This window comes from Stenotrophomonas sp. YJH_SMC_29, from assembly GCF_059371235.1.
Map to the genome: position 1 here is coordinate 562,039 of NZ_JCAFUK010000001.1, position 57,671 is coordinate 619,709.

Genomic DNA, 57,671 nt, shown 5'->3' on the forward strand with positions numbered 1-57,671 from the left:
CGCGCCACTGAGCAGGATCCAGCCGCCGATGATCGGCGCGATCGCCGGTGCGATGCCGAACAGCATCGATACCTGGCTCATCAAGCGCTGCGCATCGTGGCCATGGTAGAGATCGCGGATCACCGCGCGGCCGACGATCATGCCGACGCCCGCAGACAGGCCCTGCAGCGCGCGGAACGCCAGCAGCGTGGTCAGGTCGGTGGACAGCGCGCAGCCCACCGAGGCGCCGGCGAAGACTACCAGGCCGCCGAGGATCACCCGCTTGCGGCCCCACGCATCGGACAGCGGGCCGTGCGCCAGGCTCATCAGGCCGTAGAACAGCAGGTACACGCTGATGGTCTGCTGCACCGCCACCTCGTCCACCGCCAGGCGCTGCGCCAGCTGCGGGAAGGCCGGGAAGATGGTGTCGATCGAGAACGGGCCGAACATGGCCAGGCCGGCAAGCAGCAGGGCCATGCGGCGGGTGGAGGGAGCAGCAGCGGCGGTCATGATGAAGGCGTCCGGCAGGGCCATGCGTGGCACGCACGGCGGGCGCCGGTCCCCCTTCTGCAGGGACGGCGCCAGATGAATTCGGGTATCCAGCCATGATAGGTGGGGATTGCGCCCGATGCCATGCAGCGGTGCACAAAACGCATGGCCGGGCCATCGGCCATTCAGGCGCGGCGGCCGGCCCCGGAGGCGGCCGGCGGGCCCGCAACGGGCTATAATCGGCAGGCAACACGGTGGGAGAAGCGGAACACCGCTGCCGAAGGCGCAACGCCCGTAATCGCTCAGGCCCGATACCACCCGTAACAGAACTCTGGAGAGACCGGTTCGATCCGGCGCCGAAGGGGCACGAAGCCGCGGTTTTCCGCGCTTCCAAACTCTCAGGCAAAAGGACAGAGGGGCGCCCCGCAGACCGCCGACCGGCGGCTTGTGCCCGTGCGTGTGCCCTTTCCTGACGGATCCTTCGCCATGTCCCAGAACACCCCTTCCCTGCGTGAGCTCGAGCACCACAATGCGTTCGTCGAGCGCCACATCGGCCCCAACGATGCCGAGATCGCGCAGATGCTCGACGTCGTCGGCCACGCGTCGCTGGATGCGATGACCGATGCCATCGTGCCGGCCAAGATCAAGTCGCCGGCACCGCTGGCACTGCCCGAATCGATGACCGAAGTGCAGGCACTGGCGAAGATCCGTGCGATCGCCGACAAGAACACCGTGCTGCGCAGCTTCATCGGCCAGGGCTACTACGGTACCCACACGCCGAACGTGATCCTGCGCAACATCCTGGAAAACCCGGCCTGGTACACCGCCTACACCCCGTACCAGGCGGAAATCTCGCAGGGCCGCATGGAAGCGCTGATCAACTTCCAGACCCTGTGCGCCGACCTCACCGGCATGGAAATCGCCAACGCTTCGCTGCTGGACGAAGCGACCGCAGCGGCCGAAGCGATGACCCTGGCCAAGCGTTCCGCCAAGTCGAAGTCGGACACCTTCTTCGTGCACGATGCCGTGCACCCGCAGACCCTGGAACTGCTGCGCACCCGCGCCGAGCCCATGGGCATCGTGCTGCGCGTCGGCACCCCGGCCGAGGCACTGGAAGCAGAAGCCTTCGGCCTGCTGCTGCAGTACCCGGACACCTTCGGCCAGATCGGCGATTACAAGGCCCTGGTCGAGGCCGTGCACGCACGCGGCGGCCTGGTGGCCGTGGCCACCGACCTGCTGGCGCTGACCCTGCTGGCCGCACCCGGCGAATGGGGCGCGGACATCGTGGTCGGCAACAGCCAGCGTTTCGGCGTGCCGTTCGGCTTCGGCGGCCCGCACGCCGCGTTCATGGCCTGCCGTGACGCCTACAAGCGCTCGATGCCGGGCCGCCTGATCGGTGTCTCCATCGATGCCCAGGGCAACCCGGCCTATCGCCTGACCCTGCAGACCCGCGAGCAGCACATCCGCCGCGAGAAGGCCACCTCCAACATCTGTACCGCACAGGTCCTGCTGGCGGTGATGGCCTCGATGTATGCCGTCTACCACGGCCCGGAAGGCCTGACCCGCATCGCCCGCCGCACCCACCGCCTGGCCTCGATCCTGGCCGCGGCGCTGCGCAAGGCCGGCGTGCAGGTCGGTGGCGACTTCTTCGATACCCTGCACATCACCGGCGTGCATGCCGATGAGATCCACGCCAAGGCACGCGCCGCCGGTTACAACCTGCGCGCGATCGACAGCGACTCGGTCGGCATCAGCCTGGACGAGACCGCCACCCGCGCCGACGTGGTCGCGCTGGCCGCCGTGTTCGGCGCGCAGGCCGACATCGATGCGCTGGATGCCAGCACCGCCGACGCACTGCCGGCCGGCCTGCTGCGCCAGTCCGCGTTCCTGACCCATCCGGTGTTCAACACCCACCACAGCGAGCACGAACTGCTGCGCTACCTGCGTTCGCTGGCCGACAAGGACCTGGCGATGGACCGCACGATGATCCCGCTGGGCTCGTGCACGATGAAGCTCAACGCCACCGCCGAGATGATCCCGGTGACCTGGCCGGAGTTCTCGCAGATCCATCCGCTGGTGCCGGCCGACCAGGCGCTGGGCTACAAGGAACTGATCGACTCGCTGGAAGCGATGCTGGTCGAATGCACCGGCTACGATGCGGTCAGCCTGCAGCCGAACTCGGGTGCACAGGGTGAGTACGCCGGCCTGTTGGCGATCCGCGCCTACCACCGCTCGCGCGGCGAAGGCCATCGCGACATCTGCCTGATCCCGGACTCGGCGCACGGCACCAACCCCGCCTCGGCGCAGATGTGCGGCATGAAGGTCGTGGTGACCAAGACCGATGCCAACGGCAACGTCGATGTCGAAGACATCCGCCTCAACGCTGAGAAGTACAGCGACCGCCTGGCCGCGATCATGATGACCTACCCGTCCACGCACGGCGTGTTCGAGGAAGAGGTGGTCGAGATCTGCGAGATCATCCACAAGCACGGCGGCCAGGTGTACACCGACGGCGCCAACATGAACGCGCTGGTCGGCGTGGCCAAGCCGGGCAAGTGGGGTTCGGACGTATCGCACCTGAACCTGCACAAGACCTTCTGCATCCCGCACGGCGGTGGCGGCCCGGGCGTCGGCCCGTGCGCGGTCAAGGAGCACCTGGCGCCGTTCCTGCCGGGCAAGCTGGGTGACAACGGTCCGGTCGGCATGGTCAGCGCGGCCAGCTTCGGCAGCGCCTCGATCCTGCCGATCAGCTGGATGTACATCGCGATGATGGGCCGCGAAGGCCTGCGCAAGGCCACCCAGGTCGCGCAGCTCAACGCCAACTACATCGCCAAGCGCCTGGCGCCGCACTTCAAGACGCTGTACACCGGCCGCAACGGCCTGGTGGCCCACGAGTGCATCCTCGACGTGCGCCCGCTGGAGAAGACCAGCGGCATCGGCGCCGAGGACGTGGCCAAGCGCCTGATCGACTTCGGCTTCCACGCCCCCACCCTGAGCTTCCCGGTGGCGGGCACGCTGATGGTCGAACCGACCGAGAGCGAGTCGCTGCACGAACTGGATCGTTTCGTCGACGCGATGATCCAGATCCGCGAGGAAATCACCGCGATCGAAGACGGCCGGCTGGACCGCGAGGACAATCCGCTGAAGAACGCGCCGCACACTGCCACCGCGGTGACCGCCAGCGAGTGGACCCACGCCTATCCGCGCGAGCTGGCCGCCTTCCCGCTGGCCAGCCTGAAGCAGAGCAAGTACTGGCCGCCGGTGGCGCGCGTGGACAACGTGTACGGCGACAAGAACGTGATGTGCGCCTGCATCCCGGTCGATGCCTACAAGGATGATGAAGTCGAGGCGTGATTCCCCGCTGCATCGGATGACAAAACGGCCCGCGAAAGCGGGCCGTTCTCATAAGGGCGTGTGGGCCAAGGTCCACACCCACAATAATCACGGGTCCGGCATCTGCCCCAGGCTCAACTGCCACGATACGCCGAAGCGGTCCTGCACCCAGCCGTAGCGGTTGCTGAAATCGTACTCGCCCACCGGCATCAGCCAGTGCCCGCCCTCGCCCAGCACGCGTGCCGCGCGCTCGAACTGTTCGGCACCGGAACACTCGACGAACAGCGAGATCGACGGCGAGAAGGTGAAATCGTGCACGTCCAGGCTGTCGAAGCACAGGTAGTGGGTACCGCCGAGCAGGAAGATGGCCTGGCGGACCTGGCCGGACACGCCAGCGCCGGCACCGTCAGGATGGCGCTGCAGGGCCAGCAGGCGGAAATCGGCAAAGGCTTCGGCGTACAGGGCCAGCGCGGCCTCGGCCTGGCCGGTGAACATCAGGAAGGGACGGCTGCGCAGCATGCGGTACTCCTGGTCGACAGGCCGTTGACGGCCTACACGATCAGGATGGCACGGCGGATGTGCAGCCCCCGTGGTAGTGCCGGCCGCCGGCCGGCACCCCCCATCAAGCCTCGCGCATGCGCCGGGCGATGGCGCTGCCGGCGGCGATCGTGGCCGTCAGCGCCACCATCGACAGGAACTGCAGGCGCGTGTGCGATTCACTCAGCAGCAGGCCGAAGATCAGCGCCAGAATCGCCAGTGCACAGCAGGTCAGCCACGGGAAGCCGGCCATGCGGAACGGCAGCCGGGTGCCACGCCGATCCGCGCGGCGGCGCAGCACCAGCTGCGACACCAGCGACAGCGTCCACACCAGCAGGCAGGTGGAACCGACGATGTTCAGCAGCACCGGCAGCACCCGGTCGGGGAACAGCAGTTCCATCACCGTGGCGGCGAAACCGAACAGCACGCTGGCCAGCACGGCAATCACCGGCACCTGGCGCGGATCGGTCCAGCCCAGCACGGCCGGCGCTTCGCGGCGCTGCGCCAGCGAGTACATCATGCGCGAGGCGCCGTAGAGGTTGGCATTGAGCGCCGACAGCAGCGCGATCACCGCGATCAGGGTGATGGCGGTGCCCGCGCCCGGAATACGGGCAATGTCCAGCACGGCGGCGAAGGGCGACTTCAGCGCCTCGCTGGTCCACGGGACCACCGCGATGATCACGCTCAGCGAGCCGATGTAGAACACCAGGATGCGCCAGGCCACGGTGCGGATGGCCCGGGCGATGCTGCGCTCCGGGTCTTCGGTCTCGGCTGCGGCAACGGCCACGATCTCGGTGCCGCCGAAGGCGAACACCACCACCAGCAGCGCCGCGCCGATCCCGGCCAGGCCCTTCGGTGCAAAACCACCGTGTTCGGTGAAGTTGCTCAGGCCCGGGGAGGTCACCTGCGGCAGCCATCCCATCAGCAGCGCCACGCCAATGGCGATGAACGCCAGGATCGCCGCGACCTTGAGGATGGCAAACCAGAATTCGAACTCGCCGAAGTTCTTCACCCCCAGCAGGTTGATCGCGGTGAAGAACAGCATGAAGGCCAACGCCGCCATCGGCACCGGTACGGCCGGCCAGACCGTCGCCAGCAGCCCGGCCGCGCCCACCGCTTCGGCGGCGATCACGATCACCAGCTGCACCCACCACAGCCAGCCCACCGTGGCGCCCGCGGTGGCGCCCATGGCATCGGCGGCATAGACCGAGAACGCGCCACTGGTCGGCTTGGCCGCCGCCATCTCGCCCAGCGCGTTCATGACGATGATCACCAGCGCGCCGGCCACCAGATAGGACACCAGCACCGCCGGCCCGGCGGCCTGCACTCCCACGCCCGAGCCGAGGAACAGGCCGGCGCCGATGGCGCTGCCCAGGCCCATCATGATCAGCTGGCGGGGCTTGAGCGAATGTCCGAGGCGGGACGGCGAAGCGGTCGGAATCGAGTTGGGCATCGGCGGGGCTGGCGGCGGGCTACAGGGGCGACACCTTACCCTGTCCCGTGCCTGCCCGGATAGGCACAGCGCAGCAGCCGGCTCAGGCCAGCGCCGGCTCGCCGATACCACCGCCGATACGGGCGCGATAGGCACGCGGCGAGAAACCGGTTTCAGCCTTGAACTTGCGGGTGAACGCGCTCTGGTCGCTGAAACCGCAGGCCTGGCCGATGCAGGCAATGCTGTCGTCGCCATGCAGCAGGTGCATGGCCATCTGGATCCGAAGCCGGGTCAGCACTTGCTGCGGGGTCATCTGGAACACCTTGCGGAAGCTGCGCTCCAGCTTGGACAGCGAGAAGCCGGTGATGTCCAGCAGCGTCTGCATGCGCACGTTCTCGGCGTAGTGCGCGTTGAGATGGGCCAGCGCCAGCCGCAGCTGTTCGTACTGGGTGCCCAGGCTGTCCTTCTGGCCCAGGTCGCGGGAAATGCCGATCAGGCCCGCGATGGCGCCATCAACCACCAGCGGACGCTTGCAGGTCAGGCACCAGCCCGGTTCGCGGTTGGCGAACAGGTGCAGCTCCATCAGGTTCTCGATCACCTCGCCGGACAGGACGCGGGCGTCCTGGTCGACGTAGTCGGCGCTGAGGCCGGTCGGGTAGATCTCGGCTGCGGTACGCCCGATCACGTCCTTGCGCGCGCGCAGGCCCAGCCGCCGCAGCATGGTCTGGTTGACGTGGGTGTAACGCCCCTGGCGGTCCTTGATGAAGAACAGCACATCCGGGATGGCGTCGAACAGGGCTTCGATGTCGGCGGGCTCGACTCGCATGCGGCAAGCATACCCGAGCCTGCTTTTGCCCGTACGTTCACCTTTGCCGGACCGTGGTTTAACGGGACCGGTCCCAGTGTGGTGGCTCCCCTTGACGATCCGGAGCCACCGTCCATGGCCGCCAGCAAGCCCACCGGCAAGCGCGCAACTGCCCACCCCGAAGACCTGCATCGCGGCCAAGGCGGCGAGCTGCACCTCCAGGCCGGCGGCAGCCACCCGGCAATGACCACCGACCAGGGCATTCCGGTGGCAGACAACCAGAACTCGCTGCGGCAGGGACCGAGGGGTCCTACGCTGCTGGAGGACTTCATCCTCCGCGAGAAGATCACCCACTTCGATCACGAACGCATTCCCGAGCGCATCGTGCATGCCCGCGGCAGCGCCGCGCACGGCTACTTCGAGTTGACCCGTTCGCTGTCGCGCCATACCCGCGCGCGCATCCTCACCGAGGTGGGAGTGAAGACGCCGGTGTTCACCCGCTTCTCGACCGTGGCCGGTGGCGCAGGCTCGGTGGATACCCCACGCGACGTGCGCGGCTTTGCGGTCAAGTTCTATACCAAGGAGGGCAACTGGGATCTGGTCGGCAACAACATCCCGGTGTTCTTCATCCAGGACGCGATGAAGTTCCCGGACCTGGTGCACGCAGTGAAGATGGAGCCGGACCGCGCCTTCCCGCAGGCCGCTTCGGCCCATGACACCTTCTGGGACTTCATTTCGCTGATGCCCGAATCGATGCACATGATCATGTGGGCGATGAGCGACCGCGCCATCCCGCGTTCGCTGCGGATGATCGAAGGCTTCGGTGTGCACAGCTTCCGCCTGCTGAACGAGGCCGGCGAGTCGACGTTCGTCAAGTTCCACTGGCGGCCCAAGCTGGGCATCCAGTCCACGGTCTGGGACGAAGCGTTGAAACTGCAATCGGCCGACAACGACTTCCATCGCCGCGACCTGTTCGAGGCCATCCAGCGCGGCGACTTTCCCGAATGGGAGCTGGCGGTGCAGCTGTTCACCGAAGAAGAAGCCGACGCCTTCCCGTTCGATCACCTGGATCCGACCAAGATCATTCCCGAATCGCTGGTGCCGTTGCAGGTGATCGGGCGCATGGTGCTGGACCGCTGGCCGGACAACTTCTTCGCCGAGACCGAGCAGGTGGCGTTCTGCCCGGCCAACGTGCCGCCCGGCATCGACTTCAGCAACGACCCGCTGCTGCAGGGCCGCCTGTTTTCTTACCTGGACACCCAGCTGCTGCGCCTGGGCGGCCCGAACTTCCACCAGATCCCGGTGAACGCGCCGAAGTGCCCGTTTGCCAATCATCAGCGCGATGGCCACATGCAGATGCAGGTGCCCAAGGGCCGGGTGGCCTACGACCCCAGCTCGCTGCAGGACGACACCCCGCGCGAGACGCCCACCGGCTTCCGCAGCCACGCCAGCGCCGACGATGGCCGCAAGGGCCGCACCCGCGCAGAGAGTTTCGCCGACCACTACAGCCAGGCCCGCATGTTCTTCCGCAGCCTGGAAAAGCCGGAGCAGGCGCACCTGGCATCGGCGCTGGTCTTCGAGTTGTCCAAGGTGGAAACGCTGAAGGTGCGGGTGCGCACGGTCAGCCACCTGCGCAACATCGATGACACGCTGGCGCAGCGCGTGGCCAATGGCCTGGCCCTGCCTGCACTGCCCGACCCCGCGCCAACCGCTACCCCGGTGCGGGACATGCCGCCGGCCCCGGAAGTGCGCGTGATCGGCCGCAACAAGCCCACCCTGCAGGGTCGCTGCATCGGCATCCTGTTCGACGAAGGCTCCGACGCGCGCGTGATTGCCAGCCTGAGCAAGGCGGCCCGGAAGGCAGGTGCAGACGTGAAACTGGTCGCACCAAAAGTGGGAGGCGCCACGCTCAGTGACGGCAGCGTACAGGCCGCCGATGGGCAACTGGCCGGCACGCCATCGGCCGTGTTCGATGCGGTGGCCGTGGTGCTGAGCGTAGAGGCATCAAAGGCGTTGTCGAAAGAGAGCGCCGCCCTGGAGTTCGTCAGCCAGGCGTGGGCACACCTGAAGGCCATCGCCAGCGACGCGGGCGGCCAGGCGCTGCTGAAGGCGGCGCGGGTCGGCAACGACCCCGGCATCGTCGAAGCAGAAGACGCCAAGGCATTCCTGGCGGCGGCCGCCACCCGCCAGTGGGCGCGTGAGCCCAAGCTGCGCCTGCTGGCCTGACCACAACGACAGGAGAATCGTCATGCCCCGTGGTGACAAATCCGCATACACCGAAAAGCAGAAGCGCCAGGCCGAGCACATCGAGGAAAGCGAACGTGATCGCGGCGCGAGTGAAGGCACCGCCGAGCGCATTGCCTGGGCCACCGTGAACAAGCAGGACGGCGGCGGCAAGCGCGCCGGCAGTGCCCGCAAGGGCGCGAAGAAGGCGACCAGCAAGAAGGCTGCCAAGAAGGCGCCTGCCAGGAAGTCGGCCACAAAGAAGGCCGCAACCAAGACGACGGCGGCGAAGAAGGCACCTGCGAAGAAGGCGGTGGCGAAGAAGGCACCGGCTCGCAAGACCGCGACAAAGAAGGCCGCAAAGAAGACGGCGAAGAAGGCTGCGGCCAAGAAGACGGGTACGGCCGCCTCGCGGAGCGCCGCCGCGAAGAAGGCAGCCGAGACGCGGGCCGCGAAGAAGACCGTGCGCAAGGCGGCGGCGAAGAAGGCTGCGCGTACGCGTGCGCGCGGCTGAAGCGTCGGTCAGGAGGGGAGCGTCCTCATCCATGCAGCAACTTCGGCTGCGGCTGCGTGAGCACGGGCCTGCAGCAGCAGATGGGGCCCTTCCAGCGATACGTGCCGGGCGTCGGGCAACAAGAGCTGCAGCTCGGCCACGCTGGGCGGCCACAACAGGTGGTCCTGTCGTGCATGCAGGCATAGCGTCGGCAGCGTGAGCTTCGGCAACTGCGCGCGGACATCGATCTGCAGTGTCGCCGCAGCGCGCTGCCGCAGCATCGCGGCCGGCGCCGCAGCGATCGCATGTCGCAGCTCGCGAAGGTTCATGCGTGTCCGCCAATGCCCCAGCAGAAGCCGGGCCAGCAACGCCAGCGGCGGCCGTGGCCATGCGGGGGCAAGCAAGCGTGCGCTCGCCGCTGGCAGCGGCACCGGTCGCCGCGCGAAAGTCGTACTCAGTATCAATCCGCGCAATCCCGGCGGTGAAGCCGCCGCCAGTTCGATGGCCAGTGGCCCGGCAAACGATTCAGCCAGCAGCACAAAGGGAGCGATGGGAAGCTGCGGACGCAGGATCGACGCCAACGTAACGTAGTCCTGTGGCCCCTGCATGGGTAGCGGCAGCACCTGCACGGTAACTCCCTGGCCCTGCATCGCCTCCACGAAGCATGTCGACAGCAGGCCGCTGCCATCCAGCCCCGGCAGCATCACGATCGGGAGCATCACGGCGCTCATCACATTGCTCACCTTCCAGGCCCCTTCGCACGATTCCCTGCCCCGCAGCTTCGCTTATCGGCTCGACCCAGGGAAGTGCACGCCGCTGATCGCGGCGCTACCCTGATGGCCCCTGACGGAACAGAGAAGGTGGCATGCGCAAGCCCCGCTGGCTCAGCTTGACCGGCATCGCCCTATGCGCGCTCTATCTCGCGCTGACCGCCTGGCTGGTGTTCGATGCCCGGTCCAACAGCGACCCCAAGAGCGCCTACATCCTCATGCAGCTGCCGGTGATGCTGCAGACCGCAGCACTCAACGCCATCGGCGTAGGAAGCTGGCTTTCCGGAATGACCTGGATGACCGTCTACCTCCTGGTGATTCCCCCCACGCTTGGGGTGCTTTACGTGCTTGGGGCCATGCTCGGCAGCGTCCTGGAGCAATGAGGGCGATCCTCCCTTCTGCCTGAGCGGGCGATGGCAATACGGCCGCTCAAGGCGGCCGTATTCCTGTCACTGCACTGGCAGCCCGCTCAGGCTGCGCGACGGGGCACAGCAGAGACCACCGCGCCTTCCACCTTGAATACCGCCACCGACGTGGTCAGCGCATGCGCCTGTTCTTCCAGCGCGCGGCTCGCGGCAGTGGCTTCTTCCACCAGGGCCGCGTTCTGCTGGGTCACCTGGTCCATCTGCACCACCACCTGGTTGACCTGCTCGATGCCGGCGGCCTGCTCCTTGCTGGCCGCTGCGATGTCGCTCATCAGCTGGGTGGTACGCGAACTGGCCTGGGCCACGCGCGCGATTGCAGCTTCGGATTCAACGGTCACCGCCAGGCCACTCTTCACCTTGGCAGCAGCGTCTTCGATCAGCTCCTTGATTTCCTTGGCGGCGACACCGGCACGCTGCGCGAGCGTACGCACCTCGCTGGCGACCACCGCAAAGCCACGCCCCTGCTCGCCCGCGCGCGCGGCTTCCACTGCAGCGTTCAGTGCGAGGATGTTGGTCTGGAACGCGATGCCGTCGATCACCGTCGAGATTTCCGAAATGCGTGCCGAAGACTGATCGATCTCGCCCATCACCGAGGCCATCTGTGCCATTGCCTGCTCGGTCTCGCGCACAGCGGCACCGGCGGCACGCGCTTCACTGTCGGCCTGCCGCGCCAGTTCGGCGTTCTGGCGTACGGTCGAGGTCAGTTCCTCCATCGACGCGGCGGCCTCCTCCAGGTTGGCCGCCTGCTGTTCGGTGCGGCGCGAGAGGTCGTTGTTACCGGCCGCCAGTTCCTGCGCGGCATTGTTGATGCTGTCGGCGGCGGCCTGGATGCCCTGCACGATGCCGGTCAGCTGCGCGGTGGTGGTATTGGCGTCGTCACGCATGCGGGCGAACACGCCGTCGTACTCGCCATCCATGCGCGCGGTCAGGTCGCCGTGCGAAATCGCGCGCAGCACGTCGGAGACATCGGCGATGCTGGCCTGCGAACTGGCCATCATGCCGTTGAGGTGCTCGACCATTGCCTTGAACTGGAACTGGAACGCAGCCGCATCACCACGCATGCTGAAGTCACCGGCGCGAGCGGCGCGGGCCAGTTCATCAATCTGCGCGTTGATCGCCATCAAGCTCTGCTTCACTGCAGCCAGCGTACGGGTCAGCGTGGCCTTCTCGCCCGGGTAGTCAGGCAGATCACGGCTGAGGTCACCGATGGCGTAGCGCTGCATCACCTCGGCCATCAGCAGTTCCACCTCAACGTGCGATTCGACCAGGCTGTTGGTCGCCTGCACCATGCGGCCGAAATCGCCGGGGAAGGCTCTGGCGTCCATGCGATAGCGGATCGCACCGGCCTCGTGCTGCTCGGCCATCTGCAGCTGCGCGCCGATCGCCGCCTGCACGCTCTGGCGGACGCTGGCCATGGCCTCGCCCAGCTGGGTCAGCTCGTCGCGGCCACCGAGGCGGAACTCCTGGTCCAGCTGGCCCTTGGACAGCCGCTCGGCCAGGTTCACCGCGCGCGCCAGCGGGCCGGTCAGGCTGCGGCCGATCATCACCGAGGCAGCGATGCCCGCCAACAGCGCGACGCCGCCCAGCACCAGCAGCTGCAACAGGCTGCGCTCGCCCAGTCGGATCGCTTCGGCAGCAGCCTTGCGGCTTTCCTTTTCCTCGAAGTCCACGCCGTCCGACAGCGCCTTGTTCCAGCCGTTGGCCGCGTCCTGCACCGGGCCCAGGGTAAGCGCCACGGCACCCGGATAGTCGCCCTTCTCCATCAGCTCGCTGGTCTGCTTGTTGAGCGGGCGTGCGATGGCTCGCTTGGCGGCGATGGTTTCCGCAATGGCTTTGCCTTCGGCATCACCCGGAAGCGCCTGGTAGGCGGACCAGCTGGCCTCGTAGCGCTTGACCAGATCGGCAATGCGCTTCTCGTCGCTGCTGCGGTCGTCACCTTGGCGGATCAGCATCTCGCGGCGCACCACCATCATCTGGTTGTTGGCATCGAGCATCTGCGACAGCAGGCGCACCTTGGCCACGCTGATATCGACCACCTGCTGCATCGCGCGCTTCTGCACGACGCTGGCGGTGGCCCCGGTGGCGACCACGGCGGCAACCAGCAGCAGCAACAGGCCAAAGCCCAGCCCAAGACGCCAGGCAACCCTGACATTCCTCAAGTAGTTCATCGGTACATCCAAAACGGGGGGATGCGCCCTTATCGGCGTGGCCCGAAGCGCCTTGATGGGAGCTGCCACGCTCGTCCGGGTGCGGTTCAGAGAGGTGATGGCGTCAATTCCTGGCGCTAGCGACCCTAAAGTTCCCTTCCATGCTGCCAAGGGTGCCCGCCTACATCGTGGCCCCTTAGAATCGAATCGATCCTTGAAGATGAATGGATACATCTGATGAGCCACGATCTTCCCCACCAGTTGATTATTTTCGGCCCACCGGGAACCAGCAAGAGTTACAAGGCCCGGTATGAGAAGACGCCGATGCTCGGCATTCGCCCGGACGAGGTCATCCCCGTGACGTTCCACGCCGAGTTTGGTTACGGCGATTTCGTCTCCCGCCTGTTGCCACTGTCCGAGGGCAACAAGGTCCATTACCAAGTGCATGCCGGCCCCTTCATCCGCGCGTTGGCACTTGCCCTACACCGTTCAGAGCATGGCACGGCCGATTCGCCGCCTCGCAACGTTGTCCTGCTCATTGACGAAATCAACCGCGGCAACTGCGCGGAAATCTTCGGCGACATCTTCCAGCTGCTGGACCGTGACGATGACGGACAATCCAGCTATTCCGTCTGTGCCTCGAAACTGACGGTGCAGGCGCTGATCAACGAGATCCGCGAACTTGAAGCTCGTGATGACAGAGACTCCTCCACGCTGATCGGTCGTATCGAAGATGAGCGCATGCTGAGGCTTCCGGCGAATCTCTACCTGATCGGGACCATGAACACTGGCGACGAATCGATCTTCTTCATGGACTCTGCATTCAAGCGCCGCTGGAATTTCCAGTTCAGTCCAGCCGAGTTCAATGCAGTTCCCGCTGCGCAGGCCAATACAACGATCGAAGGCCACCCATCGGTTACCTGGAAGATGCTGGTGGATGCTCTCAATGCGATGATCGTCGAGAAATGCACCTCTCCGAATCTCGACGACAAACTGATCGGCCCCTGGTTCATCAAGGCGCGGGCCATCGCTGCAACAACACCACCCGCGACGCTGGAACAGACGCACGCTGCATCGATTGCCGAACTGCGCAAGCTTGCCCCAGGTGCTGCGGAGTACATGCAGGGCGCGGACTACAGCCAGAGGTTCGACGATGCATTCTGCAAGCTCCGGAAATCCTGCAATGCCGAGACCTTGAAGGCAATCGACACACTCTCGGGCTTTGACGAGTCCGCCAAGCGCAAATTGAAGACTATTGCCTTTGCCATCAGCGGCTCATCCCCCTACTACAAGTCAAAGATAAACTTCCAGAAGACCAAGGACGGGATGCTCATTGAGGATTTCGTCGAAGCGCTTGCCGTGACGCAGGAAGTCCATCCCATTGCCCACCATATCGCCGCCAGTGATATCGAGGGAAAGCTATTCCTCTACCTGTGGGACAACGTCTTCGAAAGGGACAAGTCCCCACTTGCAGAATGGCTGCGTATTCCCCCGGAATCACTGAGGACCTTCGGACAGTTTTCCGCCCGACGCGATGACTTCATCCGCAGCTTCACTGTTTCGGAAGATCTGCATGCAGCTGCATGACGTCAGCGTCGTCGCGGCTGGGTCCAGCGCTGTGGGCCTGTTCGTGGAAGATGGGCGCACCGAGCTGCGCGTGCCGCATGGCATGCCGACCTCCACCGCGCCCCGCGACGCATTCCGTCTGCTCTACCTGGCTTTCGCCGCTTTCAGGAATGTCCAATCAGATCTCGGACATGCACCGCAGCAGGACGGCATTGAGGCAGACACGCATGGACGTGGACTTGCAGCGGCCCCCGCTTCGTTCGTCGACGCCATTGCCATCGACTCGCTGTTCAACCATTCCAATCCACTTCGACTGCTTTCACTTCGCTCACAGATGGCGCGGCGGCAGGATGGCAATCTGAAGTACGCTGACCGCCAGCTTCACCATGCATTGTTCAACGACGACGACGCCCCCTTCTTTCCGAAGCTTCCCACCCGGCGAAGCGTATGCGAACGCGGGACCGCCGACATCGTCGGCCTGTATTTTTTTCTCGCTGACGACTTCTATCGCAACCTGCTGCAGATCGATCCCGGCATCATCTGGGGACGCTTCACCATGGATGCCGTACAGCGCGCAACGGACTTCCGCCATCGCCATCTGCGCGAGGGTGACTCGCTGCATGAAGGTGATGCCTGGGCACAGGAGCTGCTGCTGCGGCGACTCCAGCAACTCCTGAGAACGTGCTACCGGCAGGCAACGCTGCGCAGCGCGGAGTTTCTTTCGCTGCATGCAGCACTGGAACGCTACCTTCATCCCGCGCTCGCAGGTAGTGTGCAGCAGGGCCAGGTCTGGGGCATGCGGGATTTCTGGCCTGTCTGGGAATCCATGTGCCTGCATGATGCCCTGCAACAGGCGAGCGACACGCACGGCACATCCGTCGTCACCTGTGACAGTACTTATCTCCCATCCCACCCCATCGCCATCGAGCAACGGGACACCTGGGGACAGCGACAGCATTCAATGTTCGCCCATAACGGACTCTGTCGCCGTCCCGACCTGTTGCTGCAACGCGGCTCCGCGTACACCGTGGTCGATTTCAAGTACTACCCCATCGCACCCGACTGGCATCAGCGAAGCCGTCGCGACGAAGACGAGAAGGCGCCCGCCTTGAAGGAGAAAGCGCAGAAGGATCTGGACAACATTGAGTTGTATGGACTTCTGCTGCACCGTCACCTTGCTGCGGTGGAGCAGGTATCGGCAACGATCACCCTGGAGTTCTGGCTCCCCGGAGGCGAAGTGCAGCGGATTCACATCCGCAGCTCGCCTGCCTGGAACCCACCACTAGAGGTAGTGACTCTTCCTCTGCCGGACATGATCAGGCGCTACGGAGAGCGACATGCCTTCAGCATGCGCGGCAACCACGCGCATGCAGTTGCCAAAGCTGCGTGAAGACACACTGCTCAGGTGTGGGTCAGGCTTTTCACGCGGGCTGCTCGTGCTCCGCTGGCATGGTGGACGGGCATCCCCTTGGAGCCGCCCATGCTTTCAGCCCGCGTCGCTTTGCTGTCCCTCACCTTGCTGGCACCTTATGTCTTTGCGCAGGCTGCGCCTCTTGGCCTTCCCGCCCCGATCGCTGAAAAAGCCGGGCCGGACACGGCAGCACGCTCCGCCCTGCACGCCCAGGTGCTGCTGGATCGCGCGAATTTCTCCCCCGGCCAGATCGACGGCGAAGTGGGCAGCAACCAGCGGCGCGCGGTGTCGGGTTTCCAGGCGGCGCACGGCCTGACCGTCACCGGTGAACTGGACGACGCGACCTGGAAGGCCCTGCAGGCCGATACAGTCACCCCCCTGGCCAGCTACACGCTGACCAGCGAGGATGTCGCCGGGCCGTTCCAGGCGGTGCCGAAGGGCCCCGCCGCACAGGCCAAACTGAAATCGCTGGGCTTCAACAACGTCGAAGAGTCGCTGGGCGAACGCTTCCACGCATCCCCTGAGCTGTTGAAGCTGCTCAATCCGGGCGTGGACCTGAGCAAGGCCGGCAACCGCATCCAGGTGCCCAACATCGCACCATCGGCACTGCCGAAGGCAGCGAAGGTGGTCGTCGACAAATCCGACTCGACCCTGCAATTGCTGGATGCCCAGGGCAAGGTGATCGCGCAGGTGCCTGTCTCATCCGGCAGCCAGCATGATCCGCTGCCGATCGGCGAATGGAAGATCCTGGGCGTTTACCGCGACCCGCCGTTCCACTACAACCCCAAGCTGTTCTGGGATGCGCGCAAGGGCGAAAAGAAGGCGACGCTGCCGCCGGGCCCGAACAATCCGGTCGGCCGGGTCTGGATCGACCTGTCCAAGCCACACTACGGCCTGCATGGCACGCCCGAGCCCGGGCATGTCGGCAAGACCGAGTCACATGGCTGCGTGCGCATGACCAACTGGGATGCACTGCGCGTGGCCGACGCAGTAGACAGCTCGGTACCCGTGCTGATGCAGGAGTGAACCGATGCGCCTTTCTCAGCTGATCGTGCTGGGCGTGCTGCTGGGACTGGGGGCCGGCTGGTGGCTGCACCGCGATGCAGGCGAGCCGGTAGCCGCCTCGCTGCCGGAAGCACAACCGGCAGCTGCTGTGGCGCCGGCGAAGGAATCCGTAGCGCCGCTCGCCACGGCCCCTGTCCCCGCCGCCACCCCACCGTCAGCCGCGCGGTCTGCGGATGCGCCGTCCGGCCTGCTGCTGCCGGTACAGGGCGTCGCGGCCTCGCAGCTGCGCGACACCTTCACCGATGCGCGCAGCGAAGGCCGCGTGCACGATGCCATCGACATCCTGGCCGATGCCGGTACGCCGGTACTCGCGGTGGCTGATGGCACGGTGGAAAAACTGTTCGACAGCAAACGCGGCGGCTTGACGATCTACCAGTTCGAGCCCAGCGGACGCTGGTGCTACTACTACGCGCATCTGCAGCGCTATGCCGACGGCCTGGCGGAAAAGCAGGTGATCAAACGCGGGGAGGTGATCGGCTACGTCGGCAGCACCGGCAACGCCAGTGCCGACGCGCCGCATCTGCATTTCGAGGTGCATGTGCTGGGGCCGGAAAAACAGTGGTGGAAGGGAGAGTCGATCAATCCCTATCCGCTGCTGAAATCGGCGGCACTGATGCCCGGCGCTGCCAGCGCCGCAACGCCAAAGTGATGACAGCCAACGCAGCCCCAGGAATCAGCAGCAACAGCGACGCCCTCTTCCAGAGGAAGAACGGCCACAGCCAGAGGTAATCGAGGTCGGTCAGCTTCAGCAGATCCAGCGGAGGCTGCAGCTCGATGTCTGCCGGTTGCCCCGCCAGCGCCGGGTCCACCTCCAGCACCGTTACCCGCAACCATGAGCGGTCGCGTGGCAATGCGTCGCCGCGGCCGTGAAGTCTCCATGATCGGTGGGCGTATCGATGCGCAGCAGCACCCCTGGGTCCGCCCCTGTAGCGCACGTTGACACCCTGGTCATCGCGTCGCTTTCCCGCTGGCTCCTGCCGCTCAATAACGAAAAAGCCCCGCTTTCGCGGGGCTTTTTGCGGTCACCTATGCCGGAAAGCGCCCGGCGTTACCTCAGGCGAACGGATCCTGCAGCACCATGGTGTGGTCGCGGTCCGGGCCGGTGGAGACGATGCTGATCGGGCAGCCGGCCAGCTCTTCCAGCGAACGCAGGTAGGCGCGTGCGGCCGGCGGCAGGTCGTCCCACTGGGTGATGCCGTGGGTGTTCTCGCTCCAGCCCGGGAACTCCAGGTACACCGGGGTGCATTCTTCCCAGCCCTGCGCGTCCAGCGGCGCGTACTCGGTGCGCTTGCCGTTGTATTCGTAGGCGATGCAGACCTTCAGCTTTTCCATGCCGTCCAGCACGTCCAGCTTGGTGATGCACAGGCCGCTGATGCCGTTGATGGCCACCGCACGCTTCAGCGCGACGATATCCATCCAGCCGCAACGACGCGGACGGCCGGTCGACGCACCGTACTCGGCGCCGCGGTCACGGATGCCCTGGCCGATTTCGTCGTCCAGCTCGGTCGGGAACGGGCCGCCGCCGACGCGGGTGGCGTAGGCCTTGGCGATGCCCAGCACGTAGTCGATCGAATCAGCACCGACGCCGGAACCGGCCAGCGCACCACCGACGGTGGTGTTGGAGCTGGTGACGTACGGGTAGGTGCCGTGGTCGATATCCAGCAGCGCACCCTGCGCACCTTCGAACAGCACGCGCTTACCCTGCTTGCGCAGGTCGTGCAGGATGCCGGCCACGTCGGACTTCATCGGCTGCACGTATTCGCCGAAGGCCAGTGCTTCGTCGAAGGTCTTCTGGAAATCGACCGCATCGGTATTCAGATACTTGGTCAACACGAAGTTGTGGTAATCCAGCGCGGTGCGCAGCAGTTCTTCCAGCTGCTTGGGGTAATGCAGGTCGGCGATGCGGATGCCGCGACGTGCCACCTTGTCTTCGTAGGCCGGGCCGATGCCGCGCCCGGTGGTGCCGATCGCCTTGCCACCGGCGGCGCGCTCGCGCGCCTGGTCCAGGGCGATGTGGTACGGCATGATCAGCGGCGCGGCCGGGGAGATCTTCAGGCGCGAACGCACTTCCACACCGGAGGCTTCCAGCTCGGCGATTTCCTTCTGCAGCGCAGCCGGCGAGATCACCACGCCGTTGCCGATCAGGCACAGCGCGTCGTCACGCAGGATGCCCGACGGGATCAGGTGCAGGACGGTCTTCTTGCCGTTGATGACCAGGGTGTGGCCGGCGTTGTGGCCGCCCTGGAAGCGCACGACGGCGCCGATTTCCTCAGTGAGCAGATCGACGATCTTGCCCTTGCCTTCATCGCCCCACTGGGCACCCAACACTACGACAGACTGACCCATGACGGGCTCCTCGATTTGTTGCGGCCATCGGGGCCGCGGACGGGTAAACCGTGGCGGGGCTGGCCAGCACCTGGAGGGCGGCTCCAAACGGGGAGCGGCCGGCGATGGAAGGCCCAGACACGGAAAAAGCCGAACGGGGAGGCCCGTCCGGCTTTTGTGCATTATCCGGGTTTCCGGGGTCCGCTGCCACCTTTCCGACGGACGGCTTCACCGGCCGGTCAGCCGCCCCGCCCGGTCGTGCCGGCCGCTCAGGCCCCACCCGGTAGTGCCGGCCGCTGGCCGGCAATCCCGGGATGCCGGCCAGCGGCCGGCACTACCCTGCTAGTGGCGCGCCCACCACAGCAGGCTCAGGCCGGCCAGCAGCACCAGCCCCCCGAAGCTGCGCAGGGCCGGGCTGGGCAGGTCCAGCAGGCGTTCGGCCATGCGCTTCCAGGCAAACGGCGCAACGAACAGGAACAGGCCTTCCAGCACCGCCACCAGGCAGACGGCGGCGAACAGATCTTTCATGGGGGAACTCCGGAAAAAGCACGGGGCCCGGCAGTTGGCCGGGCCCCGTGGGGTAATGCCCTGCGACCTCAGCGGTCGTTCTTCAGGTATTGCAGGAACGGGTCGTTCTTGTCGAGCACGATCACGCCGTTGCCGTCGGTCATGGAGCCGCGGTACGCCTCCAGGCTGCGGTAGAACGCGTAGAACGACGGATCAGCCGAACCGGCCTTGCCGTAGATGCGGGTGGCTTCCGCGTCACCTTCACCGCGCAGGCGCTGTGCATCGCGCTCGGCCTCGGCGATCAGCACGGTGCTGTCACGGTCGGCCTGGGCGCGGATGGTCAGCGACTGCTCCTCGCCTTCCGCGCGCAGCTTGGCCGCTTCCTGCTTGCGCTGGGCACGCATGCGCTCGTACACATCGTTGATGACCTGGCTGTCGGTCGGCAGGTCCACCTGCTTGATGCGCAGGTCGATCATCTGCATGCCCAGGCCCGCCACGGCCTCGTTGATCCCCTTCAACTGCTCGGCGATCAGCTCGCTGCGGTCGCCGGACACCAGCTGCTGCAGGGTGCGCGAGTTGATCTGGTTGCGCAGCGAATCGGTGATGATCGGCGCCAGGCGGGCGTTGGCCACGCGCGGGTCGCCGCCGGTGGCGCGGAAGTAGTCACCTACGTTGGAGATGTAGCCGATGGCGAAGAAGTCGACGCTGACGTCCTTCTGCTCGGCGGTGAAGTAGCGTGCCGGCGCGGTGTCGAGCACCTGGAAGCGGCGGTCGAAGACCTTCACCGTTTCCACCACCGGCACCTTGAAGTGCAGGCCCGGCTTGATGTCCGAACGCACCACCTTGCCCAGGTTCAGCACCATGGCGGTCTGGTCCTCGCGGACCACGTACACCGAGCCGAGCAGGCCCAGCACCACCGCCACGATCACGGCGATCCAGATTGGACTCTTCATCGGCTGCCCTCCTCACGGCCGCTCGGTCGCCCGGTCGGGCGGCCCACCGGCCGGCCCGGATCACGGGAAGCTTCCACCGCTGCACCAGGCAGCGACGGCATGACCACGTCCGGGTTGGCCACGGCGGCCGGAGCCGACGTGCTCGGACGGGTATCGCCGGTCATCGGCACGTAGATCAGCTGGCGTCCATCACCACCGATCACCTTGCGGTTCTCGCTCAGCACCTGCTGCACCGTCTCCAGCCACAGGCGCTTGCGGGTCACTTCCGGCGCGTCCTTGTACTGGGCCTGCAACAGGCTGAAGCGCTGCGCGTCACCCTCGGCCTTGGAAACCACGGCCTGCTTGTAGCCTTCGGCGGTGGTACGGGCGCGCGAGGCCTGGCCACGGGCCTCCGGCACGACCTTGGCGGCGTACGCCTGGGCTTCGTTGATCAGGCGCTCCTTGACCTGCTGGGCACCGTTGACCTCGTCGAAGGCCGGCTTCACTTCTTCCGGCGGACGGGCGTCCTGCAGGGTCAGGCCGGTCACGGTCAGGCCGGTCTTGAATGCCTTCAGCAGCGCCTGCAGGCGCTCCTCGGCGGCCACGGCCAGCGGGCCACGGTTGTTCAGCACGGCATTGAGGTCGGCGCGGCCGACTTCCTCGCGTACCGCGCTCTGCGCCGACTGCTCCAGTACCTGGTTGGCATCGACGGTGCCGAACAGGTACTGCTGCGGATCGTCGATGCGGTACTGGACGTTCAGCGACACGTTGACGATGTTCTCGTCGCGGGTCAGCACCGGCACCTGGATCGAGAACGTCTTGATCTCGGTGGCGTTGACCTTGGTGACCGATTCGATCGGCCACGGCAGCTTGAAGTTCGGGCCGGGCTGCAGGATGCGCGAGAACTGGCCGAAGCGCAGCACCACGCCGCGCTGCTGTTCGCCGATCAGCTGGAAGCTGGAGAACAGCACCAGCAGCACCACGGCGGCCACCACCCAACGCACGATGCCGCCGTCGAACAGGTCCTTCAGCGGCCCGGGCAGTCCGCCCCAGCCACCACCATTGCCACCGCCGCGCGACCCGAACGGCCCGCGTCGATTGTCCTCGGGGCCTTGTCCGCCCTTGTTGCCGCCGGGTGTATTCCAGGCCATGCACGCTCCATCAAGATGTGGGCTGCGGCGCGGGCCCTTCCCGCGGCGCCAGCCGTGAAACCATCACCGATCATACAAGATGGGGCGGATCGGCAGGATCGAAAGGGGGCCGACGGGGTAAGGTGGCGTTTTCCTCGAAGTCAGGCAACGCCGATGGCCCCCACCACCCCGTTCACCGCCTTCCGCATCGAAAACGACGACGCCGGCTACCGCAGCGGCCTGGCCCAGCTCGGGATCGACGACCTCAATCCCGGGCAGGTGCTGATCCGCGCCCAGTGGTCTTCGGTCAACTACAAGGATGCCCTGGCCGGCACCGGCAAAGGGAAGATCCTGCGCCGCTTCCCGCTGGTGGGGGGTATCGATGTGGCCGGCACGGTGGTTGCCAGCACCGATCCGGACTGGCGTGAAGGCGATGCCGTGCTGGCCACCGGCTGCGGCCTCAGCGAGACCCGCGACGGCGGCTACAGCCAGTATGTGCGGCTGGAGTCGCGTGCAGTGATCGCGCAGCCGGCCGGGCTGAGCGCGCGCGAGGCGATGGTACTGGGCACCGCTGGATTCACTGCGGCGCTGGCCCTGCTGCGCATGCAGGACAACCGGCAGACCCCGGCGCTTGGTCCGCTGGCGGTCACCGGCGCCAGCGGCGGTGTCGGTGCGCTGGCCCTGTCGATCTTCAGCCGTGCCGGTTACACGGTGCATGCGGTCAGCGGCAAACCGGACCAGGCCGACTTCCTGCGCAGCATCGGCGCCACCGAAGTACTGCCGCGCGAAGCGCTGGCCGATACCGCTGCGCTGCAATCGGCGCGCTTCGGCGGGGGCCTGGACAATGCGGGCGGTGCGATGCTGGCCGGCCTGCTGGCGCAGACGGTGCCCTATGGCAGCGTGGTCAGTGCGGGCCTGGCGGCCAGCCCGGCGCTGGACATGACGGTGATGCCGTTCATCCTGCGCGGCGTATCGCTGCTGGGCGTGGCCTCGGCCAATGCACCGCGCAACCTGCGCGAGGACGTGTGGGCGCGGCTGGGAGACGAGTGGAAACCGCAGCACCTGGACCGCATCTGCACCGCCGAGGTGGGCCTGGATGGCCTGCCGGCGGTGTTCGAGCGGATGCTGTCCGGTGGTTCGCTGGGGCGCACCGTAGTGCGGATCGACTGAACGTCGCAGGCAGGCGACGGACGGCAATCGCGCCCCTCCCGCCGGTAAGGTGCCCGCACTACACTGCGGGCATTACATGGGGAACAACATGGCACGCATTCTGATCGTCGACGACTCACCGTCGCAGCTGTTGGGGATACAGCGCATCGTCGAGAAGCTCGGGCACCAGATCCTGACCGCCACCGATGGCGCCGCAGGGGTCGAAACCGCCAAGGCCGAACTGCCCGACCTGGTCCTGATGGACGTGGTGATGCCCAACCTCAATGGTTTCCAGGCCACCCGCACCCTCGCCCGCGACGAGGCGACCCGGCATATCCCGGTGATCCTGGTGACCACCAAGGACCAGGACACCGATCGCATGTGGGGCATGCGCCAGGGCGCCAAGGCCTACATCACCAAGCCGTTCTCGGAAGACGAGCTGTCCGAGGTGCTGGAGCGCGTGTTCGCCGGGCAGGGCTGAACGCGCGGTGGTGCCGGCCGCTGGCCGGCAACCATGCATCGCCGTCCAGGGCAATGAAGTTGCCGGCCAGCGGCCGGCACTACCTTCAAATGGCCTCGCCGAAGGCCTTGGCCAGATTGCGGTAGGCCTTCTTCTGCGCCTCGTCGGTCGCGGCCGGCGCCACGATCTCGATTTCGACGATCTGGTCGCCCTCCGGGTTGCCCGGCAGGCCACGCCCGCGCAGGCGCAGCTTGCGGCCGGCATCCGAATCGGCCGGGATCTTCAGTTCCACCGCGCCGCCCAGGGTCGGCACGCTGATGCTGGTGCCCAGCGCGGCCTGCCACGGCGTGAGCGGCAGCGTATAGAGGATGTTGCGGCCGTCGACTTCGAACTGCGGGTGCGCGGCGTACTCCACCTCCAGCAGAAGGTTGCCGCCATGGTTGCCCTGTCCGGCCAGGCGGATCACCTGGCCCGGGCGGATGCCCTTGGGCACGCGCACATCCAGCTGCTTGCCGTTGACGGTGATGCGCAGGCTGTCGCCGCTGTAGGCCGCTTCCAGCGGCACCGACAGCTTGGCGCGGGTGTCGCGGTTGGGCGCGTGGCCCTGGCTGCTGAAGCCCGGGCCCGCGCCGGCACCGCCGCGCTGGCGCGCGAACAGGCTTTCGAAGAAGTCGCTGAAGCCGCCGTTGGCGCCACCGCCACCGAACACTTCCTCGAAATTGAAGCCTCCGGCACCGCCGTAGTTCGGCGGCACGTTGAACTCCTCGCCCGGGCGATAGCCCTGTGCGCGCAGCTGGTCGTAGGCCGCGCGCTTTTCCGGATCGCGCAGTGCCTCATAGGCCTCGTTGACCGCCTTGAACTTGTCCTCGGCCCCGGCCTCCTTGCTGACGTCCGGGTGGTACTTGCGTGCCAGCCGGCGGTAGGCGGTCTTGATCTCCGCCTCGCCCGCGCTCGGTTCCACCCCCAGGGTGGCGTAGTAATCCTTGAATTCCATCCAGCTACCTCGATTCGCTTCGGCCGCGCCGGTGGCGCCGCCCCGGGTTCATTCTACGCGCCGGCGATGCTACGCCGCCCCTCGTGCGGCCCCGGTGAGGCCGACTGATCCTGCGCAATGCCGCTGCCCTGCCGATGCACCACGCTAGGGCTGGAAGCCCCCGCCACGAGGCCTGAAGATGGGGCCTGCACACCGGGTTTCCAATGTCTTGACGCCCCTGTCCCATCCGGCCCACTAGCCTGCCCCCAGCAAGGAGTTCACCATGACCATCCACGTCGGCGACCGCATTCCGGAAGTGACCCTCAAGCGCATCCGCGAGGGCATCGAAACGCTTGATACGCATTCGCTGTTCGACGCCCGCAAGGTCGTGCTGTTTGCGGTGCCCGGCGCGTTCACGCCCACCTGCTCGGCCCGCCACCTGCCCGGCTACGTCGAAAAATTCGAGGCCTTCCGCCAGCGCGGCATCGATGTCTACTGCATGGCGGTCAACGACCCATTCGTGATGAAAGCCTGGGCAGCCGACCAGAAGGTGCCCGACGGCCTGCTGATGCTGTCCGACGGCAATGCCGAGCTGACCCGCGCATTGGGCCTGGAGCTCGATGCCAGCGCCTCGGGCATGGGCATCCGCTCGCGGCGCTTCGCGCTGTACGTGGTCGATGGCGTGGTGCGCGCCGCCTGGATCGAACAGCCCGGCCAGTTCGAGATGTCGTCCGCCGAATACGTACTTGAACACCTGCCCACCTGACCCCCCATTGCAAAAGGAAACGGCCAGCCATGTCCAGCAAGCCAGCCAAAGCCAGCAAGCCCGCCGCCGGGATTCCCGGCATCAGTGACCGCCAGACCCTGCGCGAGCGTGCTCGGCACAACATCGAAGACGGCGCGATCACCGACAGCTACAGCGCCGACCGCAAGGTCGTGATCAAGCTGCTCAACGATGCCCTGGCCACCGAGTACGTGTGCGTGCTGCGCTACTACCGGCACTATTTCATGGCCAAGGGCATGCTGGCCGACGCGGTCAAGGCCGAGTTCCTGGAGCATGCGCAGCAGGAGCAGGCGCACGCCGGCAAGCTGGCCGAGCGCATCGTGCAGCTTGGCGGCGAGCCGGACTTCAACCCGGACACGCTGACCGCGCGCTCGCACGCCGAGTACAAGGAAGGCAGCGACCTGCGCGACATGGTGCGCGAGAACCTGGTCGCCGAGCGGATCGCCATCGACAGCTACCGCGAGATGATCAACTTCATCGGCGACCGCGATACCACCACCAAGCGCATCCTTGAAGAGATCCTGGCGCAGGAGGAAGAACACGCCGACGAGTTCGCCGACCTGCTGGAAGGGTGGATCGGGGAATAGCGGCGCGGCGCTCCCTGTAGAGCCGAGCCCATGCCCGGCTGCACAACGGCGTGGCCGGCCCCGACCAGGGCCGGCACCTACCGGAGGACGTTGAACCTGACCTGCGTCCACGCGCCGTCGGCCGCCAGCGCGGTCAGGGTATGTGCGCCCGGCTCGGCGAACTCGCGCTGCATCAACTGCGCGCCGTGGGTCTGCGCGATCCAGCGGCCATCCAGCAACCAGTCCACGGCCTGCTCGCTGCCCAGCGCGCGCAGCTGCAGGCGCACCCCGTGTTCGGCATTCGGCGCGCGCGCCAGCGTCGCGCCGTCATTGAGCCCGTCCACGTGCAGCGCCACGCTGGCCTCGCGGCCGTCGTCGCGGCAGTCCGGTGACAGCGCTGGCAGCTGTGACGCCTCGCGCGTGGCCCTGGACAACCACGGCGAGAGCAGTGCCGGCCAGCGTGCAATCTCGCGCGCCACTTCCTCATGCGGAAGACGGCAGTCAGCGGACACGCGCAGGCCGGTCCGCACATCGGCCAGGTAGCGCTGCCGGCCCGGTTGCCACCGCCGCGCCTCGCGCTCGGGGAAGGTCGGCGGTGCTGCGCCTTCCAGCAGATAGGCCGACATCCGCCGCTGGCAGAGTGCCGCCGGCAGGCCCTCGGCACGTTCGCCGGTGGGCCAGCAGACATCCTCCTGGCTGACGCTGGCCGGCATCGGCGCGGCCGCCGAGTCACCCCGCTGGCGCGGCAGGCTGTCCACCACTTCGAACATCAGCGGCAGCGCGGTGACCGCGCCATACTGGCCCGGCAAGGGTGTGCCGTCCGGCCGGCCCACCCACACGCCCACGGTGTAGTGGCGGGTGCTGCCGATCGCCCACGCATCGCGATAGCCATAGCTGGTACCGGTCTTCCAGGCCACGCGCGGGCGGCCACCGACATCGAACGTCCCTGCGCTGTACCCCGGGCGCGGGTTCGATTCCAGCATCTCGCGCACGATCCAGCTGGCACCCGGCGAGGCCAGGCGCCGCTCGATCATCGGCTCGTCGTCGGTGTAACGCACGCGGCCGGCAATGCCGTTGCGGTTGAGCGCGGCGAACGCGCCGACCAGGTCTTCCAGGCGTGCGCCGGTTCCGCCCAGGATCAGCGACAGATTGGGCGTGCTGCCTGGCGGGAAGCGCAGCTGGATGCCCGCGTGCGACAGGCGTGCGGCGAAGCGCGCGGCGCCGACCCGCTGCAGCAGGTCAACCGAGGGCACGTTCAGTGACAACCGCAACGCGCTGGACGCGCCGATCGGCCCATTGAAGGCCATGTCGAAGTTGCCGGGGCGATAGCTGCCGAAACTCTGCGGCGCGTCGACCAGCAGGCTTTCCGAATGGATCAGGCCATCGTCCAGCGCCATGGCATACAGGAACGGCTTGAGCGTCGAGCCCGGCGACCGCCAGGCCTGCACCATGTCCACGTGGCCCAGCCGCTGGCGGTCACCGAACGCCAGCGTGCCGACATAGGCACGCGCCTGCAGGGTCTGGTTGTCGACCACCAGCAGGGCCGCCGAGGTACGTTCGGGCAGCGTCGAGAAATAGCTGGCCACGCGCTCTTCCAGCGTGCGCTGCAAGCCGACGTCGATGCTGCTCTGGATGCGTGCCTGGCCTGGATGGGCCGAGTGCAGGCGCTGTGCCAGCAACGCGGCATGCAGCGGCGGCCGCAGCGAGCGTGCGACCACGTTCTCGATGCGCGCATCTTCCACGTCTTCCGCCGTCCACGCGCCCAGTTCGGCCATGCGGGACAGCACCTTGTCGCGCGCCTTCTGCGCTGCTTCCGGGTGGCGGTCCGGGCGCAGCCGGCTCGGCGCCTGCGGCAGCACTGCCAGCAACGCGGCCTCGGCATGTGACAGCTGCGCCGCCGGCTTGCCCAGGTAGGCCCAGCTGGCGGCCTCCACACCCTCGATGGTGCCGCCGTAGGGCGCGCGCTCCAGATACAGGGCCAGGATCTGCGGCTTGCTCAGGTGCACTTCCAGCTGCACCGCGCGCAGCATCTGCTTGAGCTTGCCCCACGGCGTGCGTGAGTGCGGGTCGAGGATGCGTGCCACCTGCATGGTCAGGGTCGAGCCACCGGAAACGATGCGGCCCCCACGCAGCAGCTGGCCGCCGGCACGCACGATCGCCACCGGGTTGATGCCCGGATGGCGCCAGAACCAGCGGTCTTCGTAGGTCAGCAACGCCTGCAGGTACAGCGGCGAAACGCTGTCGATCGAGGCCGGATAGCGCCACACGCCCTCGGCATCGGCGAACGCACGCAGTGGCGTGCCGTCGGCAGCCACCACCAGGGTGCTGGTATCGCGCTGTTTCGGCAGCGGCGGTGGGAAGGCGAAATCCAGCACCAGCAGCAGCGCCAGCGTGGCGGCCGTGCCCCAGCGCAGCCATGGCCACAGCGGCCGCAACCAGCGGCACAGCGCCGCCAGCCGGGTCGTCATCGTGTTCTTCATTGCAGGTTGCCAGCAGGACGGGCCGCGCCGCCGCGGCCCGTCCGCGCGGTCACGGCTGTACCACCGTGATCGTGGTCGGGTTGCTGCGGCCCACCCCACGCAGCTGCGGCCGGTACATGTCCTCCACCAGCGGCGGCGGCACCGAGTAGGTTCCCGGCGTCACCGCGCGTACCAGGTAGAACACGTTGGCCTTGCTGCCACGCGAGAGCTTCAGCGCGGCCACATAGCGGTCATCGCGGAACTCCTCGTGCTTGGTGTCGGCGGCCCCACCACGGTCGCTGATGGTGATGCCATCGACCACCACGTCGGCCCACTGCTTGGCGTCGCCCAGGTTGAAGTTCTCGATTTCCAGGCCCGCCGGCAGCAGGTCGGTCAGCAGCGCATCGGGCATCGTGGTGTCGGCAGTCACCGTGACGCGCACGATCAGCGCTTCGCCTTCCTTCAGCGGCCGCGGCGACCACGGCTTGCCATCGGTGCCGTAGTAGCTGCGCTCGACGCCAAGCACGCTGTTGTCCGGTGCGGGTGCGCTGCGCGGAATGCCGGCCACATCGATGCTGGCGAACATCGGCGGCTGGCCCTGCGGGGTGAAGCGCACGCCGCTGGCCAGTTCGCTGGCGCTGAAGTTGCGGCCGAACAGCTTGCGCTCGCCGATGGCTTCGGTGTTGCCACCGATCACCAGCTCACCGGCCACCAGCGCCTTCTGGTTGGCGGCGAGCGCCTTGCCGAGACGTGCAATCGCCACCTGTTCCTGCGTGCTCAGCCACATCCAGCCGGCGTTGCGGCGCGCATCCAGGCCACGGCCAAGATCGACCGCACGCGCATCCCAGGCCGGCTTGGCCAGCTTGTTTTCATGGGTCAGCGCGATCATCAGCGCGTCATCGCGGATGGCACTGCCGTAGTCGCCGAAGTACGACGGGCGCTCGCTGCTGGACTTGGCGAAGGCCGCCGCCAGCGCGGCCTGGCCACGCTTGGCATCACCCTGCAGCGACAGCGCCACGCCCAGGTGGACCAGCGACAGGCCGCCGACCGCCTTGCTGCGCTCGTTGTCGTACAGCGTGCGCAGGGTACCCAGCGGCGCACGGTTGACCCGGGCCAGCACGTAGCCCGAATACGCCTGGTTGGCGAACTTCAGCTTCTCTCGGTCGTCCTGGCCATAGAACTGGTTGCCACCGGACAGCATATCCTCGCTGAGCCGGTTGAGCGCCTTCTGCAGCACGTTGTCGGGCACCGCGAAACCGGCATCCTTGGCGTCGAGCAGGAACTCGGTGATGTACGGGGTCAGCCACGGGTTCACGTAGCCGTCGTCACCCCACATCGAGAAGTTGCCATTGGCCACCTGCATCGACGCCAGGCGACCGAACGCACCCTCCATGCGCTCGCGGCGGGTCTTGGCATCCAGCCCGTCGGCGCCGAGCATCGACGAGGTGGCCTGGTCCAGGATCAGCGCGGCATAGCCCTTGCTGGTGGTCTGCTCGGCACAGCCATACGGGTAGTTCAGCGCGCCCTGCAGCGCGCTGGCGAACGGGATCGGCGGCAGCGGGCTGACCAGCAGGCGCGCATTCACCGATTCGGCCATCAGGCCATCGGTCAGGCTGTTGTCGAGGCTGACCGCGGCCAGCGGATCCAGCGTACGCACCTGCGAACGCAGCACCTGCGGCCAGGCCGCACGCACCGGCAGGTCGTAGCGGCGATCGGCCTTGAAGCCGTTGCCGTCCACCCGCACCCGCACCTTGGCCACGCTGTGGCCCTCGCGTGCCGACAACGGGAAGCTCAGCGTGGTCTTGGCATCGGCATTCAACTGCACGCTGCGGCTGCCCTCGCCCAGGTTCAGCGGACCTTCGGTATCCACCTTCACGTTGAACTGGCCCGGCTTGCCGGTGAAGTTCTGCACATCCAGGGTCACGGTGCTGCGGTCACCCGGGGCGAGCACCCGCGGCATGCTGGCCTCGGCCAGGATCGGCGCGCGCACCACGGTCTCCACGTCGCGCTTGCCGTACTGGTCATCGCTGTAGACCAGTGCCGACACGCGCAGGGTGCCGTTGAAGTCCGGCACCTTCAGGCGGATGCGGGCATTGCCCTTGGCATCCAGCTGCACCGGGCCGGAGAACAGGTCCACGGTCTGTACGCGCGCGGTCGGACGCTTGGCCTGCGGCAGCGCCTGCAAGGCCATGTCGCCGCCGAACTTGAGCTTGCCACTGCCGCCGTCGAAGCTCTCGATCACCCGGCTGTAGATGTCATAGGCGTCGATGCCGAGACGGCGCTGGGCAAAGAAATGCGCGCCGGCGTCGGGCACCGGGAAGCGGGTGATGTTGAGGATGCCCACGTCCACCGCCGAGACGGTGACGTGCGCCATCTTGCCGGCCAGCTGCGGCGCGCTGACCGTCACCGGCAGGTCCTGCTCCGGGCGCATCTGCTTGGGCGCGACCAGGCCGACGGCCACGGTGCGGCCCTTGCGGTCCATCGGCACGTGCACCACGCCCACGGCACGGGCCGGGGTGATCTTGCTCGGCGCACTGCCGCCACGGAACACCAGCGCGGTGATGTAGACGTCGTGCCGCTCCCAGTCGGCGGTGACCGGGATCTTGAAGGTCGAACCCGGCTTGGCGTCGATGTCCTGCACGTACAGCATGCGGTCGGTCTCGACCATCAGGATGCCCTTGCCGGCGTGCGGCGGGGTCACCGTCACTTCCAGGGTGTCCCCGGCCTTATAGCCGGTCTTGTCCAGGCCCAGCTTGATCTTGTCCGGGCGCGCGTCCAGGCCACGGTTGTCATCGCCCCAGCTCCAGCCGGCGCGGAACGGGTAGCGGCTGGTCAGGCCGGTGGACGGATCGAACACGTCCACCCGGTACTCGCCCCACTCCACCGGGAAATCGAAGGCGACCGCACTGCTGCCGGCATCGACGGTACGGGTTTCCTTGTTCTCGAAACGGCGGGTGAAATCGTAATCCCAGCGGTTGTCGTTGAAGGTCCAGTGGTAGTCGCGCAGTTCCCGCACCAGGGTGATCTTCAGGCCCTTGGCTGGCTGCGGTGTGCCGGCGGCATCCACGCGCATCAGTTCGAAGCGTGCGTTGCCGTTGGAATCAGCACCATCGTCGGGGTTGAACAGCGGGCGCACGCCGACCAGCGCGTTGGCCGGCCACATCACCCGCTTCAGGGTACGGGTGACCGTGCGCCCTCCTGTTTCATACAGGCTGCCGGACAGCACCACGGCGATCGGTGCCTTGGCCTTGGCCGCCTCTTCCGGCAGCGCCACATCCTCACGCAGCTGGCCGTTGGCCGGCAGCGTGGTATCGATCACGTCCTTGGCCTCGCGCGGCAGCTGCAGGGTCGGGTCACCGAAGAAATAGCCCGGCAGGCCCTCCACCGGCTGCTGTTCGGCGGCCACCGCCATGCGCGCGGTAAAGCGGTTGCCGTCGGCCGGCGCACCGTACAGATAGGCGCCGTTGGCCTGCAGGCGCAGGTCCTCGCCCGGCTTCAGCGTCTTCTGCGCGCTGTCCAGGTCCAGCTTCATGCGCTCGGGCAGGAACTCCTCGATGCGCAGGGTCATGCCCTGGATCGCTTCCTTGCTGGCCGGGTCGGTGCGGAACTCGACCTGCCAGCGCCCGGTCGGCGCCTCGGCCGGGATGACCTGCTCGAAACTGATGTAGCCCTGCTCGCCCGGCTGCAGGCGGGTCTCGCGGAAGGTCTTGCCGTCGGGCTGCTTCAGGCGCAGGAACACCGGCTGCGCCTTGACCGGCTTGCCGTCGTTGTCGCGCAACAGCGCGGACAGGCGCACGGTCTCGCCCGGGCGGTACAGGTCGCGGCCGGACCAGGCGTAGACGTCGAACCAGGCGTTGTCACGACCGGCCACGGCGAACTCACTCAGGTCCAGCGCCGGCTGGTTGAACGGCAGAAAGCTGGTGTCCTTGCCGCTGCTGGCGACCAGCACGTGGGTGGCATCCAGGGTGTAGTTCAGCAGCGCATTGCCATTGCCGTCGGTGCTGCCCTTCAGCACCACCTCGCCCTTGGCGTCGAGCACGCGCAGGTCGATGCCCTTCAGCGGCGCGCCGTCCTTCAGGCCGGCGGTGTGCACGAACAGCTTGTCCTTGTAGGCACGGGTATGCAGGCCGATGTCGCTGACCGAGAAGAACGCGGTATCGAACTCGCCTTCGTAGTCACCGGTGCGCTTGAGCAGGGCGAAGTACAGGCCCGGCTCCTGCAGTTCCTTGATGTCCTGGGTCGGCAGGTAGGTCAGCACCCGCTCGTTCTTCTTGCCGCCCAGGATGAAGCGGTTGACGTAGACCGGCTCGGCCAGCTTGTTGATCGGGCTGCGCTCGTAGTCGCTGCTCAGCTCCCAGCTGCCGCGGCGACCGCCGCGCTGGTACTGGCTGAAGAAGGTCGGCAGGTCCTTCTCGCGCACGCGCAGGAACTCGACGTCGACCTCCGGCACGTTCACCGAAACCACCGGCAGGCCACGGCTATCCTTGGCCGGCAGCACGCTGCCCTGCGAGGCGAAGCCGACCACCGGCTTCAGCTCGCCGCTGAACACCTTCTGCTTCAGTTCCTTGCCCAGCCGGCTGCCGTCGGCGGCCAGCAGGTCCGGCGACACCACCAGGCTGAACTCCTTGCCGGCCTCGACGAACGGGTAGCGCAGGGTCAGGCCGTCATCGGACAGGGTCCAGCTGCTGTCGTCGGTGCCGACCTTCTCCTCGAAGCGCACCAGCGTGTCGAAATCCTGGGTGCCGACCAGGGGGCGCGAGAACTCCAGCGCCAGCGACAGGCCGTCATTCTTCTGGTCCGGGTAGGCGCGCAGCAGGGTGAACTCCTTCACCTGCTCGGCCTTGGTGGTGATGGCCTCGCCACTGGCCTTGGGCAGCTGCCCGCTGTCATTGCGACAGCCGGCCAGGCCCAGCAACAGGCCTCCTGCCAGTACGGCCGCCGCCCATCCCCACCGCTTCCGCCGTGCCGGACCGCTCATGTCGTCACTCCTTGATCGAGGCGGCCATTATAGGCAGGCCACGTCAAGGTGTTGACGCGAATTCGGCAATCGCCCCGGTGCGGGAAGTGCCGGCGCCGGCCGGCAACCGGCATGGCAGGTTGGATGGAATTGCCGGCCAGCGGCCGGCACTACCGATCGCCCTACCCCGGCAGGTACAGGTCCACGTAGTCGGGCACCGGCATTGCCGCCAGGGCCACCGGGTCCAGCGATGCGGCCAGGATGCGCTGTTGCTGGACGGTCGGGAAGCGATGGGCCAGGTGACGGCGGAACTTGTCCATCAGCAGCGGGATTCCCTCCTGGCGGCGACGCGCGTGGCCGAGCGGGTATTCCACCAGCACCTCCGGCAATGCGGTGCCATCGATGAAGCGCACTGTCAGGCCGTTGGCGATGCTGCGCTTGCCCGGGTCCAGGTAATCGGCGCTGAGCTGCGGGTCCTCATGGCAGGCCATCTTTGCGCGCAGCGCGTCGATGCGCGGGTCGGCCGCGACGTCATCCTCGTAGTCCTCGGCCACAAGCCGCCCGTGCAGCAGTGCGATGGCGACCATGTACTGCACGCAGTGGTCGCGGTCGGCCGGATTATGCAGCGGTCCCTGCTTGTCGATGATGCGGATGCAGGCTTCCTGGGTCCGGATGGCGATATGCGCGATGTCCTCGACCCGTCGCCCCATCGCGCGCAGCTGCTGGTGCAGCGTGATCGCCGCCTCCACCGCCGTCTGGCCGTGGAACTCGGCCGGGTAGCTGATCTTGAACAGCACGTTCTCCATCACATAGCTGCCCAGCGGTCGCCCCAGCGTCAGGGCCCTGCCGTGCATCGATACCGCTTCAAAGCCCCAGGTCGGCGCACTCAGCACGCTGGGGTAACCCATCTCGCCGCTGGCCGCCATCAGCGCCAGTCGCACGCCACGACTGGTCGCGTCGCCGGCCGCCCAGCTCTTGCGCGAGCCGGTGTTGGGCGCATGCCGGTAGGTGCGCAGCGCCTGGCCATCCACCCAGGCCAGCGACAGTGCATTGAGCATGTGTTCGCGGTCGAGCCCAAGCAACTGCGCGACCACCGCGGTGGTGGCGACCTTGACCAGCACCACGTGGTCCAGCCCGACGCGGTTGAAGGAATTCTGCAGGGCCAGCACGCCCTGGATCTCGTGCGCCTTGATCATCGCCAACAGCACGTCGTGCACCGTGGGCACCGGGCGGCGCAGGGCCTGCGCGTTGCGCCCCAGCCAGTCGCAGACGGCGAGGATGCCGCCCAGGTTGTCCGAGGGGTGACCCCATTCCGCGGCCAGCCAGGTGTCGTTGAAATCCAGCCAGCGCACCATCGCGCCAAGGTTGAAAGCCGCCTGCACGGGGTCCAGCACGTAGTGCGTACCCGGCACGCGCGCACCGTTGACCACGCTGATGCCCGGCACCAGGGGGCCGAGCAGCTTGCTGCAGGCCGGGAAGGACAGTGCTTCCAGGCCGCAGCCGAGCGTGTCGAGCAGGCAGTGGTGCGCGGTCTGGAACGCCAGCGGCGAGTCGATGCGCGCGTCGCGTACGTAATCGACGATGTCCACCAGCAGCGCATCCCACGCTGCACGCTCGTTGGATCGGGTGTGGCTGTCGGACATCGTGGGCCTCCTCGTGGGAGTGCACGGTTGCCCGTGCACCATGCCAACCCCGGTTGGCGGTTACCCGAGCATCACTCGGCCGGCACCCGCACCTTGCCCTCCATCAGCACGCGGGCGCTGCGGCTCATGATGGCCTTGGTCACTGTCCACTGGCCGTCAACGAGACCGGCTTGCGCACCCACGCGCAACGTACCGGAGGGATGGCCGAAGGTCACCGCTTCGCGTTCGCCACCACCGGCCGCGCGATTGACCAGCGTGCCCGGGATCGCCGCTGCGGTACCGATTGCAACCGCGGCAGTGCCCATCATCGCGTGGTGCAGCTTGCCCATCGACAGCGCCCGCGCGTGCAGGTCGATGGCCGAGGCCGGGATGGCCTTGCCACTGGACGACACGTAGTCCTGTGCCGGCGCCACGAAGGCCACCTTCGGCGTGTGCTGGCGGGTCGCGGCGTCTTCCAGTTTCGGGATCAGGCCCATGCGCAGCGCGCCGTAAGCACGAATGGCCTCGAATTTCTGCAGCGCCGCCTTGTCTTCGTTGATTGCAGGCTGCAGCTCGGTGCCGGTGTAGCCCAGGTCGGCTGCATTGAGGAAGATGGTCGGGATGCCGGCGGTGATCATGGTCACCTCGAAACGACCCACGCCCGGCACGTCCAGGGTGTCGACCAGGTTGCCGGTCGGGAACATGGCACCCGCATCGCCGTCATCGGACGGATCGATGAACTCCAGCTGGATCTCAGCGGCCGGGAAGGTCACGCCATCCAGCTCGAAATCGCCGATCTCCTGGACTTCGCCGTCGCGCATCGGCACGTGGGCGATGATGGTCTTGCCGATGTTGGCCTGCCAGATGCGCACGGTACACAGGCCATCACGCGGCACGCGGGCCGGATCGATCAGCCCGTTGGCGATCGCGAACGGCCCCACTGCCGTGCTGAGGTTGCCGCAGTTGCCGCTCCAGTCGACGAAGGCGGTGTCGATCGAGACCTGGCCGTACAGGTAGTCGACGTCGTGGTCCGGCATAGAGGCGGTGGAGATGATCACGCACTTGCTGGTGCTGGACGTTGCACCGCCCATGCCGTCGGTCTGCTTGCCATATGGGTCGGGCGAGCCGATCACGCGCATCAGCATCGCATCCCGTGCGGCGCCCGGCACCTGCGCGGCCTCGGGCAGGTCCTGCAGGCGGAAGAACACGCCCTTGCTGGTGCCACCGCGCATGTAGGTGGCGGGAATACGGAGTTGCGGGAGGAAGGTCATCGTCGAATCCACGCGTTTGAATTTCAGGAAATGTCTTGCGTCAGCGCGTCAAGACCACGATCAACGCACCACACACGCATGATGTCCACACGGTCCGGTCGATCGAGGTAATAAACGAGGTAGCGTTCGAAGCCCGGAACCAGCATGAAGCGCAACGGCACCGGCAGCTGTGCTGCGAGGTCGGCGTGCCGGGTGGAACCCGAGCCAGGAAACACCGCGATGCGCTGAAGCGTGGCTTCCAACTCGGCGAGCAAGCGCCGACCCAGTACCAGCCCACCCTGCCGTGCGAACCACAGCGCGGCATCGGCTGCGTCGGCTTCGGCCTTGGGCCGCCATTCAATCGCCTTCACGCTCCATCCTTTCGGTCAGTTCGCGACGCATGCGCTCGAATGTGTCGGCCGTCACCGGGACGCCAGGCCCAGAAGCCAGCCCCTCGGCTATCAACTGCTTGAGCAGCTCTTCCGCCTTGCTGCGCTGGCGCTGGCGGATCAGGTCACGCACGTAGTCCGACGTACTGGAGTAGCCGCCTTCGCGCACTTCCTCGTCCACGAACTGCTTGAGCGGGTCGGTCAGCGAAATGTTCATGGTGGCCATGAGACTCTCCATTGGCAGTTTTTGCCAAGTCAGTGTGCGCCCTGCCCGGGTGTCGGACAAGCCCGCCCCCGGCCTCCGGGGGCAGGCATTCAGGCCGGTATCACGCCACCTTGGCGCCTTCCAGGAAGTCCTGGGCGAAGCGCTGCAGCACGCCACCGGCTTCGTAGATCGCCACTTCCTCGTCGCTGTCCAGGCGGCAGGTGACCGGCACGATCACGTCCTGGCCGTCGCGGCGGTGGATGACCAGGGTCAGGTCGGCGCGCGGGGTGCGCTCGCCGATCACGTCGAAGGTCTCGGTACCGTCGATGCCCAGGGTCAGGCGGGTAGTGCCCGGCTTGAACTCCAGCGGCAGCACGCCCATGCCGATCAGGTTGGTGCGGTGGATGCGTTCGAAGCCTTCGGCCACGATCGCTTCCACACCGGCCAGGCGCACGCCCTTGGCGGCCCAGTCACGCGAGCTGCCCTGGCCGTAGTCGGCACCGGCGATGATGATCAGCGGCTGCTTGCGGTCCATGTAGGTCTCGATCGCTTCCCACATGCGCATCACCTTGCCTTCCGGCTCCACCCGCGCCAGCGAGCCCTGTTTCACGCTGCCGTCGTCGTTGCGCACCATCTCGTTGAACAGCTTCGGGTTGGCGAAGGTGGCGCGCTGCGCGGTCAGGTGGTCGCCACGGTGGGTCGCGTAGGAATTGAAGTCCTCTTCCGGCAGGCCCATTTTCGCCAGGTATTCACCGGCCGCGCTGGATGCCAGGATCGCGTTGGACGGCGACAGGTGGTCGGTGGTGATGTTGTCCGGCAGCACTGCCAGCGCGCGCATGCCCGACAGCGTGCGCTCCCCGGCCAGCGCGCCTTCCCAGTACGGCGGGCGGCGGATGTAGGTGCTCTGCGGGCGCCAGTCGTACAGCGGGCTGACCGCCGCACCATGCTCCACGCGTACGTTGAACATCGGGTTGTAGACGCGGCGGAACTGCTCCGGCTTCACCGCGGCCTTCACCACCGCGTCGATCTCGGCATCGCTCGGCCAGATGTCCTTCAGCCGCACCTCATTGCCGTCGGCGTCCACGCCCAGCACGTCCTTCTCGATGTCGAAACGCACGGTGCCGGCGATGGCATAGGCGATCACCAGCGGCGGCGACGCCAGGAAGGCCTGCTTCGCATACGGGTGGATGCGGCCGTCGAAATTACGGTTGCCCGACAGCACGGCCGTGGAATACAGGTCACGGTCGATGATCTCCTGCTGGATCGCCGGATCCAGCGCGCCACTCATGCCGTTGCAGGTGGTGCAGGCGAACGCCACGATGCCGAAGCCGAGCTTCTCCAGGTCGGGCAACAGGCCGGCTTCTTCCAGGTACAGCTGCACCGCCTTCGAGCCCGGCGCCAGCGACGACTTCACCCACGGCTTGCGCAGCAGGCCACGTTCGTTGGCCTTGCGCGCCAGCAGGCCGGCGGCGATCACGTTGCGCGGGTTGGAGGTGTTGGTGCAGCTGGTGATGGCGGCGATGATCACCGCGCCATCCGGCATCAGGCCCTGGGCCTGCTCGGCCTTGCCCGCTGCCAGCTTGGCTTCGTCGGCGATGCCGCGCTCGGCCAGCTCGGCAGTGGCCACGCGCTTGTGCGGATTCGAGGGGCCGGCCATGTTGCGCACCACGCTGGACAGGTCGAAGCGCAGCACGCGCTCGTACTGCGCGGTGGCCAGCGCGTCGGCCCACAGGCCGGTGGTGCGCGCGTAATTCTCGACCAGCGCCACCTGCGATTCCTCGCGGCCGGTCAAGCGCAGGTAGTCGATAGTCTGCCCGTCGATGTAGAACATCGCGGCGGTCGCGCCGTATTCGGGGCACATGTTGGAGATGGTGGCGCGGTCACCGATGGTCAGTGCCGCCGCTCCCTTGCCGAAGAATTCAAGGTACGCGCCGACCACGCGCTCCTTGCGCAGGAATTCGGTCAGCGCCAGCACCACGTCGGTGGCGGTGATGCCCGGCTGCGGCCTGCCCGTCAGCTCGACGCCGACGATATCCGGCAGGCGCATCCACGACGCGCGGCCGAGCATCACGTTCTCCGCTTCCAGGCCGCCAACACCGATCGCGATCACGCCCAGCGCGTCCACGTGCGGGGTGTGGCTGTCGGTGCCCACGCAGGTATCCGGGAAGGCCACGCCGTCCTGCACGTAGATCACCGGCGACATCTTCTCCAGGTTGATCTGGTGCATGATGCCGTTGCCCGGCGGAATCACGTCCACGTTCTGGAACGCCTGCTTGGTCCAGTCGATGAAGTGGAAACGGTCTTCGTTGCGGCGATCCTCGATGGCGCGGTTCTTCTCGAACGCCTGCGGATCGTAGCCACCGCACTCCACCGCCAGCGAGTGATCGACGATCAACTGCACCGGCACCACCGGATTGACCTTGGCCGGGTCGCCGCCCTTGTCGGCGATCGCATCACGCAGGCCGGCCAGGTCCACCAGCGCGGTCTGGCCGAGGATGTCGTGGCACACCACGCGTGCCGGGAACCACGGGAAGTCGAGGTCGCGACGGCGCTCGATCAGCTGCTTCAGCGAATCGCCGAGCGTGGCCGGATCGCAGCGGCGCACCAGGTTCTCGGCCAGCACGCGCGAGGTGTACGGCAGGGTGGCGTAGGCGCCGGGCTGGATCGCATCGACCGCGGCGCGCGCGTCGAAATAATCCAGCGCGCTGCCGGGGAGGTTCTTGCGGTAATCGGTATTCATGGGCTGGCGGAGTACTTGGGGCGGGCCGGGTGCCGGCGGAGCGGCGGCGAGAGCATCCGGCCGGCACGCGGCCGGCCGGATGGGGACAGCAGGAGGATCAGACGCGCTTGTCGATGGCGACGAAGTCGCGGTCTTCCGGGCCGATGTAGTTGGCGCTCGGGCGGATGATCTTGCCGTCGATGCGCTGCTCGATGATGTGCGCGCTCCAGCCGGCGGTGCGCGCGATCACGAACAGCGGGGTGAACATCGCGGTCGGCACGCCCATCATGTGGTAGCTGACCGCACTGAACCAGTCCAGGTTCGGGAACATCTTCTTGATGTCCCACATCACCGATTCCAGGCGCTCGGCGATGTCGTACATCTTCATGCTCGACTGTTCCTCGGACAGCTCGCGGGCCACGTCCTTGATCACCTTATTGCGCGGATCGGAGACGGTATAGACCGGGTGGCCGAAACCGATCACCACTTCCTTGCGCTCGACGCGCGCCTTGATGTCTTCCTCGGCCTCATCCGGGTTGTCGTAGCGCTTCTGCACTTCGAACGCCACTTCGTTGGCGCCGCCATGCTTCGGGCCACGCAGCGCCCCGATGCCACCGCAGATCGCGCTGTACATGTCGCTGCCGGTACCGGCGATGACACGGCAGGTGAACGTCGAGGCGTTGAACTCGTGCTCGGCGTACAGGATCAGCGAGGTGTGCATCGCCTTCACCCACGAATCCTGCGGCTTTTCGCCATGCAGCAGGTGCAGGAAGTGGCCGCCGATCGAATCATCGTCGGTTTCCACGTCGATGGCGCGGCCGTTGTGGCTCCAGTGGTACCAGTACAGCAGCATCGAACCGAGGCAGGCCATCAGCTTGTCGGCGATGTCACGCGCGCCCGGGTGGTTGTGGTCGTCCTTCTCCGGTGCCACGCAGCCGAGCACGGACACGCCGGTGCGCATCACGTCCATCGGATGCGCCGACGGCGGCAGCTCTTCCAGCGCGGCCTTCACCGCGGCGGGGATGCCACGCAGCGACTTCAGCTTGGCCTTGTACGAAACCAGCTCGGCGCGGGTCGGCAGCTTGCCGTGCACCAGCAGGTAGGCGATTTCCTCGAACTCGCTGGTGTTGGCCAGGTCCAGGATGTCATAGCCGCGGTAGTGCAGGTCGTTGCCGCTGCGGCCCACGCTGCACAGCGCGGTGTTGCCGGCCGCGGTGCCGGACAGGGCGACGGACTTCTTCGGCTTGAAGGTCGGGGTTGCGGTCGTATCGTTCATGTTTCCCTCCGAAACTTGATGGTGCAGGGTACTGCTTATTTCTTGGCGGCGAACAGCGCATCGAGCTGCTGCTCGAAGGCGTGGTAGCCGATGCGGTCGTACAGCTCTTCGCGGGTCTGCATGGTCTCCACCACGTTGCGCTGGTGGCCATCGCGGCGCACTGCCTGGTAGACGTTCTCGGCCGCCTTGTTGGCCGCGCGGAACGCCGACAGCGGGAACAGCTGGATGGCGACGCCGGCCGAGGCCAGTTCATCGCGGCTGAACAGCGGGGTGGCACCGAATTCGGTGATGTTGGCCAGCACCGGCACCTTCACCGCGTCCACGAAGCGGCGGTAGGTGTCCAGATCGTAGGCGGCCTCGGCGAAGATGCCGTCGGCACCGGCCTCGACGCAGGCGATGGCGCGCTCGATCGCCTTGTCCACGCCGTCCACCTGGATGGCATCGGTACGCGCGATCAGGAAGAAGTCCGGATCGGTCTTGGCATCGGCAGCGGCCTTCACACGGTCGACCATTTCACCCTGCGAGACGATCTCCTTGCCCGGACGGTGACCGCAACGCTTGGCACCGACCTGGTCCTCGATGTGGCAGGCGGCCGCACCGGCCTTGATCAGCGACTTCACGGTGCGCGCGATGTTGAACGCGCTCGGGCCAAAGCCGGTATCGATGTCGACCATCAACGGCAGGTCGCAGACATCGGTGATGCGGCGCACGTCCACCAGCACGTCTTCCAGCGTATTGATGCCCAGGTCCGGCAGGCCCAGCGAGCCTGCCGCAACCCCGCCACCGGACAGGTAGATGGCGCGGAAGCCGGCGCGCTTGGCCAGCAGGGCATGGTTGGCGTTGATGGCGCCGATCACCTGCAGCGGCGATTCGGCAGCCAGCGCCTCACGGAAGCGTGCACCGGCGGAGAAAGGGGCGGAAGCGGTCATGCGGCAATCCAGGTTGAAGTCCAGAAACGAAGGCGCAAGCACCGTGCCAAGCTGCAAGCTGTTGATTTCACGGGCGTGACCGGTCGACCAAAGTGAAACATATGAAACATTGAAACGGATGTATCATGAAACATTCCGACCGATGGCTGCCGTCGTGTACCTGCCCCGCTCGCCCCTGCGCCACGCCGATGCCGACCCCGGCCGCCCGGTCATCTGGACCGTCAGCGTTTCGCGCCTGACCGGCCTGCTCGGCGACGTCATTCCCGAGTTCGACCGTCGCGCGCGCATCGAGCAGATCAACCTCGGCTTCGAGGAAGCGGTGGCCGTGATCGGCCAACGCCTGCGCCGGGAACACTGCGACGTGGTCATCGCCGGCGGCTCCAATGCGGCGTGGCTGCGTGACCGGCTGGAGCTGCCGCTGGTGCCGATCCAGGCCAACGGCTTCGACCTGATGGAAGCGCTGGCGCGCGCGCGACGGATCGCCAGCCGCATCGGCCTGGTCACCCACGCCAGCGACGTACCGGTGTTCAGCAACTTCCAGCAGAGTTTTGGCCTGGAGATCGAGCACCGTCGCTTCGTCACCCGCGAGGACGCACGCGATTGCATTGCCGACCTGCGTGCCAACGGCATCGAAGTGATCGTCGGCACCGGCATGGCCATCGACCATGCCGAGCAGGCCGGCCTGCCCGGCGTGCTGCTGTACTCGGCCGATTCGGTACGGCAGGCGTTCGAACACGCCCTCGAACTGACCCAGGCCCTGGCCCGCTCCACGGGCAGCCGGCCGCCCCTGCGCCGTCGCCCGGCAGTGCGCAGCGACGCGCATGAACTGCTCGGCGACAGCGACGCGATGGCACAGGTGCGTGCGCAGATCGCGCTCTACGCGCCGCATGACAGCACCGTGCTGGTCAGCGGCGAAACCGGCACCGGCAAGGAACTGGTGGCGCGCCAGCTGCATGCGGCCAGTGGCCGTCGTGGACGCTTCGTGGCGCTGAACTGCGGCGCGATCAGTGAGTCGCTGCTGGAAGCCGAACTGTTCGGCTACAGCGACGGCGCCTTCACCGGCGCGCGTCGCGGCGGCCGCGTCGGCCTGGTCGAAGCGGCCGACGGCGGCACCCTGTTCCTGGATGAAATCGGCGAGCTGCCGCTACCGCTGCAGACCCGCCTGCTGCGGGTGCTGGAGGAACGGGAGGTGCTGCGCGTCGGTGCCACCGAACCGACCCCGGTCGACCTGCGCGTGGTGGCCGCCACCCTGCAGTCGCTGGAGCAGCGCGCGGCGACCGGCAGCTTCCGTCGCGACCTGTACTACCGGCTGGCCGCGCTGCGCATCACCCTGCCCGCGCTGCGCGCGCGACGTGGTGACATCCCGTTGCTGGCACAGCACTTCTTCCGCCAGCTGCGTGGCATCGACGCGCCGTTGGATGAGGAGGCACTGGCGGTACTGAGCGCGGCCGAGTGGCCGGGAAACGTGCGCGAACTGCGCAATCTGGTCGATCGGCTGCGCATCCACTGGCAGCCCGGTGAAGGGCTGATCGATGCGGCGCGGCTGCTGCAGCTGGCACCCGAGCTGGTGCATGAAGGTGTCGCGACGTTGCCGCTGGAAAGCAACGGCAAGCGGCCACCGCGTGCGCAGCTGGAAGCACTGCTGCGGGAACACCGGCATGATCGTGAGGGCATGGCGCAGGCGCTGGGGGTATCCCGCACCACGCTGTGGCGCTGGTTGCGCGCTGAAGGCCTGTAAAGCCGAGCCCATGCTCGGCTGATGTTCGCGCGAAAGCAGCCGGGCATGGCCCGGCTCTACAACCGCCGCCCGTCAGCGAGCAGCAGCTCGATGTCCTCCACCTGCACCACCGGTACCTGCCACGGATGATGCGGCACGATGCCCTGCTCGAAGATGCGCTGCAGCCGCTGCGGATCGCGCGGCAGGCAGAATTCCAGGCGCACGCTGTCGACCACTTCGGTGCGACCCGCTTCACCCTGCACGGGCGACGCCCCCATGCGTGGGCGGAACTGCTCGAATCCCGGCGCCGACCACCACATGCCATGCTCGTAGTCGCCGGCCGCGAGCGCATCCACCGCGAGGATGCCTCGCTTCACTGCGTCCAGCGCGGCCGATGGAACAAACACCACCACGCGATACAGCGCCACGCGATTCACGCCGATGGCTCCAGTGGCATGCGGAAATAGACCACCCGTTCGGTCTCTTCGAAGCCGCAGGCCCGATGCGCGGCGTGAGCCTGCACGTCTTCCACGCGACTGTCCGAAGCCAGTTCGCGGCAGCCCGCGTCGCGCGTCCATGCCCGCACCGCCGCCAGCAGGGCGCGGCCCACGCCGCAGCCTTGCCACTGCGGCTGCACGTACCAGCCCTCCAGGAAGCCCACCGGCGAGGAATCGGTGCCGTTCACGTAGTCATGGCGCAGGCGCACTTCGGCGAAGCCGATCGCCTGGCCACCCGCTGCACACGCCAGGAAAACCGCACCTGCGTCCTCGGCCAGCGCCGCCACCAGCGTCTCCAGCGGATCATCGGCATCGGGCCACAGGCCCAGACGCAGCTGCGCCCACGCGACCGCATCGGCCGCCGTGGCCGGGCGGATCGTGGCCGCGCTGCCGGTCACGGATACAGCAGGCGCTTGCTCCAGCGCCCTTCCGCACCGGCTTCATAGCACCAGCGCTCGTGCAGGCGGAACTGCGCGCCGTACCAGAACTCGATGCGGTCGGGCACCACGCGCAGGCCGCTCCAGCCTTCCGGGCGCGGCACGTCCTTGCCTTCGAAGCGCGCTTCGACCTCGGCCACGCGCGCGTCGAACTCCTCGCGGGTTGCCAGCGTCTTCGACTGCTGCGAGGCCCAGGCGCCGATCTGGCTCATGCGCGGGCGGCTGGCGAAATAGGCGTCGGCCTCGGCGTCGGCGACCTGCTCGACACGACCCTCGATGCGCACCTGGATGCCGGCCTCGCGCAGGCTGCGCCACAGGAACAGCAGCGCGGCCTGCGGATTGGACCGCAGCTCACGGCCCTTGTGGCTGTCCAGGTGCGTGTAGAAGACGAAGCCGCGCTCGTCGAAGGCCTTCAGCAGCACGGTGCGCGCCGACGGGCGCCCCTGCGCATCTGCAGTCGCCACGGTCATCGCGTTGGGCTCGACCTCGCGGCTCTGTTTGGCCTCCTCGAACAGGCGGGCAAACGTGGACAGGGCTTCGGCGTACAGGTCGCTCATGATGGCGTTGTTCTCACACGGTTTGGGCTATTGTGGCTGCATGGCCGCTGCTGCGTATATGCCCCAGGTGAAAGGATTCCCCGAAACATTGGCCGAACAGGCGCTGGACGATGCACTGTCCAGCGGTGCAGCGGTTCCAGTATTGGCGATCAGCGGCCTGCAGGGGAGCGGCAAATCGACGCTGGCCGCACAGGTGGTCGCACGCGCCCGGGCCCGCGGCCTGTGCGCGGCCAGCCTGTCGATCGACGATGTCTACCTGACCCGTGCGCAGCGCCAGCGCCTGGCGCGCCAGGTGCATCCGCTGCTGATGACCCGCGGCCCGCCCGGTACCCATGACCTGACGCTGGCGCACAGCGTGCTGGACGCCGTTGCAGCGCGCCGCCCCCTGGCGATGCCGCGCTTTGACAAGCTGGCCGATGAACGCTTGGCCGAGGCGCAATGGCCGCACCTGGACACGCCACTGGACCTGCTGGTGTTCGAGGGATGGTTCCTCGGTACGCCCGCGCAGGATGACGCTGCACTGGATGCCCCGTTGAACGCGCTGGAACGCGAAGCCGACAGCGACGGCCGCTGGCGCCGCTGGTGCAACCAGGCGCTGGCCCGCGACTACCCCGCGCTGTGGCAGCGCTGCGACCGCCTGTGGTTCCTGCAACCGCCGGATTTCGCGGTGGTACCGCGCTGGCGCTGGCAGCAGGAGCAGAACCTGCAGGCCGCGCAGCCGGGCCGGCACGGCATGAGCCGGCCGCAGCTGGAGCGTTTCGTGCAGTACTACGAGCGGGTCAGCCGACAGGCACTGCGCACGCTTCCCACGCTTGCCGACCACGTCGTGGTCCTGGACGGCCAGCGGCAGGTGCAGGCCGTGCGCTGAGCGCGGCTATTCCACCAGGAAGGTCACCCGCAGGTTGACCCGCCATTCGGTGATCTCGCCGCTGCCGTTGGTGACCACCTTGGTCTCGTTCACCCAGGCGCCCTGGATGCCCTTGACCGTCTCGGAAACCTTCTTCAGTCCGCTGCGCACCGCGTCCTCCACGCTCTTCGGCGAGGAGGCGGTGATCTCGATGACCTTGGCGACCGTCATGACCTGTGCTCCGGTTGGCGCGGGAACCCCCGCAGGAATGCCCACCCTGACGTGAAGAACGTAAAGGCCAGGGCACGGAGGTGTTAGCATCAGAGGGCATGAATCCTGCTCCGAACCTGATCCTGATCGGCCCGATGGGCGCCGGCAAAACCTGCATCGGCCGCCGCCTGGCCGAGCGCTTCACGCTGGACTTCGTCGATGTCGACCAGGCCATCGTCGAGGCTGCCGGCGCCGGCATCCCGACCATTTTCGAGCATGCCGGCGAAGCCGGTTTCCGCCACCATGAACGCCAGGCCCTGGCCCGCGTGCTGGAAGGCCGCGGCCAGCTGGTCTCCACCGGCGGTGGCGCGGTGCTGGATCCGGACAACCGTGCACTGATCGCCCAGCGTGGCTTCGTGGTCTACCTGCGGGTCAGCGTGGCCGCGCAGCTGGAACGCCTGGCCCGCGACAAGGGCCGGCCGCTGCTGCAGCGCCCGGACCGCGAGCAGGTGCTGCACGATCTGGCCGCGCACCGCGACCCGCTGTACCGCGAACTGGCCGACCTCACCCTCGATACCGACCCGTACACCGCTGCCGACGCGACCGCCCAGCTGGTGGTCAAGCTGGCCACGCAATGGCAGCGCCAGGACCTGAACGCATGACTTCTCCCGCCCTGCTGCAGGTCGCCGTTGGCGGCGACCGGCCCTACTCCATCACCATCGGCGCAGGCGCGCTGGCCGACGGCGCCGCGCTGGCCGCGCATGTGCGCGGCCGCCATGTGCTGCTGCTCAGCGACAGCGAAGTGGCCCCGCGTTATCTGGCGCCGGTGAAGCAGGCGCTGCTGGCCGCGCGCCCCGACCTGATCGTCGGCGAGCATGTCCTCGCCGCGGGCGAAGCGTCCAAGACCCTGGCCGAATTCGGCCGCGCGATCGAAGCGCTGGCTGCGCTCGGCGCCACCCGCGATGCCTGCGTGTTCGCGCTCGGCGGCGGCGTGGTCGGTGATCTCGCCGGGTTTGCCGCGGCCTGCTGGATGCGCGGCGTCGACTGCGTGCAGCTGCCGACCACCTTGTTGGCGATGGTCGATTCGTCGGTAGGCGGCAAGACCGCGGTCGACATTCCGGCCGGCAAGAACCTGGTCGGTGCGTTCCATCCGCCGCGCGCGGTCATCGCCGATACCCGCGTGCTGGCCACCCTGCCGCCGCGCGAGCTGCGTGCGGGCCTGGCCGAAGTGGTCAAGTACGGCGCGCTGGGTGATGCCGTGTTCTTCGAATGGCTGCAGCAGCATGCCGATGCGCTGCTGGCCGGCGAGGATGCTTCGCTGGCCGAAGCCATCGCGCGCAGCTGCCGGCACAAGGCCGCCATCGTCGAGCGCGATCCGTTCGAGAAGGGCGAACGTGCCCTGCTCAACCTCGGCCACACTTTCGGCCATGCCATCGAAACCGAGCAGGGCTACTCCGCGCCCGGCCGCGATGCGCTGAACCATGGCGAGGCGGTGGCGGTGGGCATGGTGCTGGCGGCGAAGCTGTCCACCGACCTGGGCCTGGCCGACGATACCGACCGCGTGCGCCTGCAGGCGTTGCTGGAACGCCTGGGCCTGCCCGTGGCGATCCCGGCCGGGCTCGACCCGCAGGCCCTGCTCGGCCGCATGCGCCTGGACAAGAAGAACGTGGCCGGCCGCCTGCGCCTGGTGCTGTGGCGCGGCATGGGGCGTGCCGAAGTGGTGCCGGACGTGGATGAGGCGGCGGTGCTGAAGGTGCTGTCGGCCCGGTAGAGCCGGGATGCGCGGGGGGATTGCCGGCCAGCGGCCGGCACGACCGCGTTGCGGCCGGGGTCACCCTGGCCCCGCTACAATCGGCCCATGCACGTCTACCTGCAACATCCCGACGCCGGTGCGCAGGCACCACGCTTCCTGCGCCTGAGCCTGCAGCCGGACCTGTTCGGCGGCTGGGAGCTGCTGCGCGAGAGCGGTCGCGTCGGCAGCCGCTCGCAGTTGCGGCGCGAGCTGTTCCTGCACGCTGACGAAGCCCGCCACGCCTTCGAGAAGGCCCGCGATGCCGAACTGCATCGCGGTTTCCAGATTCTCTCGCACGGCGACTGACGCCGCTGCCAACTTTCGCCCAAGGAATGCCCATCGTGACCAGCCCTCTCCGCAACGATCGCCTGCTGCGCGCCCTCCGCCGCGAACCGGTGGACTGCACCCCAGTCTGGCTGATGCGCCAGGCCGGCCGCTATCTGCCGGAGTACCGCGCGACCCGGGCCAAGGCCGGCAGCTTCCTGGCCATGGCCAAGACCCCGGAGATTGCCTGCGAAGTCACCCTGCAGCCGCTGCGCCGCTTCCCGCTGGATGCGGCCATCCTGTTCTCGGACATCCTCACCATTCCCGATGCGATGGGCCTGGAGCTGTACTTCGTCGAAGGCGAAGGCCCGAAGTTCCGGCACCCGGTGCGTGACGAAGCCGCCATCGCCCGGCTGGCGGTGCCGGACATGGAACAGGACCTGGGCTACGTGATGGATGCGGTGCGCCTGATCCGCCGCGAACTGGACGGCCAGGTGCCGCTGATCGGCTTCTCCGGCAGCCCGTGGACACTGGCCTGCTACATGGTGGAAGGCGGTGGCAGCAAGGACTTTGCGCGCATCAAGGCCATGGCACTGAACCACCCGCAGGCCCTGCACCGCCTGCTGGAGGTCACCACCGACGCCGTGATCGCCTATCTCGGCGCGCAGCGCGCGGCCGGTGCACAGGCGCTGCAGGTGTTCGACACCTGGGGTGGCGTACTGTCGCCGTCGATGTACCGCGAGTTCTCGCTGCGCTACCTGCAGCGCATCGCCGAGGAGCTGGAGCGCGGCGAAGGCAGCGAGCGCACGCCGCTGATCCTGTTCGGCAAAGGCACCGGCCTGCACCTGGAAGCGCTGTCGCACACCGGTGCCGATGCGCTGGGCCTGGACTGGACGCTGGACCTGGACGAGGCACTGCGGCGCACTGGTGGCCGCGTCGCCCTGCAGGGCAACCTCGACCCGACCACGCTGTACGCCTCGCCGGATGCGATCGCCGCGGCCGCCGCACGCGTGCTCGACACCTATGCCGCTGGCAACGGCGGCTCGCGCGAGGGCCATGTGTTCAACCTTGGCCACGGCATGTCGCCGGACATGGACCCGGCACACGTCCAGGTGCTGGTCGACGCGGTGCACGCGCACAGCCAGCGCTGAGCATTCCGCAGGCCATCACGGCGCGACCTTGATCGCGCCGTGACCCGCGTTGCGCGATCATGGCGGCCCCCACGCTGCACCGGCCGCACGCCATGCCTACATCGTCATCGACCTACAACCGCCACCGCCCCCTGCTGTGGCTGGTGTCCCTGGCGATCTTCATGCAGATGCTGGACTCGACCATCGTCAACACGGCGCTGCCGGCGATGGCGGCCAGCCTGGGCGAGAGCCCGCTGCAGATGCAGTCGGTGGTGTTCAGCTACGCGCTGGCGGTGGCCACCTTCATTCCCGCCTCCGGCTGGATCGCCGACCGCTACGGCACCCGCCGCACGTTCCTGGTGGCGATCATCCTGTTCACGCTCGGCTCGCTTGCGTGCGCGCTGGCCCAGCACCTGCACCAGCTGGTCGGGGCGCGCGTGCTGCAGGGCATCGGCGGCGCGATGCTGCTTCCCGTGGGCCGCCTGGCAGTGATGCGTTCGGTGCCACGCGAGGATTTCCTGCGCGCGATGAGCTTCATCGCCATCCCCGCGCTGGTTGGCCCGCTGATCGGCCCCACGCTGGGCGGCTGGCTGGTCGAGATCGCCTCATGGCACTGGGTGTTCCTGATCAACCTGCCGATCGGCGTGATCGGTTTCATCGCCGCGATGAAGATCATGCCCGACCACTACGCCAGCCATCGCACCCGCTTCGACCTGCGTGGCTACATCATGCTGGCCTTCGCGATGGTGGTGCTGTCGCTGGCGCTGGACGGCATCTCCGGCCTGGGTACGCCACATGCGCTGGTGATGCTGATGACCGTGGCCGGCCTGGCTGCGCTGGTGGGCTACTGGCTGCACGCCGCCAACTCCACCGCGCCGCTGTTTTCGCTGGCTTTGTTCCGTGTGCCCAGCTACCGCATCGGCATCCTGGGCAACCTGTTCTCGCGCATCGGCAGCAGTGCCATGCCGATGCTGATCCCGTTGCTGCTGCAGGTCGGCCTCGGCCTGGGCCCGATGAACGCCGGCCTGATGATGGTGCCGGTGGCGGCGGCCGGCATGGTGTCGAAGAAGCTGGCGGTGAAGCTGGTCGAGCGCTATGGCTACCGCCGCGTGCTGATGGTCAACACCGTGCTGGTGGGCCTGGCGATGGCCAGCTTCGTCCTGATGACACCGGGCCAGCACCTGGCCTGGCGCCTGCTGCAACTGGCCTTCTTCGGTGCGGTCAATTCGCTGCAGTTCACCGTGATGAACACCGTGACCCTGCGCGATCTGGACCGCGAATTCGCCAGCTCCGGCAACAGCCTGCTGTCGATGGTGATGATGCTGGCCGCCGGTTTCGGTGCCGCAGCCGCCGGCAGCCTGCTGGCCGCGTTCGGCAATCACCTGGACAGCAACAGCGCCACCGCAGCACTGCACGCGACATTCCTGTGCGTCGGCGCGATCACCCTGACCTCGACGATGATCTTCTGGCAGCTGCCCGACACCAAGCCCGAACCGCGGCAGGTCGAGCACGTCGCGGAGTGAAGGGGTTCGGCAGGGCCTGCGGCCCTGCACCCGCGGTAGTGCCGGCCGCTGGCCGGCAACAACAACAGCGAGCATTCCGTGGGTTGGCGGGGCGGTGTGGGCTTGCAGCACACGCCGTAAACCCCGCTCCGCGGTCCGGCCCAGCCGCTGGCGGCTGGGCGTTCGGGTGCTCGCGAAGCAGTGCTTCGCAAGCAAAGCGCCCTCACCCCTGGGGGCTCGATGGCGCCATCCATGGCGCCAACGGTCCTGCAAGCCCACACCGCCCCACCTCTGACAGGTTCACGCGGCTGTGGGTAACAGCGACTGTTGGAACGCGCGGTTGTTGGTAGGTGTCGACCTTGGTCGACACATCTGTCAGATCTCGAATTCCAGATTGGGGTCAGAGCCCGTTGCGCAGCAACGGGATCCGACCCCGTGCTCCGACAGATCGCGGAAAACTGTCGAAGGCGGGGTGGGTCCGGTTGCGGGAGTGTCCGCGGCATGGATGCCGCGGCCAAGCCCCCATGGATGGGTTTACGGCGTCTCCCGCAACCGGATCCACCCCGCCATCCCACAGGAAGCCAGCTTTTGCTTCTGCTGTTGCTGTTGCTGTTCCTCCGGCTTGCAGCAGGTGCAGGGCCGCAGGCCCTGCCGAACTCCCTACCTGCCCATCACCCTGGCAATCGCGTCCACCAGCAGCTCGCCGGTCACCGGCTTGCGCAGGAAGCCACCGATGCCGACCGCTTCCACCTGCTGCTGCAGGTCCGGGTCGGTCCGTGCGGTCACCGCCAGCAACGGCAGCATGTAGCCCTGGTTGCGCAGGTGCTGGGCCAGCTCGAAACCGCTCAGGCCCGGCAGGTCCAGGTCCAGCAGGCCGACGTCGAAATCGCCCGCACTGATCTCGCGCAGCGCCGCCAGCGCATGGCCGGCGTGCACCACCTCGTGGCCACGCGCGCTCAGCAGTCCGCGCACCACATCGGCTACGGTGGCATCGTCTTCGACCAGCAGCACCCGCAGTGGCGGCACGTTGGCCGCCTCGTCGCGATGCCCGTCGGCAGCGCCCTCGGCATCACTGTCCACCACCAGCGGCAATGGCAGGGTCACACCGAAACAGGTGCCCCGGCCCAGCTGGCTCTCCACCTGGATGCGCCCCTGCATCGCGTGCGCCAGCTCGCGGCAGATGGCCAGGCCGAGGCCGCTGCCGCCGTACTGCGCGGCGGTACGTGCACCGTCGGCCTGCTCGAAGCGGCGGAACAGGCGCTGCTGCTGTTCCTGGCTGATGCCGGGGCCGGTGTCACGCACTTCGAAGTGCAGTGCGCGCAGTTCGCCATCGCAGCGCGCGTGCAGGGTGATGGTGCCACGGCTGGTGAACTTCACCGCGTTCGACAGCAGGTTGAGCAGGATCTGCCGCACGCGCATGGCATCGCCGGTGGCCTGCAGCCCCGGCGGCAGCTGGTTGTCGAGGGTGAAGCGCAGGCCCTTCTGCGCGGCCAGCGGGCCCATCAGGGCCGCCAGGTCGTGCAGCAGGCCGTTCAACGCAAAGGTCTTCGACTGCAGCTCCAGGCGACCGGACTCGATCCGCGCCAGGTCCAGCGCATCGTTGACCAGGTGCAGCAGGTGCTCGCCGGCATGCCGGATCGACTGTGTGTAGCCGCGCTGCTGCGGGTCCAGTGGCGACGCCAGCAACAGCTCGCTCATGCCCAGCACACCGGTCATCGGCGTACGGATCTCATGGCCCAGATTGGCCAGGAAACGGGTCTTGGCCGCTGAAGCCTGCTCGGCCAGTTCCTGCTTGTGCAGCGCCAGCTGGTAGGCGTGGCGCCGCTGCAGGCGGCGACGGTACAACCAAGCGAACCAGCTGGTCAGCAGCAGCCCGACCGACGCCAGCACCAGCAGGCCGGACAGGCTGCGCCACCATGGCGGCTGTACGCGGAATTCCAGGCTCTGCACCCGCGACCACACGTGGTCGGCCGACCGGGCCTGCACTTCCAGCCGGTAGCTGCCCGGCGCCAGGCGCGAGAACAGGCGCTCGCCGGCCGGGCCGACTTCGACCCAATCGGGGTCGTAGCCGGCCAGGCGGTAGCGGTAGGTATTTGACGCCGAGTCGGCGAAGGACAGCAGCCGCGCGACGATGCGCAGGTCGCGGTCGCCGTCGGCGATCTGCAACGGCGCATCGTGGGTCATGTCCAGCACCTGCTCGTTGCGGCGCACCTCCACCCGCTCGATCACCAGCGGGGCGCGACGCACCGAGGGCCGCACCTGCTCCGGGTCGAACACCACCGCACCTGCCGCCGTTCCGGCCACCAGATGGCCGTCGCCCGCCGCGATCAAGGTGTGGTCGCGGAATTCCTGGCTCGGCAGGCCGTCGTGCACGCCATACAGGCGCACGCTCTGCCCATCCGCACTGACACGCACCAAGCCGCGTGCGCTGGTCGCCCACGCCACGCCCTGTGCATCGACCACCAGGCCGGTCGCGGAGATTGCCGGATAGCCCTGCTCGGCCCCCACCACCGCCTGTCGTTCCAGGCGCCCCTGGCTCCAGCGGTAACGCGACAGTCGGCCATCCTCGGACAGCCAGACCTGGCCATCCCGGCCCACGTGCAGCGCGTGGATGGCGGTTGCCGGCGCGCCCGGCACCGGCTGGAAGCGTTCGCTTTCCGGCAGCCACTGCAACAGGCCGCGACTGCTGGCCAGCCAGATGTGGTCCTGCGGTCCGCATTCCACGTCGAGGTTGAGCTGGCCCTGCTGCAGCCCACGCTGGCCATTGTCCAGCTGGCGCCGCAGGTGTCCGTCAAGGTCGCGCTGCTGCAGGCCGGCGGGCAGCATCAGCCAGAGGCTGTCGCCGTCACAGGTCATCATCGATTCGATGACCCCTTCCATCGCCGCATCAGCACCGGCATCACGGCCCCAGCGACGCAGCTCGCGCCGCTGCGGGTCATAGCGCACCAATGCGTCGTTCGATCCAATCCACACCTGCCCGCGCCGGTCCTCCCTCACCGAGGTCAGCCAGTGCATGCCGTTGACCCAGGTGCGGTGCTGCTCGATCCGGCCCGTCTTCGGATCGAAGCGATCCAGCGCACCGTGGCTGCCCACCGTCCAGACGCCGCCGTTGCTGGACGGGCTGGTGCCCAGCACCAGTGCATTGCGCAGCGAGGTGGGGTCGTCCTCCAGGCGCGACAGCACCGAGAACTGCCACCAGCGCGGCAACAGGTGCCACAGGCCGGCGTTGGTGCTGGCCAGCCAGATGCCGCCTTCCCGATCCTCATAGGCACCGGTCCAGTTCGGCCGTACCGGGCCGCGTGCGATGACGCTGTACAGCGGCACGGTCTGGTACTGGCCATCCACCGCACGTCCCAACCCGGTGCGCGTGTCCAGCCAGTGCCCGCCCTGCTCGTCGCGCAGCATCATGCCCAGCACCTGCTCGCCCGGTGGCAGCTTCCACGGCGGTGCCTCGAAGCGGCCGTCCGGGCGGCGCACGGTGGCCCCGGCCATCGTGCTGATCCACAGGCTGCCGTCCGGCTCGGTGGTCAGGCCGTTGATCAGCAGGCTGGGAATGATGTCCGTGCCGACGCGCTCGAAGTCGGTCCCGGTCCAGCGCGCCACGCCATGCTTGGTGCCGATCCACAGGCTGCCATCAGGCAGCGTGGCCAGATAGGGCACCGACGACGACGGCAGGCTGCGCGGATTGTTCGGCTCGGGCAGGAAGCGCTGCAGGCGGTCCTGGCTGTCCAGGCGGTACAGGCCGCCCTCGTGGGTGCCGAACCAGATCGAGCCGTCGGGCGTGCTGGCCAGGCTCCAGACCGTGTTGGTGCCCATCAGCGGCTGGCTGCTGCGGTCGTAGAAGTGCAGCTGCCTGCGGTCGGCCGACATGCGTACCAGGCCTGCGTTCTCGGTGCCTATCCACAACTGGTTGCGGGCATCGACCAGCACCGTCCAGATGCGGTTGTCACGCAGCCCGTCCTCGGAACGCCACACCCGGTAGGTACGCCCGTCGTAGCGGGCCAGGCCATCGTTGGTGGCGATCCACAGGTAGCCGTAGCGATCCTCGGCCATGCGGTTGACGGTATTGGACGGCAGGCCGTCGAACACCGTCACCTGCCGTGGGCTGGGCGGCACCGGCTGTGCCGCAACGGGCAACGCGCAGCACAGCAGGACCAGCAGCAGCATCGCCGCCCGCAGATACACCACCGATTGCCTCCTCACGCTGGTCCTGATGATTCCCGCGCCGCGGGCGTCGGCATGGTAAACCGAAAGTCGCACCGTTCACGCCCGGCGCCGGCGCGGTCACGCAGTCGCCTGTCGCTTCGCACGCGCCTGGGCGATGGCCGCCACCAGCAGGTCGCCGGTCACCGGCTTGCGTAGGAAGCCATCGAAGCCAGCCGCCAGCACCTGGGTTTCGGCATAGGCATCGGAACGGGCGGTCACCGCCACAAGGGGCAGGTCATAGCCCATCGTGCGCAGCTGGCGGGCGATGGCCGTACCATCCAGCGCGGGCAGATCGAGATCGAGCAGGCCCACGTCGAAGCCGTCGGTGGCGATCTCCGACAACGCGCCCAGGCCGTGCAGCACGTGCACCACCGTGTGCCCGCGCACGCGCAACAGGCCGGCGATGACCTCGGCCACCGTGGCATCGTCCTCCACCAGCAGGATGCGCAACGGTGGCAGTACCGGCAGCACTGCCGCCTCGCCCGCCGGGCTGACAGCCTGCCGCGTCCAGGGCAATGGCAGGCGAACGCGGAAGCGCGCGCCCCTGCCGGGCTGGCTGACCACATCGATACGCCCGCCCATCGCCACCGCCAGCTCCTGGCAGATCGCCAGCCCCAACCCGCTGCCCCCGTAGCGCGAGGCAGTGCGCGGGCCGTCAGCCTGCTCGAAGCGATGGAACAGGCGCTGCTGCTGCTCGGCATTGATGCCCGGGCCGCTGTCATGCACTTCAAAGCACAGCCCGCCCTTTTCTTCCAGGCGGACGGCCAGGCCGACGTGGCCACGTTCGGTGAACTTGATGGCGTTGCCGAGCAGGTTCAGCAGGATCTGGCGCACCCGCATCTCGTCGCCACTGACCGTGATCGGCCCGGGCGGGTCCTCGCCGCGCCGGAATTCCAACTGGCGCTGCTGCGCCATCGGCTGCATCAGGCCCTGCACCTGGTCGAGCAGTTCGCCGAGGTCAAACGGGCGCAGGTCCAGTTCCAGCCGCCCGGCTTCGATGCGGGCCAGGTCCAGCGCATCATTGACCAGCCGCAGCAGGTGGCTGCCGGCCTGCTGGATCGAGCCGGCATAGCTGCGCTGTACCGGGTCCAGCGGGGTGGCCAGCAGCAGTTCGCTCATGCCCAGCACGCCGGTCATCGGCGTGCGCACTTCATGGCCCAGCGTGGCCAGGAAACGGCTCTTGGCCTGCGAGGCCTGTTCGGCCAGCTGCTGCTTGTGCACCGTCAACTGCCACTGCTGGCGACGCCGCAGCCGCGCCCGGATCGACCAGACCAGGATCACCAGCAGCAACGACCCCAGCAGGATGTAGCCGAAGATCGCCATGCCGCTTCGCCACCACGGCGGCAGCACCTTCACCTGCAATTGCTGCGAAGGCGTCCACGCGCCCCGGGCAGTCGCGGCCTGTACCTCGATGAGGTAGCTGCCGGTCGGCAGCCGCGACAGGGTGCGCTGGCCATCACCGCCCTGCTCCACCCAGTCCTGGTCGTAGCCCTGCACGCGGAACCGGTAGCGGTTGCCCTGCGGGCTGGCGTAGGACAGCAGCCGCGCATCGATCTGCAGGTCGCGGTCATCCGGCCCCAGCAGCAGGGTGCCGGTGAGCGGCAACGGCTGCCAGCCGCGGGCGTCGTCGCGGCGCACCCGCACTTCGGCGATCACCAGCGATGACGCCGGCAGCACGGTGTCGTCGGCGTTCACATCGAAGGCAACCAAACCGGTCTGGGTCACCGCCAGCACGCGACCATCGGCGTTCACCGCCGGTGGCCGGCCCGTGAACTCCGCGTCGGACAGGCCGTCGCGCTCGTTGAACTGCTGCAGGCGCCGCGTCTTCGGATCCCAGCGCAGCAGGCCGCGCGGCGTGGTCGCCCACAACTGGCCGTTGGCGGCCAGGGCCAGCCCCCCCATGGTCAGCGGTGGCACGCCGGCGCCGCCGTCGATGCGCTGGATCAGGCGCAGGCTCATGCCGTCCCACTGGTAGCGCTCGAAAGCACCTTGGCGCGCCAGCCACAACTGCTGCGGATCGATCCACACCAGGTCGTAGATCGGCCCCCGCGATACGCCCGGCACCGCCTCGAAGCGTCCGGCCTGCTCACGCCAGATGCCCATGTCACCCATCACCCACGGCCGGCCGTGGGCGTCGAAGCGGATCTGCTCGATCGGCGCATCGGCGGTACCGCGGAAATACTCCAGCGGATAGCGGTGCAGCAGCCGGCCCTCTGCACTTCGCTGCTGCAGTTCCAGGCCCATCACCGACACCCACACCGTACCGTCAGGGGCCTCGCGCATCAGATCGATGCGCTGGCGCAGGTCGGCACTGCCGTCGATCCGCAGGTCACGCAATGCACCGGAGGCCGGATCGTAGAGGGTGATGCGGCCGCCGCGCCCGAGCCACAGGCGACCGTCCGGGCGCGGCAGCACCGACCACACCACGCCGTTGCCCAGCTGCCGATCGGTGGCCAGCAGGCGCAGCGTGCCCTGCGCATCCAGCTGGTAGACCCCGCGCGCCGAGCCGACGTAGTAGTTCTTCCCGTCGCTGGCCGCACTCAACAGGTACTGGCTGTCCAACGGCTTGCCGTCGAGCTGGTTCCAGATCGAGAAGCGCCGCCAGTCCGGTGGCAGATAGGCCAGGCCCTGGGTCAGCAGGGCCACCCACAACCCACCCTCGTGATCCTGCAGCAGATCCAGCACACCGCTGTGCGCGGTCAGGAAGCCACTGCCGCGGTCGCCCTCCAGCCGGCGCAGCGCGGCCGCGTCGCCCCGCAACAGGCCATCGGAGGTGCCGGCCCAGTAGCCCCCCTGGCGATCGGCCAGCACCAGCGCCGAGCGCAGCTGGGCACTGTCGGCCCATCGCGGGCGACTGACCCGATCCTGCGCATCGATACGGTACAGCCCGTCGTTCTGGCTGCCGACCCAGATCGAACCGTCCGCATCACGGCTCAACCGCAGCACGCTCAGCGTTCCCAGCTGCGACGCGGCCACCGGCTCGAATCCGCTGCCATTCCATCGCGCCACACCGGCTTCGGTGCCCACCCACAGGCGCCCCTGCGCATCGACCAGGCTGGTGAAAATGCTGTTGCTGGGCAGCCCATCCGGGTGCGCTGGATCATGGGTGTAGAGGCGCACGCTGCCGTCTTCGCCCAGGCGGCAGACGCCGTGGTTGTTGGTGCCGATCCACAATGCGTCGTCGACATAGGCCAGTGCCCAGAAC

The 57,671-nt window shown here is 67.5% G+C and carries 45 protein-coding genes and 1 riboswitch (2 of these 46 only partly in view); of the genes, 19 read left to right on the forward strand and 26 right to left on the reverse strand.

What is annotated here, in order from left to right:
- A protein-coding gene (locus AC5P9I_RS02690; protein WP_049468834.1) for a multidrug effflux MFS transporter crosses the window boundary here: on the reverse strand, positions 1-489 show its 5' portion. It extends 738 nt beyond the left edge of the window; the window shows 489 of its 1,227 coding nt (coding positions 1-489); it begins with the start codon at positions 487-489; the stop codon falls past the left edge of the window.
- Between the two features lie 300 nt (positions 490-789).
- Positions 790-892, forward strand: a riboswitch (glycine riboswitch).
- A 62-nt stretch (positions 893-954) separates the two neighbouring features.
- Here AC5P9I_RS02690 and gcvP point away from each other — a divergent pair.
- A complete protein-coding gene (gcvP, locus tag AC5P9I_RS02695) occupies positions 955-3,822 on the forward strand; it encodes an aminomethyl-transferring glycine dehydrogenase (protein ID WP_049468830.1) in 2,868 nt (955 codons plus the stop codon).
- Between the two features lie 87 nt (positions 3,823-3,909).
- On the opposite strand, the gene AC5P9I_RS02700 is transcribed toward gcvP, so the two are convergent.
- The 3 genes from AC5P9I_RS02700 to AC5P9I_RS02710 form a co-directional block, all read right to left on the reverse strand.
- The gene (locus tag AC5P9I_RS02700) at positions 3,910-4,320 is read right to left on the reverse strand and encodes a VOC family protein (RefSeq protein ID WP_053461053.1); all 411 of its coding nucleotides are present in this window, start codon (positions 4,318-4,320) and stop codon (positions 3,910-3,912) included.
- A 103-nt stretch (positions 4,321-4,423) separates the two neighbouring features.
- Positions 4,424-5,791, reverse strand: a complete 1,368-nt coding sequence (locus AC5P9I_RS02705; protein WP_049468828.1) for an amino acid permease — start codon at positions 5,789-5,791, stop codon at positions 4,424-4,426.
- A gap of 82 nt (positions 5,792-5,873) precedes the next feature.
- Complete coding sequence (locus AC5P9I_RS02710; protein ID WP_049468825.1) at positions 5,874-6,596, reverse strand: helix-turn-helix transcriptional regulator; 723 nt, start codon at positions 6,594-6,596, stop codon at positions 5,874-5,876.
- Positions 6,597-6,710: 114 nt separating this feature from the next.
- On the opposite strand from AC5P9I_RS02710, the gene AC5P9I_RS02715 reads away from it, so the two are divergent.
- Both AC5P9I_RS02715 and AC5P9I_RS02720 read left to right on the forward strand, forming a co-directional pair.
- Positions 6,711-8,801, forward strand: coding sequence for a catalase (locus AC5P9I_RS02715; protein WP_049468823.1), 2,091 nt, complete (start codon positions 6,711-6,713; stop codon positions 8,799-8,801).
- A gap of 22 nt (positions 8,802-8,823) precedes the next feature.
- Positions 8,824-9,312 carry a hypothetical protein gene (locus tag AC5P9I_RS02720; protein WP_049468821.1) on the forward strand — a complete coding sequence of 163 codons (489 nt, stop codon included), beginning with the start codon at positions 8,824-8,826 and terminating at the stop codon, positions 9,310-9,312.
- A gap of 8 nt (positions 9,313-9,320) precedes the next feature.
- Here AC5P9I_RS02720 and AC5P9I_RS02725 read toward each other — a convergent pair whose 3' ends face one another.
- The gene (locus AC5P9I_RS02725; protein ID WP_049468820.1) at positions 9,321-10,022 is read right to left on the reverse strand and encodes an alpha/beta fold hydrolase; all 702 of its coding nucleotides are present in this window, start codon (positions 10,020-10,022) and stop codon (positions 9,321-9,323) included.
- 134 nt (positions 10,023-10,156) lie between these two features.
- Between AC5P9I_RS02725 and AC5P9I_RS02730 the strand changes: the two genes are divergently transcribed.
- Positions 10,157-10,444 (forward strand): hypothetical protein, encoded by a 288-nt coding sequence (locus AC5P9I_RS02730; protein WP_053461057.1) that lies wholly within the window; start codon positions 10,157-10,159, stop codon positions 10,442-10,444.
- An 86-nt stretch (positions 10,445-10,530) separates the two neighbouring features.
- On the opposite strand, the gene AC5P9I_RS02735 is transcribed toward AC5P9I_RS02730, so the two are convergent.
- Positions 10,531-12,654: a methyl-accepting chemotaxis protein gene (locus AC5P9I_RS02735; RefSeq protein ID WP_049468816.1), complete on the reverse strand. Its 2,124-nt coding sequence runs from the start codon at positions 12,652-12,654 to the stop codon at positions 10,531-10,533.
- A gap of 216 nt (positions 12,655-12,870) precedes the next feature.
- Here AC5P9I_RS02735 and AC5P9I_RS02740 point away from each other — a divergent pair, with 216 nt between their 5' ends.
- From AC5P9I_RS02740 to AC5P9I_RS02755, 4 genes are all read left to right on the forward strand, one after another.
- Complete coding sequence (locus tag AC5P9I_RS02740) at positions 12,871-14,220, forward strand: AAA family ATPase (RefSeq protein WP_049468814.1); 1,350 nt, start codon at positions 12,871-12,873, stop codon at positions 14,218-14,220.
- Entirely contained in the window at positions 14,207-15,589 is a 1,383-nt protein-coding gene (locus AC5P9I_RS02745) for a hypothetical protein (RefSeq protein ID WP_187756708.1), read from the forward strand. Before AC5P9I_RS02740 ends, AC5P9I_RS02745 begins: the two co-directional genes overlap by 14 nt.
- A 90-nt stretch (positions 15,590-15,679) precedes the next feature.
- Positions 15,680-16,636 carry a L,D-transpeptidase family protein gene (locus tag AC5P9I_RS02750; protein ID WP_049468810.1) on the forward strand — a complete coding sequence of 319 codons (957 nt, stop codon included), beginning with the start codon at positions 15,680-15,682 and terminating at the stop codon, positions 16,634-16,636.
- A gap of 4 nt (positions 16,637-16,640) precedes the next feature.
- Positions 16,641-17,324, forward strand: coding sequence for a M23 family metallopeptidase (locus AC5P9I_RS02755; RefSeq protein ID WP_049468808.1), 684 nt, complete (start codon positions 16,641-16,643; stop codon positions 17,322-17,324).
- A gap of 404 nt (positions 17,325-17,728) precedes the next feature.
- Here the strand turns inward: AC5P9I_RS02755 and AC5P9I_RS02760 are convergent, their stop codons facing one another.
- From AC5P9I_RS02760 to hflK, 4 genes are all read right to left on the reverse strand, one after another.
- Positions 17,729-19,021, reverse strand: a complete 1,293-nt coding sequence (locus AC5P9I_RS02760) for an adenylosuccinate synthase (protein ID WP_049468806.1) — start codon at positions 19,019-19,021, stop codon at positions 17,729-17,731.
- 321 nt (positions 19,022-19,342) lie between these two features.
- Positions 19,343-19,528: a DUF2065 domain-containing protein gene (locus AC5P9I_RS02765; RefSeq protein ID WP_005410640.1), complete on the reverse strand. Its 186-nt coding sequence runs from the start codon at positions 19,526-19,528 to the stop codon at positions 19,343-19,345.
- Positions 19,529-19,596: 68 nt separating this feature from the next.
- Positions 19,597-20,460, reverse strand: a complete 864-nt coding sequence (hflC, locus tag AC5P9I_RS02770; protein ID WP_014648031.1) for a protease modulator HflC — start codon at positions 20,458-20,460, stop codon at positions 19,597-19,599.
- Positions 20,457-21,590 (reverse strand): FtsH protease activity modulator HflK, encoded by a 1,134-nt coding sequence (hflK, locus tag AC5P9I_RS02775; RefSeq protein WP_057493463.1) that lies wholly within the window; start codon positions 21,588-21,590, stop codon positions 20,457-20,459. Before hflK ends, hflC begins: the two co-directional genes overlap by 4 nt.
- Before the next feature lie 153 nt (positions 21,591-21,743).
- Here hflK and AC5P9I_RS02780 point away from each other — a divergent pair, with 153 nt between their 5' ends.
- Positions 21,744-22,739, forward strand: coding sequence for a YhdH/YhfP family quinone oxidoreductase (locus AC5P9I_RS02780; RefSeq protein WP_049468802.1), 996 nt, complete (start codon positions 21,744-21,746; stop codon positions 22,737-22,739).
- Between the two features lie 88 nt (positions 22,740-22,827).
- Entirely contained in the window at positions 22,828-23,199 is a 372-nt protein-coding gene (pilH, locus tag AC5P9I_RS02785) for a twitching motility response regulator PilH (RefSeq protein ID WP_005410644.1), read from the forward strand.
- 85 nt (positions 23,200-23,284) lie between these two features.
- On the opposite strand, the gene AC5P9I_RS02790 is transcribed toward pilH, so the two are convergent.
- Positions 23,285-24,172 carry a DnaJ C-terminal domain-containing protein gene (locus AC5P9I_RS02790; protein WP_049468800.1) on the reverse strand — a complete coding sequence of 296 codons (888 nt, stop codon included), beginning with the start codon at positions 24,170-24,172 and terminating at the stop codon, positions 23,285-23,287.
- 262 nt (positions 24,173-24,434) lie between these two features.
- Here AC5P9I_RS02790 and AC5P9I_RS02795 point away from each other — a divergent pair, with 262 nt between their 5' ends.
- Both AC5P9I_RS02795 and AC5P9I_RS02800 read left to right on the forward strand, forming a co-directional pair.
- On the forward strand, positions 24,435-24,917 hold the full coding sequence (locus tag AC5P9I_RS02795) for a peroxiredoxin (protein WP_049468797.1): 483 nt from the start codon (positions 24,435-24,437) through the stop codon (positions 24,915-24,917).
- Positions 24,918-24,946: 29 nt separating this feature from the next.
- The gene (locus AC5P9I_RS02800; protein ID WP_049468795.1) at positions 24,947-25,522 is read left to right on the forward strand and encodes a ferritin-like domain-containing protein; all 576 of its coding nucleotides are present in this window, start codon (positions 24,947-24,949) and stop codon (positions 25,520-25,522) included.
- Positions 25,523-25,599: 77 nt separating this feature from the next.
- On the opposite strand, the gene pbpC is transcribed toward AC5P9I_RS02800, so the two are convergent.
- The 9 genes from pbpC to prpB all read right to left on the reverse strand — a co-directional run bounded on the left by pbpC (position 25,600) and on the right by prpB (position 41,307).
- Entirely contained in the window at positions 25,600-27,981 is a 2,382-nt protein-coding gene (pbpC, locus tag AC5P9I_RS02805) for a penicillin-binding protein 1C (RefSeq protein ID WP_049468793.1), read from the reverse strand.
- A gap of 49 nt (positions 27,982-28,030) precedes the next feature.
- Positions 28,031-32,938: an alpha-2-macroglobulin family protein gene (locus tag AC5P9I_RS02810; RefSeq protein WP_049468792.1), complete on the reverse strand. Its 4,908-nt coding sequence runs from the start codon at positions 32,936-32,938 to the stop codon at positions 28,031-28,033.
- A gap of 161 nt (positions 32,939-33,099) precedes the next feature.
- Entirely contained in the window at positions 33,100-34,560 is a 1,461-nt protein-coding gene (locus tag AC5P9I_RS02815; RefSeq protein ID WP_049468790.1) for a bifunctional 2-methylcitrate dehydratase/aconitate hydratase, read from the reverse strand.
- A 71-nt stretch (positions 34,561-34,631) separates the two neighbouring features.
- A complete protein-coding gene (gene prpF / locus AC5P9I_RS02820; protein WP_130767848.1) occupies positions 34,632-35,810 on the reverse strand; it encodes a 2-methylaconitate cis-trans isomerase PrpF in 1,179 nt (392 codons plus the stop codon).
- Positions 35,811-35,833: 23 nt separating this feature from the next.
- On the reverse strand, positions 35,834-36,160 hold the full coding sequence (locus AC5P9I_RS02825) for a type II toxin-antitoxin system RelE/ParE family toxin (RefSeq protein WP_130767847.1): 327 nt from the start codon (positions 36,158-36,160) through the stop codon (positions 35,834-35,836).
- Positions 36,147-36,404 (reverse strand): type II toxin-antitoxin system ParD family antitoxin, encoded by a 258-nt coding sequence (locus AC5P9I_RS02830; protein WP_019338677.1) that lies wholly within the window; start codon positions 36,402-36,404, stop codon positions 36,147-36,149. The genes AC5P9I_RS02825 and AC5P9I_RS02830 overlap by 14 nt, the downstream gene beginning before the upstream one ends.
- A 100-nt stretch (positions 36,405-36,504) precedes the next feature.
- Positions 36,505-39,123 carry a Fe/S-dependent 2-methylisocitrate dehydratase AcnD gene (acnD, locus tag AC5P9I_RS02835; protein ID WP_049468787.1) on the reverse strand — a complete coding sequence of 873 codons (2,619 nt, stop codon included), beginning with the start codon at positions 39,121-39,123 and terminating at the stop codon, positions 36,505-36,507.
- A 97-nt stretch (positions 39,124-39,220) separates the two neighbouring features.
- Positions 39,221-40,378 carry a bifunctional 2-methylcitrate synthase/citrate synthase gene (gene prpC / locus AC5P9I_RS02840; RefSeq protein WP_005418357.1) on the reverse strand — a complete coding sequence of 386 codons (1,158 nt, stop codon included), beginning with the start codon at positions 40,376-40,378 and terminating at the stop codon, positions 39,221-39,223.
- Between the two features lie 35 nt (positions 40,379-40,413).
- Complete coding sequence (gene prpB, locus AC5P9I_RS02845) at positions 40,414-41,307, reverse strand: methylisocitrate lyase (protein ID WP_005418360.1); 894 nt, start codon at positions 41,305-41,307, stop codon at positions 40,414-40,416.
- 142 nt (positions 41,308-41,449) lie between these two features.
- Between prpB and prpR the strand changes: the two genes are divergently transcribed.
- Entirely contained in the window at positions 41,450-43,045 is a 1,596-nt protein-coding gene (gene prpR / locus AC5P9I_RS02850; RefSeq protein ID WP_495223775.1) for a propionate catabolism operon regulatory protein PrpR, read from the forward strand.
- Between the two features lie 56 nt (positions 43,046-43,101).
- On the opposite strand, the gene AC5P9I_RS02855 is transcribed toward prpR, so the two are convergent.
- The 3 genes from AC5P9I_RS02855 to pdxH are packed head-to-tail and all read right to left on the reverse strand — an operon-like array spanning position 43,102 to position 44,515.
- Positions 43,102-43,461: a YqfO family protein gene (locus AC5P9I_RS02855; RefSeq protein WP_049468786.1), complete on the reverse strand. Its 360-nt coding sequence runs from the start codon at positions 43,459-43,461 to the stop codon at positions 43,102-43,104.
- Positions 43,458-43,919, reverse strand: coding sequence for an aminoglycoside N-acetyltransferase AAC(6')-Iak (aac(6')-Iak, locus tag AC5P9I_RS02860; protein WP_049468785.1), 462 nt, complete (start codon positions 43,917-43,919; stop codon positions 43,458-43,460). The genes AC5P9I_RS02855 and aac(6')-Iak overlap by 4 nt, the downstream gene beginning before the upstream one ends.
- Complete coding sequence (gene pdxH / locus AC5P9I_RS02865) at positions 43,916-44,515, reverse strand: pyridoxamine 5'-phosphate oxidase (protein WP_049468783.1); 600 nt, start codon at positions 44,513-44,515, stop codon at positions 43,916-43,918. Before pdxH ends, aac(6')-Iak begins: the two co-directional genes overlap by 4 nt.
- Before the next feature lie 40 nt (positions 44,516-44,555).
- On the opposite strand from pdxH, the gene AC5P9I_RS02870 reads away from it, so the two are divergent.
- Positions 44,556-45,383 carry a kinase gene (locus tag AC5P9I_RS02870; RefSeq protein ID WP_049468782.1) on the forward strand — a complete coding sequence of 276 codons (828 nt, stop codon included), beginning with the start codon at positions 44,556-44,558 and terminating at the stop codon, positions 45,381-45,383.
- 6 nt (positions 45,384-45,389) lie between these two features.
- On the opposite strand, the gene AC5P9I_RS02875 is transcribed toward AC5P9I_RS02870, so the two are convergent.
- Positions 45,390-45,593: a dodecin family protein gene (locus AC5P9I_RS02875; protein WP_005410663.1), complete on the reverse strand. Its 204-nt coding sequence runs from the start codon at positions 45,591-45,593 to the stop codon at positions 45,390-45,392.
- A gap of 98 nt (positions 45,594-45,691) precedes the next feature.
- On the opposite strand from AC5P9I_RS02875, the gene AC5P9I_RS02880 reads away from it, so the two are divergent.
- The 5 genes from AC5P9I_RS02880 to mdtD all read left to right on the forward strand — a co-directional run bounded on the left by AC5P9I_RS02880 (position 45,692) and on the right by mdtD (position 50,281).
- The gene (locus tag AC5P9I_RS02880; protein WP_049468779.1) at positions 45,692-46,234 is read left to right on the forward strand and encodes a shikimate kinase; all 543 of its coding nucleotides are present in this window, start codon (positions 45,692-45,694) and stop codon (positions 46,232-46,234) included.
- Entirely contained in the window at positions 46,231-47,343 is a 1,113-nt protein-coding gene (gene aroB / locus AC5P9I_RS02885; protein ID WP_049468778.1) for a 3-dehydroquinate synthase, read from the forward strand. Before AC5P9I_RS02880 ends, aroB begins: the two co-directional genes overlap by 4 nt.
- An 87-nt stretch (positions 47,344-47,430) precedes the next feature.
- Positions 47,431-47,670, forward strand: coding sequence for a WGR domain-containing protein (locus tag AC5P9I_RS02890; protein ID WP_049468776.1), 240 nt, complete (start codon positions 47,431-47,433; stop codon positions 47,668-47,670).
- A 26-nt stretch (positions 47,671-47,696) separates the two neighbouring features.
- Entirely contained in the window at positions 47,697-48,779 is a 1,083-nt protein-coding gene (gene hemE, locus AC5P9I_RS02895; RefSeq protein ID WP_049468774.1) for a uroporphyrinogen decarboxylase, read from the forward strand.
- Between the two features lie 92 nt (positions 48,780-48,871).
- Entirely contained in the window at positions 48,872-50,281 is a 1,410-nt protein-coding gene (gene mdtD / locus AC5P9I_RS02900) for a multidrug transporter subunit MdtD (RefSeq protein ID WP_130767846.1), read from the forward strand.
- Positions 50,282-50,920: 639 nt separating this feature from the next.
- Here the strand turns inward: mdtD and AC5P9I_RS02905 are convergent.
- The gene (locus AC5P9I_RS02905) at positions 50,921-54,448 is read right to left on the reverse strand and encodes a hybrid sensor histidine kinase/response regulator (RefSeq protein ID WP_057493478.1); all 3,528 of its coding nucleotides are present in this window, start codon (positions 54,446-54,448) and stop codon (positions 50,921-50,923) included.
- A gap of 96 nt (positions 54,449-54,544) precedes the next feature.
- A protein-coding gene (locus tag AC5P9I_RS02910) for a sensor histidine kinase (RefSeq protein WP_049465678.1) crosses the window boundary here: on the reverse strand, positions 54,545-57,671 show its 3' portion. The gene runs 416 nt beyond the window's last position; only the last 3,127 of its 3,543 coding nucleotides appear in the window; the start codon falls outside the window, past its right edge; it ends in the stop codon at positions 54,545-54,547.

Coding starts and splice junctions, on each gene's coding strand:
- mdtD (WP_130767846.1), top strand. CDS start 48,872: ATGCCTACATCGTCATCGACCTACAACCGCCACCGCCCCCTGCTGTGG.
- AC5P9I_RS02740 (WP_049468814.1), top strand. CDS start 12,871: ATGAGCCACGATCTTCCCCACCAGTTGATTATTTTCGGCCCACCGGGA.
- AC5P9I_RS02760 (WP_049468806.1), bottom strand. CDS start 19,021: ATGGGTCAGTCTGTCGTAGTGTTGGGTGCCCAGTGGGGCGATGAAGGC.
- aroB (WP_049468778.1), top strand. CDS start 46,231: ATGACTTCTCCCGCCCTGCTGCAGGTCGCCGTTGGCGGCGACCGGCCC.
- AC5P9I_RS02795 (WP_049468797.1), top strand. CDS start 24,435: ATGACCATCCACGTCGGCGACCGCATTCCGGAAGTGACCCTCAAGCGC.
- pdxH (WP_049468783.1), bottom strand. CDS start 44,515: ATGAGCGACCTGTACGCCGAAGCCCTGTCCACGTTTGCCCGCCTGTTC.
- prpR (WP_495223775.1), top strand. CDS start 41,450: ATGGCTGCCGTCGTGTACCTGCCCCGCTCGCCCCTGCGCCACGCCGAT.
- AC5P9I_RS02870 (WP_049468782.1), top strand. CDS start 44,556: ATGGCCGCTGCTGCGTATATGCCCCAGGTGAAAGGATTCCCCGAAACA.
- AC5P9I_RS02755 (WP_049468808.1), top strand. CDS start 16,641: ATGCGCCTTTCTCAGCTGATCGTGCTGGGCGTGCTGCTGGGACTGGGG.
- AC5P9I_RS02830 (WP_019338677.1), bottom strand. CDS start 36,404: ATGGCCACCATGAACATTTCGCTGACCGACCCGCTCAAGCAGTTCGTG.
- pilH (WP_005410644.1), top strand. CDS start 22,828: ATGGCACGCATTCTGATCGTCGACGACTCACCGTCGCAGCTGTTGGGG.
- prpB (WP_005418360.1), bottom strand. CDS start 41,307: ATGACCGCTTCCGCCCCTTTCTCCGCCGGTGCACGCTTCCGTGAGGCG.
- AC5P9I_RS02780 (WP_049468802.1), top strand. CDS start 21,744: ATGGCCCCCACCACCCCGTTCACCGCCTTCCGCATCGAAAACGACGAC.
- AC5P9I_RS02880 (WP_049468779.1), top strand. CDS start 45,692: ATGAATCCTGCTCCGAACCTGATCCTGATCGGCCCGATGGGCGCCGGC.
- AC5P9I_RS02790 (WP_049468800.1), bottom strand. CDS start 24,172: ATGGAATTCAAGGATTACTACGCCACCCTGGGGGTGGAACCGAGCGCG.
- AC5P9I_RS02715 (WP_049468823.1), top strand. CDS start 6,711: ATGGCCGCCAGCAAGCCCACCGGCAAGCGCGCAACTGCCCACCCCGAA.
- hflK (WP_057493463.1), bottom strand. CDS start 21,590: ATGGCCTGGAATACACCCGGCGGCAACAAGGGCGGACAAGGCCCCGAG.
- AC5P9I_RS02750 (WP_049468810.1), top strand. CDS start 15,680: ATGCTTTCAGCCCGCGTCGCTTTGCTGTCCCTCACCTTGCTGGCACCT.
- AC5P9I_RS02765 (WP_005410640.1), bottom strand. CDS start 19,528: ATGAAAGATCTGTTCGCCGCCGTCTGCCTGGTGGCGGTGCTGGAAGGC.
- AC5P9I_RS02800 (WP_049468795.1), top strand. CDS start 24,947: ATGTCCAGCAAGCCAGCCAAAGCCAGCAAGCCCGCCGCCGGGATTCCC.
- prpF (WP_130767848.1), bottom strand. CDS start 35,810: ATGACCTTCCTCCCGCAACTCCGTATTCCCGCCACCTACATGCGCGGT.
- pbpC (WP_049468793.1), bottom strand. CDS start 27,981: ATGAAGAACACGATGACGACCCGGCTGGCGGCGCTGTGCCGCTGGTTG.
- AC5P9I_RS02720 (WP_049468821.1), top strand. CDS start 8,824: ATGCCCCGTGGTGACAAATCCGCATACACCGAAAAGCAGAAGCGCCAG.
- acnD (WP_049468787.1), bottom strand. CDS start 39,123: ATGAATACCGATTACCGCAAGAACCTCCCCGGCAGCGCGCTGGATTAT.
- AC5P9I_RS02725 (WP_049468820.1), bottom strand. CDS start 10,022: ATGAGCGCCGTGATGCTCCCGATCGTGATGCTGCCGGGGCTGGATGGC.
- gcvP (WP_049468830.1), top strand. CDS start 955: ATGTCCCAGAACACCCCTTCCCTGCGTGAGCTCGAGCACCACAATGCG.
- AC5P9I_RS02875 (WP_005410663.1), bottom strand. CDS start 45,593: ATGACGGTCGCCAAGGTCATCGAGATCACCGCCTCCTCGCCGAAGAGC.
- hflC (WP_014648031.1), bottom strand. CDS start 20,460: ATGAAGAGTCCAATCTGGATCGCCGTGATCGTGGCGGTGGTGCTGGGC.
- AC5P9I_RS02710 (WP_049468825.1), bottom strand. CDS start 6,596: ATGCGAGTCGAGCCCGCCGACATCGAAGCCCTGTTCGACGCCATCCCG.
- AC5P9I_RS02810 (WP_049468792.1), bottom strand. CDS start 32,938: ATGAGCGGTCCGGCACGGCGGAAGCGGTGGGGATGGGCGGCGGCCGTA.
- AC5P9I_RS02730 (WP_053461057.1), top strand. CDS start 10,157: ATGCGCAAGCCCCGCTGGCTCAGCTTGACCGGCATCGCCCTATGCGCG.
- hemE (WP_049468774.1), top strand. CDS start 47,697: ATGCCCATCGTGACCAGCCCTCTCCGCAACGATCGCCTGCTGCGCGCC.
- AC5P9I_RS02815 (WP_049468790.1), bottom strand. CDS start 34,560: ATGTCCGACAGCCACACCCGATCCAACGAGCGTGCAGCGTGGGATGCG.
- prpC (WP_005418357.1), bottom strand. CDS start 40,378: ATGAACGATACGACCGCAACCCCGACCTTCAAGCCGAAGAAGTCCGTC.
- AC5P9I_RS02700 (WP_053461053.1), bottom strand. CDS start 4,320: ATGCTGCGCAGCCGTCCCTTCCTGATGTTCACCGGCCAGGCCGAGGCC.
- AC5P9I_RS02735 (WP_049468816.1), bottom strand. CDS start 12,654: ATGAACTACTTGAGGAATGTCAGGGTTGCCTGGCGTCTTGGGCTGGGC.
- AC5P9I_RS02705 (WP_049468828.1), bottom strand. CDS start 5,791: ATGCCCAACTCGATTCCGACCGCTTCGCCGTCCCGCCTCGGACATTCG.
- AC5P9I_RS02890 (WP_049468776.1), top strand. CDS start 47,431: ATGCACGTCTACCTGCAACATCCCGACGCCGGTGCGCAGGCACCACGC.
- AC5P9I_RS02745 (WP_187756708.1), top strand. CDS start 14,207: ATGCAGCTGCATGACGTCAGCGTCGTCGCGGCTGGGTCCAGCGCTGTG.